Here is a 57,671-nt window from a genome sequence, read left to right as displayed (position 1 = left end):
GCATAAATTATAAACAGAAATAGACATAAAGTAACGGGTGATCTTCGATATGCAACCTGTTGTGCCACAATTAAACCTCCAACAGCTTGAACAGAAGCTAAGGGACTTTTTATCAGGAGTGGGGAGCGTTAAATTAGCCTATCTTTTCGGCTCGACTGCCAGGGGAGAATCTAATTGCCTTAGCGATATAGATATTGCTGTACTTTTTGATGATGCTCTTTTACGAAAGGAATCTTTTGACCCCCAGGTGGAGTTGATAAGCGAACTTACATGCATTCTTAAAACGGATAATGTGGACCTTGTGGTACTCAATGATTCTCCTCTCCTTTTGACATATAATATTATACGTGAGGGAATAATATTGAAGTCCGACGAACCTTTAAGGGTAAAGTTTGAGACTAAAATGATGTCAAGGTACCTGGACGAACGGTACCATATTGAAAGGCATGCAAAAGAAAGCCTGAAAAGGATATCAGAGAGCGGGTTCCGATGATAAAAGAGATAAACTTCAAGCTGGAACAGCTTGGGGAGTATGTCAGTATCCTCAGAGAGTATCAACAGTATGATATTGAAGAGATAATGAACAACCATACTCTGAGAGGAGCGATTGAAAGGTACATGGAGGTCTCACTCGCCTGCATGATTGATATCTGCGAGATGGTCATTTCCATTGAAAAACTGAGGCGCCCGGATACTTATAGAGAAGTTATCCTGATACTTGGCCAGCGCGGTATCCTCCCGGAGGATTTTTCCAGAAAACTGGCACCTGCCGCAGGATTTCGGAACGTGCTTGTCCATATGTATGCAGATATCGACATTGGAAAACTTTACTCCCATCTTCAGAAAGACATTGACGACCTGGAACTTTTTGCCGGCTATATTGCAAAGTACCTGATTTCCAGATACAGGTAATTCCCGAATTGCGCCTCGCCCGATTCTCGTCTCGCCCGAATTGCGCATCGGGAGCACGCGGTCCTTTTCGCTCGCTTTGCTCGCTCAAGAGGACTAATAGAGGACTAATTTTAGCTGGAGATGGAGATGAAATTAAGAATATTACTTTAGAAGTTGCGGAGCGGACTGACTTAAAAGGGATTGTTCCGGATCACGGCATTGATTTTCGGTTTTAAACCAGTCTACGAATTTGTTCAGGCCTTTATTGATGTTGAATAATGGTGTGTATCCTATCATATTATTTCCAAGGTCAACATTTGCAAGTGTGTCTTCTGTGTCTCCTTTTTGCTTGTCGGCGTTTATGATTTCAGAGGTTGAGCCGGTGATAAACCTTAAGTTTTCTATCAGGTTGTTTACACTGATCCGGTTTCCGCCTCCGATGTTCAGGACTTTACCGTCGGTTGCCCTGTTGTAAAGGAGTCTTTTGTTAGCTTCCACGACGTCTTCGATGTATGTGAAGTCCCGTGTCTGTTCCCCGTCACCAAAGACGGTGATGGGTTCGTTTGCAAGCATTTTCCGGGTGAAGATTGAGATTGCAAGGTCGGGCCTCATTCTTGGACCGTATACTGTGAAGTAGCGTAATGAGGTGGTCGGGAGGCCGTATACTTCGTAAAATACCCTGCAGTAGTGCTCTGCAGCCAATTTACTGACGCCGTATGGGGATACTGGCTCTGTTGGGTGCCGTTCGTCGAAGGGCAGGTATTTTACTTTGCCGTAGACGGAAGATGAGGAAGCATTGATGACCTTTTTTACGCCCGCGTCAAGAGAGGCTTTGAGCACGTTCAGAGTGCCACGCACGTTTACATCGTTTGGCTTAAAAGGGTCCTCTACCGAGATCCTGACGCCTGCCTGGGCAGCTTCGTGGTAAACGTAATCTACTGTGCTGTCAATGACATCTTTTATTCCTGAAAGGTCGGTGACATCAGCATTAATAAAAGTGGCATCCCCGCTGTTAAGGGCAATATTCAAATTTTTCTTTTTCAGGTCAACAGAATAGTAAGGATCAAGATTATCGACAATAACAATCTCATGACCATCTTTTGCGAGGTTTTCTGCAATATGGGAGCCTATAAAACCCGCACCGCCTGTGATCACTATTTTAGACATTTAAATCAACTCGTTATGAAGCTGGACCGTTTTTTTACGGCAACTTTTCAGAAGGATCATCAATTGTTGATTCTCAGTTACGTTTTTCTTCCGTTTTTCCCAATTTTTCTGCAAGAGTTGTCTGAAGATAATTTCAGCACCATCTTTTAAACCGTTTTTATACTGATCGACAAGCCTGAAACCCCTTTATTCACGATCCGGAGAACTTGAAAGCAGGATTTACTGTAGCTGGTGTTTCTCGGCACAGCCAGGAAGGAACATTCATTTTCCAATGGAATATCCCTCTTACAGCTGAATTTTCCTGTTTTTCGTTGTCGTGCGAGCACCTTTCGAACAGAGGCACTCAATAATTCAAACAACCCCAACTAATACACTGAGTATTAAATAAAATTAAAGGGAGTTGACGATATATAAAGGAAGTGGTGACGGTAGAGATTAAAATTTAATATTATTAAAATAATTAGATAATAAAGTTAGAATTAATTTGTTTGGATACTTATTTTGAATTAGTCCGTTTTCACACCCTATTTATTTTGAACCCTGCTTAAGTCATATTATTAAGTCATTTTAGATGCATGAGCAGCCCGACTATCGAATGCAGGAGAACTCCGGTAAAAGACATGAATACACCGACGATAGTCAGAAGGATCATGAGCACGGCAGCCCCGAAGTCCAGGCAGGTGCGTAATAAAATGATCAAAATGCTCTCAGACGGTCCTGAAAAAATGACAACTTAATTAAGAGAATCTATTCAAAGTCATAGTTTTACATAAACAAACTGAGCATCAAATAAAAGCTCCTTAAAGGAAAAACTATTAATTTATATGTGAACGCCCATAAATTCAAAACACTATGAAACTGCAGAGCCAACGTGGAGTTGACATATACATCAAAAAACTGCAGGAAATGCTTCCGGAACTGAAGAAGAAGTACCCTATCAAATATATGGGTATTTTTGGTTCATACATCCGGGGAGAGCAGAGCCCATCAAGCGATCTGGATATACTGGTAGAGTTTAACGGGTCTATCACACTTTTAGGGTATGCCAGGCTTGAGAATGAATTATCGGATAAACTTGGGATCAAGGTTGATCTGGTATCAAAAACTGCCCTGAAGCCGAGGATAGGAAAACACATCCTTTCAGAAGTGGTTGAAATATGACCACAGGAGTTGCGGGGGATTACATAGAAGATATACTTAATGCCCTACTCGATATTCAGGACTTTATAGCCGAATACTCCTATGAACAGTTTGTCAACGATAGGAAAACACAATATGCAGTGATCCGAGCCATCGAAATCATAGGAGAGGCATCTAAAAACTTACCACTGGAGATAAGGGAAAAATATCGGGCTGTACCATGGAGAGATATGGCTACCATGCGAGACAGGCTAATTCATGGATATTTTGGCGTGGATCTGATAATTTTGTGGGACACCGCACAACAGGATATCCCCCCTCTTGTCCCGATTTTCAAATCTATCCTTAGTGAGATTGAGTAACCTGCCATTCAAGTAATTTAGATACATGCCATGAATGTTATGGAATGTATGTTATGTTAGATATTTTTCAGATACCATTACAGCATAATTCATCCCGCCAGAACCTACTTATTTTAGATGCATGAGCAACCCGGCTATCGAATGCAGGAGAACTCCGGTAAAAGACATGAATACACCGACGATAGTCAGAAGGATCATGAGCATGGTAGGCCCGAATTCCAGACTCCCACCCAGGTAGAAATTCCTTAAGAAAGTGAGCCCCATGTAAAACCCGCCCGCCCCGAGAAGGAAACCGGGAAGCGTAAAGTAGTACAGAGGTTTGCTGGACTCCATGTCCTTAAAAATCTTTAAGAGAACGGTGACCCTATGCCTTACCGGATTTTCGGTCGAGCCGTCAACGTCATACCTGACGCCTATGGGCACCTCTTTTACCCTTAACCCTGCCCTGCCTGCGTCGGCAAGCATTTCACTTTCTATTGCCATTCCATGCGCATTGAAGCGGAAGATATCTTTTGTGGAGGCTGAAAATGCGCGGAAACCGCTCTGCGAGTCGGTGATTTTGACGTCTGAGTTCATTACCGTGGCCCTGTCAAGGATAGCCTGACCTACGCGCCTGTATGCGGGAGTGTCCGTCTCCCTGCCGTTCAGGTAACGGCTCCCATTTACCATGTCAGCTTCGCCGCTGAGGACCGGGGCAACGAGCTTCGGAATATCCGCAGGGTTGTGCTGCCCGTCAGAGTCCATGGTGACTATTATATCTGCGCCCTCAGCTGCTGCAAACCCGGTCTTAAAAGCCATACCCTTGCCGATATTCGAAGAATGCACGATCACCTCAGCCCCTGCGATTGCAGCAAGCTCTGCTGCCCTGTCCGTGCTCCCGTCATCTACAACTATCACCCTGTCAGCGTACTTCCTGGCAAGCAGGACAATGCTGCCTATGGACACCTCCTCATTATAAGCCGGAAGAATAACGGCTATCTTCCGACAATTTTTCTGCTACTTTTCAGAGGTTTCCTGCGGAATAAAAGAGAAAAAACTACCCTCAGCCACCTGTTCTACACCCGTTTTAATCTGCCCTTACTGATAAATGTGAATTGACCTTATATTTCAGATTTCATGAGAAAATGCGGCACTTCCGAGAGCATTGCTAAAGTTCTGAGAGCATTGCCAAAATATCCTCATAAAAGTTAGCCGCTGGCTAATGAACTGAAACTAAGCAATATAAAATTATAAAATTCATCTAAAATAGAAAACAAAGATAAAAATATATATTATTGTTGAGGAAGAGGCGCGTTATAATAATTAATAGTGCCGCAAGTGAAAATCAAAAGATGGACGATTTCTTAAAAACGACTGGCTCTGTATTTTCTTCTTAAATAATATCAATTATCTGTACAATTCCTTGAAACTTTTCAGGTTCAGGTTTTATTTTAGAAAATCTATTTCAGATGCTCTCATAAAATACTTCTATTAGAACAAATTTGGGACCAGGGATGAGAAGAAGCTAATAAATAAAATTAAGCTGGTTAAATGATAAACTTAAATCAAATGTATTAAATAACTGTAAAGTGTAATTCAATAAAAGTTCACAAAGTTGAGGAATCCCTGAAGCGGCTTAAAAGTGTCAAATGAGGCAAAACAAATGAACCTGATAAAAACAACAATAAAAGACCTCTTAATCCTTGAAGCAAAAGTTTACGCAGATGGGAGGGGCTATTTTTTTGAAAGTTATAATAAAAAAACACTGGAATCATTGACCGGGAAGGAATATAACTTCATACAGGACAATGAGTCCAGATCTTCATACGGCGTGATCCGAGGCCTTCACTACCAGTTAGCCCCTTACAGCCAGGCAAAACTTGTAAGGGTTCTGGAAGGCAGAGTATACGATGTTGCCGTAGACCTGAGAAAGGACTCCCCAACTTTTGGGAAATGGGAAGGCGTGGAACTCTCCGGCGAAAACAAAAAGCAGTTTTTAATTCCAAAAGGCTTTGCTCACGGTTTTTCCGTCCTGAGCGAAACTGCCGTTTTTGCATACAAGTGTGATGAATATTATCACCCGGAAGCTGAAGCCGGCATCATCTACAATGACCCTTCCCTCAACATTGACTGGAAAATACCTGAAAGAGATGCAAAACTTTCAGAGAAAGATAAGCTTCTGCCTGAATTGAAAAACGCCAGAATGAATTTCTGATGACCTGAAATAGTTACTCATGAAATAGTTATTCCCAAAATATTTACTCCTGAAACATTTACTCCCGAAATAGTTACTCATGAAACATTTACTCTTGAAAATTATCTATACTCCACAAAAAGGTGACTCAATTGAAACTGCTTGTAACAGGCGGCTGCGGATTCATAGGCAGCAATTTTATCCGTTATATGCTGAAAAAATATCCGGATTATCAGATTGTAAACCTTGACAAACTGACCTATGCAGGAAACCCCGCCAACCTCAAAGACCTTGAAAACAACCCGAATTACTCTTTTGTCAAAGGCGACATCTGCGACCCTGTGGTTGTAAACGAAGTTATGAAAACAGCAGACCAGGTTGTCCATTTTGCAGCCGAAAGCCACGTGGACCGTTCAATTGAAGACGGCTCGGTTTTTGTCAGGACAAACGTACTCGGGACAAACACCCTTCTCCAGAGTGCCCTTGCAAATAAGATCAAAAAATTCATTCATGTTTCCACAGATGAGGTTTACGGAAGCACAATGGAAGGTTCTTTTACAGAAACAGATAAACTGAACCCTTCAAGCCCCTATTCTTCAAGCAAAGCAGGATCAGACCTCCTTGCAATGTCTTATTACACAACCTATGGACTTCCGGTTTGCATAACCCGATGCACAAACAATTTTGGTCCCTACCAGTACCCGGAAAAATTAATTCCATTTTTCATCAGCAGGCTAATGGAAGGAAAGAAAGTCCCTGTCTACGGTACAGGCCTGAACATCCGGGACTGGATCTACGTAGAAGACCACTGTTCTGCGATCGATTTTGTTCTCCACAACGGAAGCGCCGGAGAAATCTACAACATAGACGGCGGAAACGAACTTACAAACCTTGAAATTACGCACCGGCTCCTTAAAATGATCGGGAAAGACGAATCTTCAATAGAGTATGTTGAAGACCGAAAAGGCCACGATTTCCGCTACTCCCTTGACGGCAGCAAACTGGAAAAAATAGGCTGGAAACCCGGATATGATTTTGATACCGCTCTCGAACAGACTGTCAAATGGTACATGGAAAACAAATGGTGGTGGGAGCCATTAAAACGCTGATCATCGGCGCCAGCGGGATGCTCGGGTCAGACCTGTGCAAAGCCTTTCCCGATGCGGTTAAACTGACACACCATGACCTCGATATTACAGACAGAGAACAGGTCATTGAATCCATTTTAAAAATAAAACCTGATGTCGTGATAAATGCAGCAGCCTACACAAATGTTGACGGCTGTGAAGACAACAAAGAACTTGCTTTTCAGGTCAATGGATACGGACCTGGATACATTGCAGAAGCCTGCGCCAGAGCAGGTGCAAAACTCGTTCATTTCAGTACTGATTATGTTTTTGACGGCTCCAAAAAAGAGTATGTGGAGTCTGACATCCCGGATCCGATTAATGTATACGGTGATTCAAAACTTCTCGGTGAAAAAAAGATCATCGAGAATATGGATGATTACAGGATTGTAAGAATTTCCTGGCTTTTTGGGATGCATGGGAAAAATTTCGTTGAAACCATGCTGAAACTATCAGGAGAAATGGATACCGTAAAGGTTGTCAATGACCAGTTCGGCAAACCCACATACACGATGGACCTTGCCAGCAAAGTAAAAGAAATAATTGAACTCGACCCGGGAATTTATCATATCACAAATGACGGAATCTGTTCCTGGTACGAATTTGCTTCTTCTATAATTGATAATGTAATTCCGTGCACCAGTGAAGAATTCCCAAGAAAAGCAAAACGTCCGAAGTATTCCGTTCTTGTGAATACTAAAACAGAACCCATGAGACACTGGAGAGAAGCACTTAAAACCTATTTGCAGGAGAGAAATATATGAAAGGGGTTATACTCGCAGGCGGCACAGGCAGCAGACTGTACCCTCTAACCAAAGTAACTAACAAGCACCTTTTGCCTGTCTATGACAAGCCAATGATCTACTACCCGATGGAGACTCTAATAAACGCCGGAATAAAAGACATTATGATCGTTTCCGGCAGAGGGCATGCAGGACATTTTCTCGAACTATTAGGTTCCGGAGTAGATTTTGGGGTACATTTTACCTATGAAATTCAGGAAAAAGCCGGAGGCATCGCCCAGGCACTAAGCCTGGCAGAAGATTTTGCTGACGGGGACAGTGTAACTGTTATTCTTGGAGATAATATCTTTCAGGACAACATCAGAGAAGACGTTGCAAACTTTAATGATGGTTCCAAGATTTTCTTAAAAGAAGTGCCTGACGCTCACAGGTTTGGAGTTGCGGAGCTGAAAGGCGATAAAGTAATAGGGATCGAGGAAAAACCAAAAGAGCCGAAATCTAATTTTGCGGTCACGGGACTCTATATTTATGATTCTGATGTTTTTGATGCAATTAAAACTCTCAAGCCTTCTGGAAGAGGGGAACTTGAGATAACGGACGTAAATAATTATTACATAAGCAAAGGGGCCATGGACTACGGGGTTCTTGAGGGTTTCTGGAGCGATGCGGGAACTTTTGAGAGTTTATTAAGAGCAGGAATACTCGTAAAGCAAAATAGAGAAAAAGAACTTTTTGGACATAATACCAAAAATTATAGAACTGTTAGCTATTCTATCAATTCCATAGAAGAGTAAGACATTCTAAGAATCGTTTCCTGCAAGGACGCGGTAAAAATATGAAGATTGCAATTATTCTCGGCACCATGCCTGAAATTATAAAAATGAGCCCAATAATAAGGGAATGTGAGAAACGAGTATCTTTTTACAATTAAATGTATGTCAAAAAAGGGTCATGTCCGTGAGTTGTTGAAAATCTTAAGCATAAGATTTTCTCTAAATTTCTCTAAAAACGGTGATATTCTCGTTTTTCAGATTTGATCAATGGCTCGCGGCCATGACCAAAAAAAGTAGATTAAAAAAATCAATAACTTATGAAGAGGAAAAAATTTGCTTAATTTAACTGAAAACCAGGAAACTTTTAGCAAGCAGGTACCTAAGAACCTGTTAGCTAATGTTTTGTACTTTATAATAAATGTTATAATCGGTCTGTTCCTGGTACCATTTTTTATTGATTCTCTTGGTGTAGCAAGTTATGCGCTCGTTCCTTTAGCTACATCCCTAACTGGTTATGTGAACCTGGTTGTACAGTCGCTTAATACATCCGTGTCCAGACATCTGACTATAGATTTACAAAGAAAGGAGTTTGAAAAAGCTAATATAACATTCAATACTGCTCTTTTTGGGACTCTTGGAATTATATTACTAATGCTTCCCTTTGTAGTCTTAATTTCATATTATGCACCTTTATTCTTTGAAATCCCCACCAGCCAGGAAAATGCTGCAAGAATACTTTTTCTTGGAGTGATAAGTTCATTCTTATTGCGGGCGTGGGGTAGTAATTTTGGAGTTTCTCTCTTTGCCTACAACCGACTTGACCTCCAGAACCTAGTAAATGCAGTAAATATTCTTGTTCAGGTAGGCTTAATCATACTATTATTCAGGTTTTACTCTCCTAGCCTTGTTTATATTGGATTGGCTTATTTAATCGGGGCTTCAGTTGCTTTTATTTTAACTATAGTTTTCTCACGCAAAATAAATCCCTATTTAAAGGTAAATATAAAAGATTTCCGTAGATCGAAGGTCAATGAGATTACAGGAATGGGTGGCTGGGTCATTATTAACCAAATAGGTTCTTTATTATTTCTCCAGATAGATCTAATAGTTGTGAACAAATTATTTGGCGCTGTTGCAGGTGGGGAATATTCAGTCGTACTAACATGGAGCATGATGTTGCGTACTATCGCAGGAATGCTTGTGGGAGTCCTTACACCAATAATTCTCACTTATTATGCAAAGGAAAGAATTGATGAATTAATAAATGTGTCAAAGAGTGCCGTAAAATTTACAGGTCTTGCAATGGCTTTACCGATTGGCTACATATGCGGCTTTGCCCCACAACTTCTTTCACTATGGATAGGCCCGGAATTTGCTAAACTCTCTTTATTGATGGTCTTAATGTTATCTCATCTTGTAATTAACCTTCCAGTAACGCCCCTCTTCGCGATTAATGTTGCATATAATAAAGTAAGAATTCCAGGTATTGTCACATTTTTTATGGGGATAGGAAATTTTTTCCTGGCAGTAATGATTCCCTATCTTACCGGCTGGAATTATTACGGAGTTGCATTGGCAGGAGCTATTATGTTAACACTTAAAAACGCATTTTTTACCCCTTGGTATGCTACAAAGGTTCTTGAGATCTCTAAAACTACGTTTGTAAACTCTATGCTACCAGGAGTAGTTGCTATGATTATAACTACAGTAGTATCTAATCTGATCTCAAATTATCTTCAGATTTCAGGTATAATCTCGTTATTCATCTATGGGATTATTTTGACAATAATTTATCTGTTAGTGGTATGGAAATTTGGACTTAAACAGTTAGAAAGGCAAACTGCAGGATCATTTATACCAATAAAAATAAGGAGCAGGCTAAACCTTGAAGTCAAATGTGATCAATGAAATAATGAAAAAAACCTCTGCATAGATGTAGGGTTTGTGCAGGAGTTTACCATAGAATTACTTAATAGGTAAATAAAAACGCCATATATATAAAATAATATATAATGTCAATTTGTATTGTGAGTGCAAGCTACTTAGTAACTACATTAAAAATCAGACCAATTAGAAAAGAATGAATAAAACATTTCTAAGTTGAAAAGGGGAAAAATATGAAAAAAGTTCTGTATGTAGGCATATTTAATGGCCAGAATATTGGAGACTTAGTTATATCGGATCAGATATATAAATTTTTAAGGAGCGAGAATCTATCTGTTACTCTCATAGATTTCATAACGTTAAATAGAGTGGAAACGCCAACTACAGAAATTCAATTTTTGAAAAGTGAACCTACACATGAGAAAGTAAAAAAGTTTCTTTCAAACTCACATCTAACATCGTCACTATTCATAAGAAATGATGAATTTATTTCAAATGTTTATTCGATGTATAAAGAAAATGCTATGTATTGTCTGTCTTCAATATATTGTAGAGAGTATATAAAAGGTTTAGAAACATGTGATTTTGTATGTATCGGGGGCGGAAACCTACTGATGACCTTGAACACTAACTATTGGGCAGTAAAGGTAAATCGATTAGTAAAACTTGCAAGAAAGAAAAAGAAGAAAGTATTCATTATTTCTGTTGGTGCAGGCCCAATTTCATCCAAAAAAGCCCAGAAATTATTTTCTGATGCATTAAACATGGCTGATTATATCACAGTAAGAGATGAGAACAGTAAGATTTTGCTTGAAGATACATTAAATGTGAAGCAACATATTGCAGTATCAGGAGATCCAGCCCTATTGCTAAATAATGTAAGGGTAGAATTTAAGAATAAAGAACAGAAAAATATAGCTATATCAGTTATTCCTTTTGGAAAAAAATCTTTTTCCAACTTAAAATGGTATAAGGAGAGTAGTTACTATATTGAGATGTATGAAAAGCTAATAGTATATCTATATGATAAAAATCCAAATTTTGTATTTTACTTGTTTTCGAGTGCATACACAGATTATGAAGTAATATTACAATTAGAAAACCATATAAAAGAAAGGAATAAAAAAATAACAGAAGAAAACTTAAAAGTAATTCATATAAAAAGCTTAGGTGATTTACTAGAATTCTACCAAAAACAAGACCTAGTAATAGGGACTAGAATGCATTCATTGATTATCGCATTTACACAGTATATGCCAATTATAGCTATTTCTTGGCAAGACAAAGTAAGTGGGTTTATGAGTTACATAGGTATGAGCCAGTACTGTTATAATTTGAATAATGTGAATGCTGAAATTGACAAAATATATAAAGATTCTGAAAAACTCATAAACGGAAACCAAAAAAATCAAGAAAAACTTTTAAGTCTAAGAGAAAATTATACTCGTATAACCAGTAGTATATTACATAGCCTAAAGCAAGAGAGGCAGTAAAGAAAAACAGTAAATCTCTTACTAAGAGCCTATCCGAAAAGTGTTTGATCGACTGTAACTTTCACAATAGAATATGCACGACCGGAACATATACACAATATTATAGACCGATTTTAACTTTTCAACATGCATTACTGACTTTTCGGATAGGATCTAAGCTGTCTTAAATTAAAGAATAATTCCAAAATTTTAAATATATACAATAAGTTCTTGGAATTAAAGTAATCTTACTTAGGGTCCATAACGGAGCAACCTATGAACTGATTATTTATTACAGTTTTGATTGGTGATTTTGATCTTGAAAATCAAGATATCCTGTTGGAAATATGCAGAGATTGCTCTGTGACGAGTCCTTAAATAAATGTTCTTCACTCAGGAAATATTAATTACCTAGTTAACATAATTTAAGAAATGTATCCACGGAGGTCTTCCAATCGAATTTTTCTTTTACAGTTTTTTGAGCATTTTGTCCGAGTTTAAAAGCAAATTCTTCATTTTCAAGTAAATAAATTATTTTTTGAGCAATTGTATCTGGATCTGGCTGAACAAGAATTCCATTTACACCATTGTCGATTGCTTCAGGAATTCCTCCAATAGATGTAGCCAATATAGGCTTACCCATAGCCATAGCTTCTAAAATGGATAGAGAAACACCACCTTCTATGAGAGGTGTATGAGTATAAAGATTACAGATTTTAAGAGGAATATTTGGGTTATCAAGATTTCCAGTAAATATTATATTTTCAGATAAACTTTCGGATTTTGAAAAATTTTTTAATTGATTAGAGAACGGACCTTCTTTAGTTAAGATTAGAACTATATTTGGATATTTTACTTTCACTATTTTTATTGATTTGATTAGCAATTTTGCGCCTTCAGCTTTATATTTAAAAGAAGTAAGACCGTGAGCTAAAAGAATAATTGAATCCTCTTTAATATTGAAACGGCTATAAAAAGAACATACCTCTTTATCAGTGATTTCTTTTGGAATTTTTGCACCAGCATATATAATCTCAGTCTTTTTAAATCTTAATCCTAAAATTTCCTCATTTTTCTCTTTTAAACTTTTTGAAACAAAAGTAACACAATCGCACCTATTCAAAAGAAACTGAAAAAACATTTTGCCAAAAAATGGCAATTTATTGGAAGGTTCTGTATGAAATGTATGTATTAATTTTGAATCAGTATGCAATAGTCTGTACAGTACGGCCCCTAATAGACAATACCATGGTCCTTGAGAACAAATCACATTTGGCTTTATTTTACTTAAGATATAAAATGACTTCATCGGAAAAAGCACTCGATTTCCAAGAACATGATAATTATCATTATCCTCGCCTTCCTGAAAAATAACATCAATACAAAGATTACTATTCTTCTTGAATTCGTCTATCAGATTAGTAAGATATGTTTTCACACCGCCGCCATTACTGTTTATCCAGTAATTTGTTATAACTGTTATTTTCATGTTATCAGTTCAGCTATATTGTTTATGACTATTAAGATGTAGCCTGGGGGCAAAATCAACTTCATTGACTTGGCCCAGATTGGTTCACTTTATTATGACGGTATTATTTACAACATAAGTTTTTTGATTTGTAGAGATTCTAAGATTTTGAAAATAATTTGATAAATAAGATTCAATTCACACATGAAATGAATATTTCAATATTCGTTGAATCATAAATTTTGTTGATAGAGATATCATTCCTTAACCTGATAAAATCGGATTTGTAATATCTTCCTATTTCAGTATAACTAGGGACCTCTTGGTATAATAACTCATCAATAGTCAAAAGTACAATATAAAAATGACTATCAAGTTCAAAATTTATCTTTTTGATCGTGGAAGAATTATTAGAATATCCGAAGTGATCAGGAAAATGATAAAGAGAATCTTTAGTATCTTTACCAAATAAATAATGAAATCTATTTATTTGACTTAATGGTATGCTAATATTTGCATCATTGTTTTTTAGATCATAAAACCAACTAACTCCCTCTACTTCATTATATGTAAGAGCAGGATTTGGCCGAAAAATTCGCGGAGAATCCAAACATCCAAAAAGACTAAAAGTCCATGTAGAAGTAAGAATAAGACAAACCAAACATACAATATAAAAAGATTTTGTTTTTCGTAAGAAAAATACGTAAATTGAGATCGCAAAAAGTGGTATTTGCGCATATACAATAAAATTAAGACTAATTATTCTATCTGGCTGATGAGATATCAAAGGATTTAGTAACAAAATCAACTGCACAAATAAAAAAACCACGTACAGAACAACTAAATAAGGATAGTTTTTGAAAATGCTATTCTTGAGCAAGTCTTTCTTATAATAAAAAAATAGAACTGAAACCACAATAAATGCTGTAGGGATCACATACCTTCCATAAAAAAAACTAAATAACTGAGCGTAGTCCAAAAAATCGAAATGTACTTTAGTCAACTGATCTGATGTCTTAAAAAAAACAGGTTCTGTCACTTTATTGATGAAACTAATATAACTTAATCTTAAATTACCCATGAGACGATCACTATATACAAACCAACTAAAGAACGACACCATTAAAATAAGAAGACTCATAAAATTTACTGGTGGTATCTTCAAATTCTCTAACTGGGAAAAGTATGGGATTTTAGGGATTAGATGGAATAGTAACACTACTATCAAGAAAAACACAATAAAAGGATGTGTGTAAGGTACAAACAAAGTTATGAGAACAAAAGCTATTGAAAATGGAAGCACAACGTGTTTTTCATTATTAGAATATGACCGTACCACAAATAAATAAAGTGGCATAAAAGCAAAGAATAAAGCATGTGGAGCGTTTAAAAAATGATATGTCCCAAGATAGAGTATAAAAGATGAGAGTATTACCAAAGATTTTATGCAAGAATGAGGAAACAATTCTCTTGAAAATAGATAAATACCCATAATGAAAAGAAAAGAAAACATTATCGGTATTATAAAAGATACAATATGAGCTTCAAGGCTTAAAACAATAGATATAGTTGCTCCTATTATATGAATGGCGGGATAAACATCCCAAACTGAAAAATGACCAGAGTTTGCAATTTGCAAATATTCTCCAATATACGACATGTCATCACCACGCCCCATTGAATAATATCCTGACATGTAAGGTATAAGAAGTATTTCTAAATGATTAAGAGCAAGAATTAACACTCCAATTACATTTTTTCCATTAAGAATAAGAAACGATGCTATAAAATAACAAAAAATAAGTCCCAAAAAAAAACTAAAAGGGAAGTTAGAATATATATCTACAACATATCCAGAAGGCTTAATTAACTTAATCAAAATTAGATTTCTAATCAATAAGGCAAAACATGTTATAGATAATAACAAAAAAATCTTATTTTTATTGGCTTTCATAAACATCACATGGAGTTAAAGATCTAAATTATCTAAATCGTGTCAGAGTAAACTTTCATTATTTGTGAAGCTATTCTATCCCATCGATATTGTTCTGCATGATTTATAATTTTTCCTTCATCCCAATTTTTATTTAAACCAATCTCAATTTTCTGGGCTAGATCGTAGGAGTTCTTTGGGTCGACAAGTAACCCATAGTCATCAGACTTTATAATCTCTGGAATGCCGCCGACTTTAGTTCCGATGAATGGTGTTCCACATCCCAAACATTCAAACATAACTGTCGGATTACCTTCGTTCAAGCTTGGAAGAACAAATAGATCACAAGCATTAATCCAAAGTGGGATTTCATTATGAGGCTTTCTACCCATCAGTACAAAGTGACTTTGTAAATTCGCAGCATTAATTTGTTTCCTCAAACTTTGTTCTAGTGGACCCGTACCAACTATAATACAAAGCACATCTTTTCTATATGTGGAGATTTTTTGCATGGCTTCAATGAGATATCTGTAACCTTTTACTTCTGCTAGGTTGCCAACTGATAATATAATTTTTTTATCGATAGGCAAATTAAGTATTTTTCTACATTTACTTGAATTTTGTAAGTAAAATAAATCACTTTTGAACCCATTTGGCAAAACTGTCACATGGTTGTTTACTTTTAATTTTTGAATGAATTTTAAATTATTATTACTTACAGTAATAATATGATCAGCAGAATTAAGAACGGTTATGATTTTTTCCATCCAATCCTTATCCTTAAACGGCAAACGGTATATATCATATCCATGTGCAGTGACTATAAATGGGACATTATACCTTTCCTTAAGCCTCATTCCTACATAGCCAGCTGGCCAAGTAAAATGAGAATGGATCAAATTAAAATTAATATTCTTTTTCATGATTATTTTATCAACTGTGCGATAAAGTTTCTCTCCAATTTTTTTATAATGTGAGTCCAACGGTGCATAAAATACAGGAGCTAAAATAACATCAAGATTTGGAGGTTTATTTGCCAAGTCTATCTTACTTCTTAAATCGAATGATTTCAACGCGGGAATTGAGATGTATCTGGAGATTTCAGCTACAGGGTTATATTTAATAAACATAGATACATTATTGAAATTATTTGCTAATATATCGGTAGGATCTTTTTGAAAAGTATTATAAGATTCACCAATTACCAACAAGTTCTTTTTTTCCATATAAATTCACCCTGTAACTGTTATCGAATTTATACATCCAAATATAAAAATACATTGAAGTGAAGAATATCAATTCTAGAAATTAGAAAGTGCAATCAAAAGTATTCACAAGTGTTATCGCACATTTGAAGTTCATTTTTGAATAGACACTCATCGAAACTCCGCGGAAATTCTTCAATAAACCATTCCACGAATAAACTTAAATCAATTTTATCATTCAACAAAACCTCTTTTTTAGATTTCCACTCATTTTTAAGATTTTGTCTCCTTATTAATTCAACTGCTTTTGTAATTGCCATTTCGGGATCATCATAAGTATAAATGAGATCATATTTATTAGATAACTCAACAAAAATACCCAAATCTTTATTTCCTGCATTACTGCTAAATCTGATTGCAGGAGTGCCTAATACAGCTGCTTCGGTAACCATTGTTCCAGTATCTGCCACAACTAACTTTGCATAATTTAGAACATCATGAATCCTATATTTAGGAACATCTAGTAAATATTTTTTTAGATCTGGAGGAAGTACTAATTCCGACGAAATAAAAACTTTAGCATGTTTTGATAATTTATTTACAAGTTCTCTTTTATCATCTACAGAAAAACCAGTCACACCTCCAAAATCATGAACTGAATCAAATGCATTAAAACGAAGTAGAACAAATTCTTCATCTTTATCTAGCCCTAATAACTTGTAAATAGAATCATCCGGTACAAAATTATTTGGATGGAGGTATGCAAGTTCTTTATAAGAATTTATCTTAATGTGCTTTGAACCTAACGATTTATTTGAAGAGCCTGGAGTAACTACAGCATCCGGGGTTATTATGGTATCCATAAAAGGTTTGCATAGTAAAAATTGCGTTTTTACATAAATGGACTCATTGATTGGCATTGAATCACTAAATAGAATACACTTTGAATTTAATGGCAGAGCAGTATATACACACTCAAGACCCGCACCAACCAATAAATCTGGTTTGTATTTCCTTAAGAAATTATATGAATTGAAAACACTAAATGGTAAATTACAAATTTTCCGATATTTGCCACAATTTGAAACGTTAGTGTAAATAAAATAATTAAATTTAAAATGCTCCAAAAGATTAACGGTTTCTCCATATTCTCTTGCTAAAATTAGTACTTTATGATCTTTTGATTCAAGCTTCTTAATAATATTTTTCATTAAATGTGCTTGAGCAGGTGTATTTATAAAGAAAGCTATTATCACATTATCCACCTTTGAATTATATCTGTAAGCATCAACTTGGTCCTGAATTCAAAAAGTTCAGTTTCTTACACTCAAAATTAATCAACTGTTTTTGAGACTGAATAATTACAAATTTTATTTATCTGACTTTCCACAGATATTCTCTGATTTTTAGATTTTATTAAACACCAACAATTTGCCGGATTAACTATCACCAAATTTTAATTTAAGTATTAGTTTCATCGACTAATTTATCAGTTTTATATATGAGTTTTATGAAGAGGAAATATCCGTTTTTTGAAGATATTTGCGGAAAGTCAGATTTTGGGTTAAACTATTCTTTTTATCATCTTCATGTGAAATGTATAAAAGGAATTGAAAACTGCATCAGCGGTCTTATTCAGAATAGGATTTTTAATAACCTGTTCAAACGGAATTTTCCAATCCAGGAACCTAAAAAATTCGCTGTCTGTGATTATTTTTTTAGAAAGGGTTTCACGTCTTTTTGTCAAAATGATTTTAATGTTCTGTAGAATCCAGAAGTAAGCCAGTAATTTACTCTTTACATATTTGGGGCCATTTAAAACAGCATGCCCCATCGTTACAATTTCAGTCACTATAAGTACAGGTAATAATAACAACAATGTTTTCAAACTAAAGTTTTTCAATAAAATTAAGTAACGGTTTCTTTCGAGGTAAAATTCTTTCCAGGGGGCTATTGATAATTTGTACTTGTGGTATATTACGGACTCCGGAACATACATTATTTTACCTCCCGCAAAACGTATCCTCCAGGAAAGATCCGCATCTTCCTGATATAGGAAAAAATCAGAGTCAAAACCGTTAATATTCTTTAACATATCACTTCTTATTGCAAATGAACATCCTGATACTGCACCTACTGGCTGGCAGCTATCGAGTTCAGATGCAGACTTATTAAGCCCTCTACAAAAAGTAAGGCCGGTATAGTGAGCTGTATTTGCACAGGTGTTAATTTTATCCTTCTGGTAATATATGAGGACTTTAGAAGTAGTAGCCGTTATTGTAGGGTCATTTTCAAGGGGCTCTATGAGCTTTGCAAGCCATTCCGGGTCTGCAACAGTGTCAGGATTTACAACTACAATATATTCGCCTTCAGCAACTTCAAATCCTGCGTTATTTCCTGCTGCATATCCAAGGTTCTTTCCGGTCTGAACTGTCTTTATCCCTGGATAATTGGCTTTTATAAATTCTTCGCTGCCGTCTGTAGACGCATTGTCAACTACAATAATCTCAAAATCTTGATATGTTTGGGATATTAAAGAAGGAATGCACTCCTTCAAATCTTCTTTACTGTTATATGAAAGAATAACAACGCTTACAGACTTGTGTTTTCCAGACATTTTATTACCTGCACTATCGTAAATCTAAGGCGCAACTGTAGAAGATAAAAAAGAAGTGTCTTTAGTGAGTTCTCGTTATACAGCCTTCGTTTCCCTTGTAATTGCAGACACAGAATGTAGCAAAATCCCTGTCAATGCCATAAAAGTCCCTACAATAATAAAGAGAACCATAAGCATGGTAGGCCCGAACTGCAAGCCTCCACCTGTAACAAAAATTTGCAGGAAATGAGCACCCATATACAGCCCTCCCAATCCAAGGGAAATTCCAGGAACTGTAAAATAATAAAGAGGCTTGTTAAATTCAATATCTTTTAAAATCATAACAAGGACGCCTAAACCATGTTCTATCGGGCTTACGGTTGAGCCGTCAACGTCATATCTTACCCCGATCTCAACTTCCTTAATCCTTAACCCGGACCTGCCTGCATCGGCAAGCATTTCGCTTTCTATTGCCATGCCTCTGGCGTTGAACCGGAAAACGTCTTTCGTTGAAGCTGCAAAGGCGCGGAAACCGCTCTGGGAATCTGTAATTTTGAGGCCGGAATTCATATTTGTGGCAGTATCAAGGATAGTCTGCCCGACGCGGCGGTAAATAGGGGTATTTTTGTCCTTATGGCTCAGGTAGCGGCTGCCGTTTACCATCTCTGCCGTGCCGTCTATGATTGGGGCTGCGAGCCTGGGGATTTCGGCAGGGTTGTGCTGCCCGTCAGAGTCCATGGTAACAATCACATCTGCACCAAGGTCTGCTGCGGCTGTGAAGCCGGTCTTGAGGGCTGCTCCTTTGCCTTTATTTGCCTCGTGGACAATTACGTGGGCTCCTGCTCTCCTGGCTATTGCGGCTGTGCGGTCCGAGCTTCCGTCGTCGACCACGATCACGTTGTCGCAGTAGTGCTTCGTTAGGAGGACTATGCTGCCGATGGCGACTTCCTCGTTGAAAGCGGGGAGGACCACGGTTATATTTTGGGGAGTTGCGCTTCTTATACCTGGATCTCCCTGTTCTTCTTGTATTATCTGGGTGCTTTTACTCATATGCACTTCTATATTCATTCGAATAACCCCGAAAGATAAATTTAAACTTCTGGTATAGATTAACGGAAGTTAACGATATATAAAGCAATTGGTAAATATTTAATTTAAGTCTTGAATATTAAAGCACATAGAGCTTAAAAAACAAAATTCAATTCAATTAAGTGCTCATACCTGTGTGCCTGAACATTCATTTGCGTCTGGTGTCGAAGCTGACGGACTGAATTTCTGTGATTGAATTTAACCGTCAGGTAGAATCGGTCTGTCTGGCCGCTCCTGCCATCGAGTGGGCGATTATTCCCCTGAGAGTCATGTACGCGCCTGCAAGGGCAAGGAAGACCATAAGGAATGTGTGCCCGAAGTTGAGGCTTGCGATTCCGAAGAAATAATCTGCCATAAATTTGAAACCCATAAAGAAGCCGCATGTCGCAAGAGCAAAGCCTGGCACGGAATAGAAGTACAGAGGCTTGTTGGCTTCTATATCTTCAGCCACGGTCCTCAGGGCTCCCATCATGTACTTTACCGGGTCCCGGATCGAAGCTCTGACGCTGGTGCAGGCCCCGATCTCGACTTCAGCAATGCGGATGCCTGACCTGCCGGCGTCGGCAAGCATTTCGTTTTCTATGGCTGTTTTTTTGCCGCTGAAGCGGAAAATGCTCTTTGTAGAGGCTGCATAGGCGCGAAAACCGCTCTGAGTATCGGTAATTTTGAGGTTGAAGTTAACATTTGCAGAAATGTCCTGCATGGTCTTGCCTGTGCGGCTGTAAACGGAAGAATTTTTGCCGGGATAATTCAGATAACGGCTGCCGTTTACCATTTCTGCATCGCCTTTAATTATTGGGGCTACGATTCTGGGAATATCTGCAGGGTTGTGCTGGCCGTCCGGGTCCATAGTTATTATAATATCTGCTCCCAGGTCAGCTGCGGCTGTGAAGCCGGTCCTGAGGGATCCGACTTTTCCTTTGCAGGCTCCGTTAACAATTACATGGGCTCCGGCTTTCCTGGAGATTTCGACTGTCCTGTCAGTGCTGCCGTCATCGACAACAATTACATTGTCGGCATAGAGCCTGGTGAGAAGGATAAGGCTTCCGATTGAAACTTCATTATTGCATGCCGGAAGAATTACAGTTATATTTTGAGAGGATGCCCCCCTGAAACGCTTATTTTCTTGATGAGCCGGATACTCTGCACTGCTCATAAGAAGTTCGTTACTCATATGTATGACCCCATTTTAATTTATATTATAAAGTAGAAATAATTAAAGCGGCTCAAACGTCATTAAATACCGGTCGCTGCACCGCAATCCAGACCAACTTTATAACTGTTTGAGTCCCAAATATACTTTAATTTTTTAGATTGACATCTGGGCCGCGAATATATAAATTTATTGACAGATGTACTGTGGCATAATAATAAATAAGTAATAATAGTATCTGGAGAGCCATTGATTATACGGATATAACATTATACCATTGGGTTACGTAAGTGCAAAAAATACGGGAAAAGGAGAACATAAAAAAGATATATAAAGTAAGATAAAAATTAATTTCGAAAAAACAACAGCATAAGGGCACAAAAATTCCGCCTTCAGACACCGCGGGCTTTCCAGTATTCTTGATAAATTTCTCCTGTGAACTGAAGATTTGGAGTCTGGCCTGAAATATACCCCACTTGCCGCATTTAGATAAAGGGAGAAGAAGACAGGATAGAAAAACTCTGAAAAAATAATTTCAAGATTTTTCCGGGCTTTATTGGGAAGTATATATTAAAATCAAAATCGAAATCAAATTTAAAATCAAAATCAAAATCAAAATCAAATTTAAAATCAAATTCATGAGTATTCGGTGAAGTGAAGAATCGTGATAAATTGCCTCCATTCCTACGACATTCATCAAATATTTAATTTCATTATAGGCATGAACAGGATATCGATTTCATGTAAATCGACCAAAATTTAAGATAGGCTTCTGGTGCAAAATCGATAGCTTTCAGGCAAAAAAATACCTTAACCGATGACCAATGAAATCAAATTTAAAATCAAATTCAAATTAAATGGAAAATGACGAGTCGAATCAAAAGATATACATAGAAATTAAATAATAAAAGGGGAAAAACTGAAGCAAAAAATGTATAAGGATGGAGCCCTGAATACATAAAAGAAAAAATACAGGAACGAAAAAAATTCCTCGGAACAAACAAATAAAGTGGAAAGAGCGAAAGAATAAAATGTATGAGGAAAAAATAGTAACTCTCCGGAAGAAATTGGAGAAATATAATAATTTTTTTAAATAATATGCCGGATGACCTGAATGACCGGAAAGAAAATTCCTTCAGACCTCTTGACCGTTATAGGGCTTGTGCTCCTTACCGATCTCTTTGTGCTCATGCCCGGATTAAGTGAAACTGTGTTCCGCAATATCCTCGGCCTGCCCCTTGTACTTTTCCTGCCAGGATATGCCCTGATAGCTGCACTTTTTCCCGCGAAATCAGACCTTGACGGCATTGAAAGGACAGCCCTTTCCTTCGGGCTGAGTATTGCGGTCGTGCCCCTGATAGGTCTTGGGCTTAACTATACCCCGTGGGGAATAAGGCTTCTGCCAATCCTTATAAGCCTGTCAGTGTTCACAATTATAATGTGCGGGCTTGCCTACATAAGGAGGGCAAAACTTCCCGAAGCTGATGCCTTTGAGGTTCCCTTCAGGAAAACCCTGCTCGAAATAAAAGCAGAAATTCTGGAAAAGCCCGAACCAGGACTTGACAGGACCCTTACAATCATTCTGGTTATTTCCATTCTCCTCTCCGTTACAACCCTCGTGTATGTGATTATTACCCCAAAAGAAGGGGAACACTTCACGGAGTTCTATATCCTCGGGCCTGAAGGAATGGCTGATAATTACCCGACAAACTACACACTCGGAGATAGCGGAAAAGTAATTATAGGGGTCGTAAACCACGAGTACAGGCCTGTAAACTACACACTGGACGTCAGGCTTGAAAATAAATCCCTTCCAATTCCTGGAAATATGCAGCAGGTATCACTCGCACATAACGAGACCTGGGAAAAATCTCTAACGTTCATTCCTCCGGAAGAAGGGAAAAACATGAAACTTGAGTTCCTGCTCTTTAACGAGACAGATAAGAACACGTCCTACCGGGACCTCCACCTCTGGATAGATGTAAACTCAACAGGGACCTGATACAACTGATACACCTGATACAACTGATACAACTGATACAGAAAATTTCATAACTCGAAAAAGTAGGATTGGAGCCCGGAATCTTATTTTTGATCTGTGCCATTTTGTTCAAATCCGAAATACCGGATTCAGGCTCCGGGTTTTATTTATCGGGTTTCTTCTGAAAATTCGATTATTCGGAATCCTGAAAAAGTTCTTATGGAAAACGGGTCTGTAATATTTTTACGGACTCAAAACTTTTTTGCTCCAGTTTTAAGTTTAGACCCTTTAAGTTTAGACCCTTTAAGTTTAGACCCTTTAAGTTTAGACTCTTTAAGTTTGGACCCTGGAAATTAAAACATCTAACTATCTACAAAACTTCATATAAGATTTTATAATAAAAACCTGTATAATATGAAAGTCGTATAACATCCCCAAGATTTAATAAGGAAAACAACTAAAAAACATTTAATAAGATGTCCACAAAATAAATCTGGACTGCCCTGTTTGAAAGAGGAGCAATTTCCGTGCGAAAACCAACTAATTATCACAATAAGCAAAAAAAACTGAATATTCAGGTTATCGTTTCAGTCCTTACTCTGACCCTGCTGGCAATTTCTGCACATGCCGCACCAGGAAGCAGCCTGGAATTATCCCCTTCAACAGATACAGGGCATCTTTCAGAACAGATATATTCAGAGGTTTCGGGAGAAACAGAAAACTCCGTATCTGCATCGGTTCTGCATGAAGATCCCGACCCAATTCAGAAAATCGAGCAGTATGTAGATATCATATATACCGCAGGAGGAATCGGGGCAGCAGTTCTGATTCTTATAGGGTATTTGCACATAACTTCTGGAAATCCGGAGGTTACAAAAAAATATATAAAAGGACTCCCCCGGATCAGAATCAGGAAAATAACAGGGCCTGAAGAATCTGGCATGGAGAAGGGTCAGGACGTTCAGAGAATTCAGGAAAATATTAAGGACGCCCAGAAGATTCAGAACATTCAGGAGAATGTCCGGGGTGTCCAGAATGTTCAGAAAAATGTTCAGGAAAATATTCAGGAAAATAGTCAGGAAAATATTCAGGAAAATATTCAGGAAAATATTAAGGAAAATATTAAGGAAAATAGTCAGGAAGAATTCAAAGCCAAACGGCTCAGGCTTCTTACGGCACTTCCTGTCCTGGGCATAACAATTGCGGAACTTCTGATCTTTTCAGGCAGGATGGGTGCAGCTGTCTGGGTACATATAGGGATCGTTATCTCCCTCTCTCTTTCAGACATATTTTTAAAAGATCCGGAGGTACACAGGATATATCAGGCATTGATGCTTCTGCCCGTACTCAGGCTTATTAACCTTTCAATGCCGATATTTTTTGAAACTACCCTTTACACCTTCATGTTTGTCTACGGACCCCTTGCAATTCCTGTGATAATTATTATACTTCACCAGCGTGATTCCCTTGAGCAGATAGGCATAACTATGAAGAATTTCGTGCCTTACATGCTTATTGCAGTTCCTCTGGGTTTTTTACTCGGATTTGGGGAATACCTTACAATCCGGTCAGGATACCTGATTCCGGACCTGACTTTTGTAAATCTTCTTAAGCTTACCTTTATAATGGTTTTTTTCGTGGGGCTTGTTGAAGAACTGATTTTCAGGTCAATCCTGCAAAGCAGGCTCGAAAAAGCTCTCACCGTCCGGGAAGCCCTGTTGATTACAAGCCTTATGTTCGGGCTGATGCACTCAGGGTACGGCACTTTTCAGGAAATTCTCTATACGGGTTTTGTAGGGCTTATCATGGGACTCGCTTTCTACAAAACAAGGAGCTTGCCTTTTATTGCGGTCCTTCACGGTTTTGTTAACGTTTTCCTCTTCGGGATCCTGCCCCACCAGCTAAATATCTTACCAGGACTCTAAACAATTCATACAAAACCAAATTAAAATTCAATAAATTTTTTAAAATTTTCTCTGGGTTTTCTTCCCGATCCATTTTTCTTTTCTTATATTCTTTATTTTTCAGATCTCCTTTCTCTACTATTTCGAAAAAACCATAATATTCCTGAAAGAAAACCTGATATCATGAATTAAACAAAAATGGAAAACCCCTTTTTAAGAGATAAAAGAAAAATTAGAGCATACTGACGACAGGAAGCAATGAGAAAGTAATAAAAAAGATAAGATGAAAAAAAACTTTTTTTCAAAAAAGAGCCGGTAATTTCAAGAGAAGTAATAAAGAGAAGTAATAATCTCATAGGATTGTAGCAACCTTAAAAACGACAATCGCAGCAAAACTGCACAGTAAAGGAATAATTGGCAAATTAAAAGAGTTATTAAGTCGTCTATTCCAGTATTTGGATGCGGAAAGAACTTCCTTCAAGGAAAGAAGGGAAATCAGCCCGACAACTACAGCAGACCCATATTGAGGAAGACCGGGGGTTGTGACCATGGAAATTACACTTGAAGAGATAGCGCTTGAGGAAATAGCACTGGTTGAAACTATACTTAAGAGCATAAAGACACCCCTTTAAACATTAAAGCATATACCCCGGATACTGGAGAATCATTGATATAATAATAGACTACTGACATAATCTTAGATCATTGGTATAATAATACAACATACTATAAAACACTTTTTCCAAGTTCCTAAATTTTAATAGCGGGTAGATGCCTTTATTGTCCTCCCGGATTCATTGAACACGGTTTTAAAATTAATAACAGGAAAATATTAGAATCAGGCTTATGAGCGGTCCTATCTCCAGCACGTAATACATTGCAGAGGGAGAGGTTATTGGAATAGAAAACCTGTTTACCTGAAAAAAATAGGCTGTAATTGACATGATTAATCAAGGAGCAGATGTAAAAAAATGAACAGTGAAACTGTATAAAAGACAGATAAATATCCCTGCTAACAGCCACTAAAAAATAAACATATATAGCCAGTATTTGCCTGACTATATTCTCAGTCTCCTCATGATTATCTACTTAATATCCAGGACAGGAGATTTTATAATAGACAGGGAAAAAGGAAAGCCCGTAATTCTGAGGCAGAAAAAGATCATGCAAAAAAGAAGAAATTAAGGTAACAGAAAAATTTTAAAGGGCTTCAGGAGTAAACTGGCATGAAACATTATAGAAAATATTCGTGTACGGAAAGATGCCCTATAAAAAGTTTTGCAAAAGATTTTGTAAAAATAGTGGAGATTAAGAATATAAAACAATAAATAAAAAAGATAGAAAAAGAAAAAAGTAATAAAGTGTAAACTGGAAAATAATTTGTCATGGATAGGGTTTATCGAAATAGAGAAGTAAGTTCACAATCAAGTTTCACAATCAAGTTTCACAATCAAGTTTCACAATCAAATAATATTATGTTTACCAAACAAAAAAAATTGAAATTTTTTGAGATATTATCTACCTGAACAACTTAATTTATTCGATCCTCTAATTCATTATTCGAAAGTTAAATTCAACTTTAACTTCAACTTTTTCTATCCGGATATTCTCCAGTTATTTTTCCTCTTATTTGCCCTTTACTTTTAATTATTAATTAAAATGTTGGTTTGTCTTGGAGTTGTCACTTTCTTTACAGTTTATTTATTCTGTTCAGCTTTAATGTTAAACGGTCTTTTCTTATTTTGATACACAGAAAAAATAATGACAGAAAGACGCGAAAATTTAAAAATAGCTAAAAAGTGACTGAAATAAATCAGAAAGTATTAAAAAAATAATAGTGCAAAGTTGCACGAAACCTGTCTGATGCGGCAAAAAAGAGAATGATTCCGGAAATGCGGAATTTAAATTACTCCGGTTACTTTGTAAACGACAATTGCAGCAAAGCTGAACAGCAAAGGCAGAATTGTCATATTAAAAGAACTGTCCAGTGATCTGTTCCAGTGCTCGGATGCTGAAAGGATCTCCTTCAAAGAAAGAAGGCTTATGAGCCCTACAACCACCGCAGCACCATATTGAGGGATCCCGGGACTTGTAACCATAGAGATTGCACTTGAGGAAATTGCACTCGAGGAAATAGCACTTGATGAAATTATGCTTAACAGCATAAGTATACCTCCCATAAATAATTGATTAGTTTCACACAAGATTTTGTGAAATTATTCGTATACGATGATTGCAAAGTATAAAAAAGTTTCTTAAGAAGTTAAACGATTAACATATAATACAAAGTTCATTTCTGGCATGAAACATAAAGCAAAAATATAATAGAAATCAAGAATAGATCAAAAAAATCGGGACTAAATAAGGATGTCAGTATCAAACGCAAAAATTTTTGTTAAAAATATTATATAAGTCAATGTAAGAAAATGCGAGAAAAGAATATAAACATCAAATAACATTACTAATTCATGTACTAAAAAATAATAGAAAGTAAAAGCAGAAAATAACAGGTGATACAGATTAAAAAATTGATGAGTTTGAAAAAAATCAGGGTATACCTTAAAAAACAGGACAAAATATAAAATTTTATATTTAATTTGCAGAGGGCCCGGATTACTATTTACAAAAAATTAATAGATTATTACAGAAAATGTTTGCAAAATATCGATCTTTAGCATTATTATAAATGTTTACTTTTGTAAAATATTTCAAAAAATTTAAGTACGCACATAATAAAAATAAAAAGCATATCCGAATTTTAAAGGAGTAGTTCCCGTGATAAAATCAGCTCATCCCCATAAAAGGCTAAAAGAACATCTCTTTATAACTGTCTCTTTTTCAGTTTTGATTCTGGCTCTACTGACAATTTTACCTGCAGCTGCCGCAGTTAACAGCTGGGAAATATCCCCCGAGAACCCCACTCTTGGAGACACCCTTAGAATCAAGGGAAGCGCTTCTCCGGAAGAGGAGGTTGAAATACAGGTAAGCTTTGAAAAGGATGTTCAGGCATCCGGAGGGGAGTACGAGTACATACTCGAAGACGTCAAAATTCCGGATGGGTTCAATAACCGCTTTACAGTACAGGCAAGTGATGCCAGAAACCTCAATGTCAGAGTAAAAATGCTAATCTGGATAACCAAAAGCTCAGACGCTTCCGGTAGCGTCGCAACTGTAACGCAGTCAAGTGTCCCTCCAGGAACCTATCAGATAAAAATGGATGGAGACGCTAAAAATGGAGATTCAACAGTGAACCTGAAAATTACTGCTGTTCAGAGGATAAAAGCAGATTCAGACGGGGACTTCAGTTATTCTTATAATACAAAAGCAGTCCCCCCGGGAGACTTTAAGATAAGTGTTGGAGGCACTACTCGAAAAGTAACCCTCAAGGGAAAAACCTCAGCTATAACACCTGCCTATCCATTAGAGGAAATAGAAACTGTCACGGAAGAGAATTCATCGGAAATCCGGGAAAAAATGGAAAATAATACTGAAGCAGTCTTGAACTCGGATCAGGGCAGTGGAAACGTAGAACATGAAGAAGTTCATGAGTCTCAGCCTGTGAAACCTCAGCCTGTTGAAAAATCAGGACTTCCCGTGGATACGGTTTACATGCTGGGAGGTATGGTAGCAGCATTATTAATTCTTATTCTGTATTCAAAGAGAAAATAAAAGGGATGAATACTTCAGCCGGATTGAATGAAAAGATTTGCTATCCTGAGCTGATTAACCAGAAATTCAATGGGGAAAATGGAGGCATGTAATTGAGAAAAAGTCAATTAATACTTATACTGGCAATACTCGTCTTAACCTCAACGCCGGTAATGGCATCCTCAGCGCCGACAGTGGCATGCTGTGAAGAGACAGAGACAATTGCTAATTTGAATTTTACTGATAAAGTGGTCTATTTTCTGGACCACACCAGTGACCCGGCAGAAGGGAACTGGATTGTAATGGGGTGCCCGAATGAAGGCACAAGGATTCAACTTCCTACACCGATGAAACTCACATATAACGGTCCTAAACACATGGAATATGGAGGAGCAAAAGGGGCTCTGAACAAATGTGAAGAAGAAAGTTATACCATAACATACCCTTCAACCAGGTCCTATACCACTCATCCGATTTTTCTCCCGACTGAAAAAGTGGAGATGTCTTTCTACGGAGAGCCAGCTCTTGAAAACGAAACAGTGGATATTTACCTGATCAAATTAACTTCAGGTTGTGCACACGAGCTTCTTGATTCTTTCCTGGCAGGAGATATCAGGAACTTAAATACTCTTTTCGAAGAAAGCGCGGGTGAAGAATACAAAAAATACTCTATTAAACTTGACGAATGCGGGGATATATCAGACTATAACCTGGGACTTCTTGATGCAGGACAGTACTGCATAGTTATGGTCCAGCAGAATCAGGATAGAAGTCTGACAGTCCTTTCTTCAACAGCCTTTGTAGTTACAGAACATAAACTGTGTATTTCGTCCCCTTCCAGTATAGTAAAAGGAAAAGACCTTGACATAAGCATGTCACTGGAAGGAGCTGCCGGGAATGATTGCACATACGCGGCTGTGCTCATAAAAGAGCAGGCATATAAAGCAAACATAGAAATAAACTCAAATGGCACGAAAGCCGGAACTTCAGTCATAGTTAATGAAGTGGACCTTATTGAAGAATTTGATATCAACTCCTCAAATTACAGGTCAAAATTGACAAAGAATGAGCTCCAGACAGAAATTCAGACCCTTATAGGAGAAGGAAAAGGTGCGATAGCAATAGGAGAAGTCGGCCAGGATAAACTGTCGCTTACCGCATTTGATCTGCCTGTAGGATGTTATTACCTCCTTGTGGGCGCATACAGCCCTGAAAAAGGACTTGTAGGCCTTAATCAAACGGAAGTAGAAATTAAACCAAAAGGAAGCTCAAAGAGTGATGATAAGAAAGATAAAGAAGACTTTACCGAGCCTGAGAAAAATATCAAAAAGAAAGATTCCTGCCAGCAGTTTGTGTCAAATGGCAAAAAGGTAAAGTTCTATTTCAAAAATGCAGCCACTCCTGTAGGTTATATTGAGTTTTACTCCCGGAAGACAGCAGGCAGAATAACGGCTTTTGTTGAGGAATTGAAAGGAAAGTCCTCAAAAGTTACTGAGGAACCTGAAGGGGAAGTTTACAAATATATCAATATCCAGGTAGGAGACGGGAAGTTATCGAGCTCGAAAAATATAAAGGATGCTATAGTGGGTTTCAAGGTGAGCAAAGAATGGATAGATGAAAACCACATTGATACGGATACAATAGTCCTTCAGCATTACACCGAAGACCAGTGGAACCCTCTTAAAACGGAAAAAACAGGCGAAGATGACGAATATATTTATTTCGAAGCCGAAACAACGAGTTTCTCTCCCTTTGCAATTGTAGCGAGCAAGAACATCCTCCTGATTGAAGAAAAAACAGGAGGAGATGAAGACCATTCAATTTCTGACGAAAAACAGCAGGGCAATTCAGAAATAGCCATGGGATCTGATACGTCTCCTGTGGAAGACGGGAATTCAGGATTGAAAATTGCCAGCTTCTTGTTGGGGGCCCTTGTGATTATTGCAATAGGAGCAATTATAAAGAAAAGAACAGCTGAGAAGAGTGAAGACGAAAATTCTGAAAAGAAAACGTGAGCAGGAGATAATATCTCCTGTTTAATTCTATTTTTTAAATTAGCCAGCTAACAGCATTTCTATTAAAAACCTGCCTTTTACATTTAAATAAGGCTTTTTAATCCTTCTTCCAGTTCGATCTCGCCTTTCCACCAGCCTGAAATTTTTGAGACATCTGCCCTTGAGTCCCGAACATCTCCTGCCCTTGACCCGACATGTACGATCCTGCTTGAGGAGCCGGTAAGTTCAACAATCTTCTCGGCCAGCTCCAGGACTGTTACACTTTTCCCCATAGCCACATTGAATACCTGGCCGTCTCCATTTTCAAGAGCTGCTACATTTGCCCTGACAACATCCCTGACATGTACAAAATCCCTGCTCTGAAGTCCGTCGCCATGAATAACAAGGTCTTTTCCTGCTTTTGCCTTTTCAAGGAAAATGGGGATTACAGCTGCATATGGAGACTTTGGGTCCTGGCGAGGCCCATAGACATTAAAGTAACGTAAACAGGTAGTCCTGAGCCCATGTTCTTCGTAAAACATCTTTGCCAGGAATTCCCCGTCAAGTTTGGAGATCGCGTAAGGTGAAGCTGGCTCCGGATACATGCCTTCACTTTTAGGGAGGACAGGATTGTTCCCGTAAACTGCAGCTGAAGATGCTGTTACAAACTTTTCGACTCCTTCCCTCACGCATGCCTGCAATACATTAAGCGTTCCCAAAGTATTTATCCGAAAAGCCTCGACTGGTTTTTCACAGCTAAGCGGCACTGATACAAGGGCAGCTTCATTAAAAACGCAGTCCATACCTGAGATAGCCTTTTCGACCGAAGAAGGATCACATATATCCCCCTGAATAAATTCGACATTTTTGTGCTGAGGGATATTTTTAGAAAAACCGGTAGCGAAATTGTCAAGAATTCTTACACTATGGCCTGCTTCTGCAAAATACTCAGCTATATGGGAGCCTATGAAACCTGCTCCTCCTGTAATCAGCACTTTCATGCTTCGAGAAAAGGGAAAAGTATAAAATAAAATTTTCTATGCAGGCCTGAAAAATAGAATTAAAAAATATTAATAGAAATAGAAAAAACGGATAGTAATCAGAAGGAAGTTCCTTCAGAGGGGAAAATTTTTCATAGAAAGAAGCCTTATGGGTACAGGGGAATTAAAAAATTGGGAATCAGGGTTCCAGAACTATAAAAGCTTTTAGGACCTCATAAGTTTATTAAGGTTTTTGCTGTATAGCTATCGGGGCGGGATAACTTTCTAAACTACAATTTCGAGTTGAAACTTAGTTAGAATTTTAAGTAAAGAATTGCGTGTAACCGCACCTTGAAATTTCCTTTTTAAATTCTCCAATCTTCTGCAGCAATATCTGAATCTGGACTTTGTTGGTAAGGTAAAAAATTCAGAAAAGATATAATAAGTAGAAGAGGAGTGTATAAATAAATACAAAAAGATTTTGAAAAAGAGGATGTCGCCAGAAAGCTTACATAAGTATAAATTGTAGGAAGAGAGATTACTAAATATTTCCACAGTGATAAAAATGACCGGGAACAGACAATTTTCTCTTGATCTGCTGATTGTAGCAGCTCTTGTGGTCCTTACTGATATCTTTGTACTTGTGCCCCCACTCAGCGGAAGCTTTCTGCGCACAGTCCTCGGACTCCTTCTGGTTCTATTCCTGCCGGGATATGCACTGACCGCAGCTCTTTTGCCTGCAAAAAAGGATCTGGAAGGAATTGAAAGAGCACTTCTCTCTTTAGGGTTAAGTATCGCAATAACCCCGCTTATGGGATTTGGAATGAACTATACTTCCTGGGGGATCAGGGAAATTCCTGTACTCGCAGGACTTTCAGCTTTTACTCTTCTCAGCTGTGGGGCAGCATACTATAGAAGATCCAGGTTACCTGAAACTGAAGCTTTCAATATTACAGGTGAAACTTTTACCTCCACACTGAAAACAGAAATCCTTGAAGAGATCGGATACGGGACCAGCAAAGCCTTTGCAGCCTTGCTGATAATTTCCATACTGGCTTCCCTTGGCAGCCTTGCGTATGTCATAGGAAATCCCAGAGGAGAAGAGCCATTCACTGAATTTTACATCCTGGGTCCTGATAGGGTGGCTGAGAACTACCCGACAGAATACACACAGGGAAACAGCGGAACGGTTATTGTAGGGGTAAAGAACCATGAGCACAGAAACGTGGATTATACAATGGAAGTCAGGCTCGAAAATCACTCCCTGCCCCTTCCAGAAGACCAGAAATACATCAGCCTTGGACACAACGAATCATTGGAAGAGCCAGTCACTTTTACCCCGTCTGTTGAGGGGAATAACATGAAACTGGAGTTTCTGCTTTTTAACGAAACCGAAAAGAGTATACCTTACAGGAATACGCACCTCTGGATAAATGTCACAAAGGAGACCTGAAGATGGCGTCTTCAGACTATCCTTCTTCTGAACGTGAGGCAGGGCAGATCTCTTTGCCGGAGTTTGGGAAAATGTTCAAAATACAGACCAGTGAAAAAACCGGATATTTACAAAAGATATTTTCTGCAGGAGCTCCTGTTATTGCTATCGCCTTTGCCGAGTTGCTGATATTTACCGGAAGAATAAAAGAAGCCGCTGCCACCTATACACTGCTTCTTATCATCCTTTCACTTTCAATAATAGCCTCAAAAAAACTGGAGACACGCAAGGTTTACCAGGCATTAATACTCCTGCCAGTTCTTCGGCTGGTAAACCTTTCAATGCCTATATTCTTTGAAGCCAATATTTACTCATTCGTATTCATGTATTTGCCCATGACAATCCCTATAACAATTGTATCTGTGTATCAGGAAATTCCAAAAGAAGGAAAAATGGATTTGCTCAGGAAAATGGGGCTTTATCTGCCTTTTTCTCTGCTCGCAGGTTTGATTTTTGCAGAGGCGGAGTATTTGATCGTACAGACAAGACCGCTTATCCCGGACCTTTCATTTTTTAACCTTCTTCAACTTACAATTATAATGATTTTTATAGTAGGCCTGATTGAAGAACTCATTTTCAGGGGAATTATCCAGACAAGGCTGGAAGAGTTTTTAGGACCTGCAGGAGGAGTCCTGCTTGCAAGTCTTCTGTTTGGGGTAATGCACTCGAGTTATGGTACTTTTTACGAAATAGTATATACTTTTCTTGCAGGAGGTATTCTCGGGTATTTCTTTTACAGAACGAAAAGCCTTCCTCTCGTTGTAATGATTCACGGTTTCATAAATATATTCTTATTCGGGATAATTCCGCACCTGGGTCCGGGACTGGGTCTGGTATAAAAATAGAAGCCGGTTGAGAAAATAAAAAAAGCCGTGCTGAGCAGATTATACAAATTAAACAAACTGGCGAAGGTTAAACCGGGGAGGGAATTTATGGGATCCGAGCTGCTCAAATTGAACAGGACTGGATTAAAGCTCCTTTTCTGCTTATTAATCACACTTTCTCTCTTTTTCGGGTGTCTGACTCATTCTGCAAATGCTGAGATAGTAGAGTGGGGAGTAACCCCTGAAAACCCGGAGAAAGGGGATACAATAATAATCAGCGGACTTGCCTCACCTGAAGAAGAGGTGGGAGTTTCAATTTCTTTTGAAAAGACAATTCCAGTTTACCTTGGAGAGTACACTTACGAGTTAGAAAACATCGAGGTTCTCAATTTTAATAATCTCTTAACTATAAGGACAGAAGGAGTAGAGAGCCTTAAAGTAAAAATGAAAATGGTTCTCTCAAAAACAGAAGCTACCCGGGCGGAAGATGGGACCGCTACCGTGTCCTTTTCCGGGGTATCTCCTGGAAAGTATAAGATAAGGGTAGAAGGCGCGGCAGAAGAAGGAGCCTCGGGTGTTAACCTGAAGGTTACATCAGTCCAGAAATTGAAAGCTGGAAAAGACGGAAAATTCAATTATATATACAGAACGGAGTCGGTTCCTTCAGGCAAGCTTGAGGTCAGAGTGGGAAATTCGGAAAGGGAAATCATACTTGATGCAAAAGAAAAAACCTCTGAACCTGTGAACGTGGAAAATGAGGAAAAACGCAGCATTTACCTGGCTGAAAGTTCATGGGACGAAGATAATTCTGAGGCTGCAATTGCAGGAGAAGTCCCTTCAAAAGGGCTTGAAAAAGAGCAAAAAAATCAGGGACATTACAACAACCAGGCCTCCAATTTCTTTTATCTGCTTGCCGGAGCCCTGGCAGGATTCGGATGTTTACAGGTAATTAAAAGAAAAAAGTAAAAATATTTTTATCCCCTGCTGCCCCTGTGCCCCGCAGATTATATAAAACACTGCTTTCTTTAAAGGAAAGCAAAATGTTTTATTAACAGGATTCAGGCAGTTTGGAGAAAGATCTATGGAAAAGCGTTCAGGCCGCTTCTGGGAAATTGATTGTCTGCGGGGCTTAGCCATAATATTGATGCTCGCATATCACTTTCTTTACGACCTGGATTTTTTTGGGCTTGCCGATATAGAATTAAGGTCCGGTACTTTTTTTTATACAGGAAGAGGTGCAGCTTTTCTTTTCATCCTGATATCGGGAACTGCCCTTTCCATAAGCCGGTCAAGAGCTCTCCGGAGCAGGTCTTCAGGAAAGCCTGCTGAGAATTTTACCAGATACCTTGAAAGAGGGTTAAGGCTATTTTCGATGGGACTTGTAATCACAGTAATTACCTGGATTTTTTTCCCAGGGCAGTATATTCTGTTTGGGATCCTGCATTTTTTCGGACTATCGGCGGTGCTTGCCTACCCTTTTTTGAAGTACGGAAAAGAAAACCTGTTCTTCGGTCTGCTTTTTGTTCTTGCAGGGTTCTATCTCAAAGACAGGACTTTCGGTTTTTCCGCTCTTCTCTGGCTGGGCTTAAGGCCCGAAGGTTTTGTAACCCTGGATTATTTCCCTGTATTTCCCTGGTTTGGAGTACTCCTCACAGGGATTTTCCTTGGGAACTCCCTGTATAAAAACGGGAGCAGGCAGTTTAAAGTGCCTGACGCCGACAAGTTCCTGCTTCAGAAGCCCTTTTCCTGGATCGGAAAACATTCCCTATCAATATACTTTATTCACCAGCCGGTTTTCCTCGGGATTCTGCTCCTCAGCGGGATTCTTGATCCTGGAATGCTGTGAAATTTTCCAGATAAAACCAGATCTTTTAGAACCGGTAATAAAAGATTTTAGAACTTTTCTCGGGGTTAAAAAACACAGTTTATCGTCTTTTTGATGAAAAGAGGAGTAATAGAAAAACCAGACCTGCTGGTTTTATATATTATCTGGGATACCTGATTTTAAAAATATTATCCGAAAATTAAATATTATATATATGCATTCCTGTTCACTATTAATTCATACTTAATTCATACGCTGAGAATAATACTCGCTGGCAATATCCGGCAATACATTCGCCAGTACCACAATTATTCGCATGCAATATCACAGCTATATTGCGTATCAAGAAATCATATAATAATCCCAACCCTGCACCTGCTCTTTAAACCTGTTATCCTGATTTATCCGATTATAGAGAAATATTCTGGAAAATAGGCATTTAAAGTAGCAGGAAATGCAAAACCAAAAATTGGAGAAAAGAATGTACCTGGAAATTGCAATGCTTGCCTATTTTGTAGTCTTATTCCTGACAATCCGGGATATCCGGATTTTTAAAAGGACAGGCTATATTTCTTACAGGAAAGGTGCCCTGAAAGGGCTTGCAGCTTCTTCCCTGATTCTTATAGGGGCGATTAGCATTGAAGCAAAACCAGAAATTGGTCTGCTTATTGTATTATTAGGACTTTATATCAACCGTAAAGGAGTAAGAGAGCCTGTTTTCACAAATGCCGGAACTCTTGACCGTTTTCTTGGGAAAACTGATTACAGGAGGGCTAATAGGTTAAGGAAAAATGGTCAGAAGGCAGCTCCTGATAGAAAATAAAGATAAAATAAAGATAAAATGAAGCAGCCAGTACCGAAGAAAGAAAGGTTAAGATGGATAAAAAGAGAAAAAAATATCTGGAGAAAAGGCAGGAGCCTTCCCAAAAATATTTTTTTCACCCCAAAACTTATAAATCTCAAGTTACCTATTAGTCGACAAAATCAGTATAGTCAAATTTTTGTATTCAGTTTCCGCTAAACCATTAATAGGAGATAGAAGAAACCCATATTATGGAACTGCTTCTTTTTCCGGCTTCACATTAATCAGAATCATATGGAAAATGGTTGGAAAAACCACAAAAACTTGAATAACTGGAATAAAAAACAAAAATCCAAGAGGAGATACGATGGGAAATATAAGAGAGACAAACATCAAAAGAACTGCATTCAGCCTGATTGAAAATTACGGAGAAGTTTTTACAAAGGACTTTGAGACTAACAAAGCTCTTGTGACAAAGTATACAACCATTGAGAGCAAAATAATAAGAAACAGGGTTGCAGGCTACGTCACAAGAAAAGTTGCACGTATGAAAGTCTACTGATCGTACTGGATAGATAAAGAACTAATTTCCGGGAAACAGGCAGGGATATCTATATGTTTGAAGGAGCAATGCCTGCCCTGATCACTCCTTTTACGAAAGATGACAGGATTGACAGGGAAGGCTTACAGAGGAACATAGCGTTTGTTGAAGAGGGAGGGGTTTCAGGAATAGTGCCCTGTGGCACAACCGGAGAATCGGCAACCCTTTCTGCAGCAGAGCATGAAGAAGTAATAGACATTGCAGTTGAGTGCTCAAAAGTTCCTGTAATTGCAGGAACAGGTTCAAACAATACGGGTGAAGCACTCCAGTTCACAAAACACGCCGCAGATGCGGGTGTTGACGGTGTACTTCTTATTTCTCCTTATTATAATAAGCCAAATCCTGCAGGTCTTCTTGCCCATTTTAAGAAGATTGCAGAGGCAGTAGATATCCCCATGATCCTCTACAATGTCCCTTCCAAGACAGGGCAGGATATGCCTGTAGACGTGATTGTCGAGCTTGCAAAGGTAGAAAACATCGTGGGTATCAAGGAAGCCAGCGGGAACGCAGCAAAAGTTTCTCAGATCCTTGAGAACACTATGGATGACGACTTTGTAGTTCTCTCAGGCGAGGACGGGCTAACTCTTCCGATCATTTCAATGGGAGGCAGAGGAGTCATTTCAGTTGCTGCAAACATTGTGCCTGATAAAATGTCAGGAATGGTAAATGCAGCCCTCAAAGGAGATTACGAAACTGCAAGAAAGCTGCATTTCGAGATAGCCCCGCTGATCCGTGCCCTTTTCCTTGAGACAAACCCGATTCCTGTGAAGAAAGCTGCAGAACTTGTCGGGCTTGCAAGCGGACACCTGAGGCTTCCACTGGCTCCCATCAGCGATGCCAACCAGGCAAAGCTTGCCAACGAACTCAGAAAACTGGGGGTAATGGAATGATCAATGCAGCAGTACTCGGAGCTTGTGGCAGGATGGGCTCCTTAATTATAGAAAACATCACCTGTTCCACGGATATGCAGCTTGTAGCTGCATTTGACATAGGGAATATAGGAAAGGATGCAGGGGAATTTGCTCATGTAGGAAACCTGGGAATCCAGATTTCAGATGTCAAAGACCTGGAGACAGTCCTGAAAAAGACCCAGGCTGATGTACTTATAGATTTTACTGCAGCAGGCGCAACTATTGTAAACGCTCCGATCGCAGCAGGATGCGGTGTAAACCTTATAATAGGGACAACCGGCATTACTTCGGAACAGCGAGCAGTAATTGAGGAAGCTATCCGGAAAAACCAGGTACGTGCAGTCATATCCCCAAACTATTCCGTAGGCGTTAACGTCTTTTTCAAGATAGTCAGGGAAGCTGCAAAGTATCTTGCAGATTACGATATTGAAATCATCGAAGCTCACCACAACCAGAAGAAAGATGCCCCAAGCGGGACCGCTCTTCGCGCAGCTGATGTAATTAGCGAGGCTCTGGGCGGCAAAGAGTACGTATACGGAAGAGAAGGAATCGCTCCCCGCGGAAAAGAAATAGGCATCCACGCAGTGCGCGGCGGAGATATCACCGGAGACCACACCGTCCTCTTCGTAGGAAATTCCGAAAGGGTAGAGATTCATCATATGGCTCACTCCCGCCAGATCTTTGCCAAAGGCGCAGTCCGTGCAGCCGAATGGATCTGCGGACAGGAACCGGGAATTTATTCCATGGATGATGTGCTCGGGCTGTAAAGGCCGGATTTAAAAATAATTAATTGTAAGCAGGCTGACCTCTGAAATTATTCAGGTCAGCATTTTTTCTTAACTTTATCACTATTTTTTACACAATTTTATCAATGTTTTTTTGCACATTTTTTTACTGTTTTTCTATTCATATTTTTTTCACTGTTTTTCTATCCATATTTTATTCACTGTTTTTCTATCCGTATTTTATTCACTGTTTTTCTATCCGTATTTTTTCTATCAAAGTTTTATTCCTTTATTCATCTGAATTTTTTCGGGCGTTGGAGAGTCCTTAAAAACATGCTTATATTTGCTGAAACAAACCTGAAATGGACCTTAGACGGTCATTTCTCCTACTAGAAGAGGTTGACCTTCCTCATAATCAGAGTATAGTTCTACGTGAACTGTGTTCCAGGGCTGAATGTTCGTACTATGTGTTTCCTTAAAACTGTTATCAAGTGTAAATTCGAATGTATAACCCTCACCTTCAAACTCTGGAACAAGGAACCTGAAAGGTTTGGCATAATAGATTTCCTCTCCTGCTGAAAGTTCGTATGTTTTATCGAGTATGGAATTATTTTTTAAGTCGCAGACTTCTACTCTGAGCTCGTGAACTCCGACATCGTGGTTTCGGACGTAGAAAAGAGGAGTAGGAGGCCCGACCAGGATATAGGGAACAACTACAAACAGCGATACAAGTATCAGTACCATAAGGGAAATCCAGAGCATTAGACTTCTTCGAAAGCTTCTCATAAAATTCAGCCTTATTGTTCAGTCTCATATCAAATTTGAATCAAAAGAAAAATCATAAATGTTATTTATATAGAAATCTTCTTCCTCCATTCAAAGAAACTTATCAATAACTGATACCCTGAGGACATCTCTGTAAACAGGGACAGGGACTATTATATTTCAACTGCCTCGCAGGTCTTTTTTTCCGGTCTCTGACCCCATTTGTCTCTGAAACCCTTATCAAGTCAACTTAAGAGGGGATTCAGATTATATTCAAAAGTATTCAAGCCCAGACTGAGCTTTTCTGCAATTTCACCTGTTGACATGTTCGGTTTTCAGAAGCTGGAGGATTTGTATTGAAGTCGCACTGGAGAGAGCCTGCACCAGTTTTCTGAAGTCTTCAGAAAGAAACATAATTTCTAAATTTCCATTCAGAATTGTCTTCTTTCCATATAGAATGCCTCATTTAATTCCAAGATTGTATATTTTGCACCTAAATATATCATATATTTATATATTATCCGATTAATAATCTTACTTTAAAATCAAGTATAGTCTTTTCCAATATATATTTTATGGCCAGATCATCAAACAATCATGTAAAATACTACAAATTTTCTACCAGAGAGAAAAAAATCTTCAAAGAAAAAGCTCAAAAAGTCAAGGAGGTAGAAAGCTATAAATAGTCAACATAGAGATGTTTACTTATGTTCCTTCCGGAAGGTGAAAAACAGTTTGAATTCTGGGTCCTGCGCCGAAACGGGCTCCCGAACATCAATATTGCAAAGCAGTTCGGGATCTCAAGGCAGGCAATCTCAAGAGCACTCCTCAGTATGGATAAGCGCATTGAAGAAACTCTACTTGAGATGGCCAGGGCAAACAGGATAGAAGTAGAAAAGCTGGACCCAAAGAAAGGAATTCTATTCGGCAGATCGATCCCTTTCAAAACCAGCGCAATAATCTTTGTCTCGGCAAAACACGGGTTACAGGTCTGGTATGAACACGAAGGAGAATGCGGTTCCTGTGATCGATACAGGGAATGTATCGAACTCCTTTGGGACTTTGCAGAAGAAATGCAGCTCAAACTTAAGAGTTCGGAAGATCCCACAAAGATTGCGGATGAATTGTTTGGAAAATTGAAAGAATTGGTGGAAAAGGCCTGACTTAAGGCAGGTAAAAATTGGGGATTGGGTAAACGATGGATGTATTCACAAAGAGTATAAGGAAACTGATGGGATGGTGTCCGAATACAAAAACACTTGAAACCAGGCATTCCATCTGCCCTGAATATTTGGAAGCTGATAACCAATCCAGGGGAAGAGATGCCGGAAATACTCCTATTTTACCTTCTGGCTGGTGGAACAAACGCCGTAACAGGTCATTAATATTTTCCTCCGTGCTCACAATCTTTTCCATATATTGGGTTGCATTCCAGGGAGAATCTCTCAAAAATGAAGCTTTTATACACGGGTTAATTTTCGGAATTATTTGTAACCTGCTCTTTTGTATCTGGAACTGGAGTTATCTGGACGACATAAAGAACTCAAGCAGAAAAATAAAAATTATAACTGTATCGTCGAAATGGAGAGTTATAAATCTAATACTATCCCTGGGGTCACTGTATCTCTTATTTTCAGAATTTAACTGGGGATTCGTTTTATTTTTAATCTCTGCTTTTTGTTTGATAGCTTTGCTGTACTACTTTAATTTTAATTCAGCTCCTCTGGTATTTCTTCTTTACTTCGGTTCATTCAACATGGCAGTTATGGCATTTATACTTGGCACTTGTTTGACAGCCTTTCTGTATTACCTTACGGATGTATACTGGGAGAAGAAAAATCATATGAAAATTTATATAATATTTGAAAATAGCCTCGAAAAGATATATGCTATTGGGGAAAAGGAGGGGAAACTGTGAACCTTAATACTGAATACATTAAAAAACTGATGGGATGGTGCCCTAACACAAAAACAAATGAAGCAAGACGACATTTTAACATTGAGAGCTTTGATTCCAATGTTCCTGACAGAGAAAAGGGAGAAAACGAAGATCTGAAACCCCCTGAATGGTTCCGAAAAACGCGTATCCAAACCCTTTTAATTAACACATTCTTCACATTTGCTTATTTTCTTGTAATCAATCAACTGGGAATAAATCTAACTCTGGGTGTAAATTTCATCCATTTACTTGTCGGACTTTTCATTGTCCTGTTTATAGTTATATTTGACTGGAAAAAACAAATGCGAAGATATGATGCTCTGGTGAAATGTCCGGTAGTTGACTATTCAGATAAGAAAATAATGTATTACATACTTGGATACTTATTTTTGATTTTGATATATCTTCTTTATATTAAAGGATATGAACCTTCACTACAGGCAATATTTTCATTTGCGGGTGGTTTAATTGTAGGAATGTGGCTTAGCTATTTACAGCTAATATACTGGGAAAAAAAGAACCATAAAACAATCTATTTCAACAAAAGTTACGGGACATGGAAGAAATCATACATTATTCAGGGGGAAAAATAAATGCCCGTTAAAATTTTTGTTTTTGATCAGATCAAAAAACTGATGGGATGGTGCCCGAACGCAAAAAAACTTGAAGCCGTAAATCAAAATAGCTTTTCTAATTTTGAAGCATATGACCAATCGGGAAAAGAAAAATCAAACGTTTCGAAGGCTTCAGACAAGCATTCCAGACTTGATATCCAGCTCTTCCTGTTTCCATTTTTCTTTACTCCTATTTATATAAACCTATTCCAAAAAGATATAAATACGGAAGCTTTCCTTCTTGGCCTTTCACTTTCTTTACCGATCTACTTGCTTGGCTGGAAAAAGCAGATGCATCAATACAATGCCGTGAAAGAAAAACCTGTTATTTCTCCTTCCTTTAGAAAGACATTAGCTTGTGTCGTCTTATTTCTATTCTTGGGTATTACTTTGCTTCTGGTTTTCTTGCCTTATATCTCACCTTATTTTTATCTTCTTAACGATCAGACACTGAACTCTTTTGTTTTGGGAACTCTGATTTTAATATGGGGTTTCTATTTCCAGCTAATTTACTGGGAGAGGAAGAACCATATGAAAATATATATAAAAAGAGAAAATGCACAGCAAAAGCTGTATGTCCTTGAGGAAAAGGGGGGAGAACTATGATCCGGGAAGCCAGATACATAAAAAAATTGGTGGGCTGGTGTCCCTATGCAAAAACCACCGGATTGGACTCCCGGACTGGTCCCGCTAATTTTGAAGCATATGATCAGTCTGGAGGAGAAAAAGCCGGTGGGCCTGAAGTTCTCAGCCGATTCTCCAGGCTCTTTTCCAGGTATGATGTCAGAATTCTTCTACCAACACTATTCTTTACTTTTTATCTCATAATTTTGTTATCTCAAAAGGGTATAAACTCAGAGGCTTTCCTTCTGGGCCTTTCACTTTCTTTACTTACCTATTTGCTCGGCTGGAAAAAGCAGATGAATAAGTACGATGCTCTGACAAAAAAACCTGCTGTTGTCTCTTCCTTTAAAAAAACATTCATCTGGGTTCTCTCAGTCATAATTTTGGGCTTAATTTTGTTTATGGTTTTACTGTCTCATTTATCTCATATGCTCCATTTTCCTAACGCTCAGTCAATGTATTCTTTTATTGCAGGGGCTTGGATACTGATGTGGGGAAGTTATCTTCAGCTAATTTACTGGGAGAAGGAAAACCATATGAAAATTTATATAAAAAGTGAGAAGGGATTCCAGAAGATGTATGCACTTGGAGAAAAGGAGAGGGAACTGTGAACCTGAATATTGAATACATTAAAAAACTTATGGGCTGGTGCCCGAATGCCAGAGCATCTGAAGCCAGACGAAATGTTAGCTGTGAGAATTTTGATTCTGATGTTCCGGAAAGAGCAGGGGGAGAAAACGGAGGTCTGAAAAATACAGGATGGTTCCGGAAGTCGAGTAGCAGAATTCTCTTAGTTGATTCTTTTCTTACACTTACATATCTCCTGGTAATGATCCAATTGGGCGTAAATGTAGTGACTTTACTCGCTGGATTTTTCATTTCCTTAACTTTTTTCATTTTTGGCTGGAAGAAGCAGATGCAAAGGTACGATACTCTCGCACAAAAACTCGTTCTTGATGATTCCAACAAGAAAAACCTGTATAAAAAACTTTTTCGAATAATAACTCTGATCTTCTATGCCACACTTTTTTACTGGATTTTTGCAGGAGATTTGGAAAGAAATTTTCTCATGAAAGGAACCCTTTCTTTCTTTGCAGGCGGACTCGCCTTCATGTGGCTTGGCTATCTTCAGATACTATACTGGGAAAGGAAGAATCACAAAACGATCTATTTTGATAAAAAGTATGGAAAGTGGAAAAATTCGTATATCATTCGGGAGAGAAAATAAATGCCCGTTAAAACTTTTGTTTTTGATCAGATCCAAAAACTGATGGGCTGGTGCCCGGCTTGCAGGAAAATGACATTGCAAACGGAACAGCCTTGTAACTTTATAAATACAGCCCAGATCTCCGGAAAAACAGGAAATATCCCGGAGTTCCGAACGTCAAATATAATTTTTCCTGCAAATACAACTCTGGTTTTTGTACTTTTTTATATATGTATCAGCCTGCTTCTGAGATATCCGGAAGACATTTCACTCTTCCTTGCAGGTCTCTTCCTGCTTAACATCTTTTACTACTTTCTATATCTCAAAACTCTCGAGGCAGCAGTTCTGGTAGACAGATTCGGGGTACACATGCATGCCTTCAGACTGAAGAAATTTGAGATTCCTTTTGAAGAGATTGAAAGCATGAAGTTATGCAGGCTTGAAAAGCGTTCAAAGAAAATGTCCCTGCTTCTAGTAATTGGAGGAATTGCCCTCTGTGGATTCTTTGTTTACATCGCTGTTGCAGAGGGAGAATGGAAGCCACTTCTGCTACTGGTCTCAATAATTCCCCTCCTTCTGCTTGTGGAGATGAAACAAAAAATGCGGTTCTGGAATCTGAATACGCAGCTATATATTAAAACCAGACACAAAAAATTGTATGAATGGACTCCTTACTATTCTTTGATCACGGATGAAGCCTCGGCTGAAGAGCTTAAGTCATTTATTGAAAGGCATTTGTGAAGGGGTATGAGATGGTATTTAGTAAATATATTAGAAAATTTATGGGCTGTTACTGGAGAAGATGTTTCCCCTGGAAATTCACATTGAATACAGAAAAAAAACTAATCATTTCAAGCTTTTAATAAGTTCCTGCCAGCGCTTTTCATCTACAAGCTTCTGGGTGTTGAGCATACGCTTGAATTCGGAGGCTCCCTTTTCTCCGATTTTTCCTTCAAGCCTGTCCTTAAGGTCCATTGCTGCCCGCAAAATCCCGGTTGCTTCTTCACAGAGAGCTTCTGCTTCTGCCACTGTGAGTTCTTCTGTTTCGAGCAGTTCTTCATTGACTTTTGCCTTTTCTTGAAGTTTAGGGATAAGAGCCCTGATTTCGGCGATTTCATCCGGACTGAGCAGATCTATTTCTCCAAGTTCCTCAATCATATCGCGCAGCATGTACTCCTCATTATCTATCTCTACAATTTCAGGGATTTTCTTTCCTGCCCAGGCAAAGTCACTCCTGAGTCTCCAGAGGAGTTTGTTACGTTCCTGATAACTTAGATATTCTGTTTCTTTTTCGTTTGTGTTATTCCCGTCTTTCATGATCTCTTTCCCTCAAATCCAGACTTATTTATGGTTTATTACCCCGATCTCATATTCTTTTCGATTCTGTCCCGAAAAAAGCTTCAATCTGGATTTAAAGAATGGGCAGATATTATAAAGAAGTAAAAATAAAGAGTTGAAACAATAAAGAGTTGAGACAATAAAAAGTTGAGACGAAACCGCTACTTATCTGCAAATTAGATGCTTGCAAATTAGATACAGAAAAGTGCTGAGAATATTTGCTTTTTTGAAATTCAGCACTCTTTTTTCTTTTAGCTGATAAAAAATCATAGTAAATTTTCTGCAATCTCTTCGGAAATTACGTGCTCGCAGTACAGGCAGTGAAGAGAAACTCCTTCTTCTTCAGACTGTATTACCGAGAATTTAGATTTTATAGGTTCGCTGCTGTTTGATATACAGCTTGAATTCGTACAGCGGACCACACCTTCCACGTAAGACGGGAGCACGACGTTATTTTTCTGAACCACCACGAAATCCCTTATAATATTGATTGTAGCTTTAGGAGAGATAAGGGCTATCCTGTTAAGTTCCTCAACACTGAGTTCTTTGCCCTCAATCTTGACAACGTCTTTTTTTCCTCCTGCTCCGGGAGCGTTCATCACAAAACTGATAGTCGCCCGAAAAGCACTTGAGATTCCCAGAATGCGCAGGACGTTCAAAGCTTGTCCAGACTTTATGTGATCGATCACAGTTCCACTCTCGATTGCCTGGACTTTTAAATCTCTTTTTTCCTTCATTCAATCACCCCTATTGTCAGAGCGAGTAAAGCCATCCTGATAGGAACTCCATAAAAAGCCTGCTCAAAATAACGGGCATGGGGAGTATCATCAACATCAGGAGATATTTCATTTACCCTTGGAAGAGGGTGAAGGATTTTAAGTTCGGGATCTGCGGATTTTAAGAGATCTCCCGTAATTTTTAACTTATTCTTAACCTTTTCGTATTCTTGAGGGTCAGGAAAACGCTCCCTCTGAACTCTTGTCATGTAAAGAACTTCAATATCTCCTATTATTTCCTCAAGGCACTCGCTTTCCTTTACGCGGATATTTTTCTTCCGAAGTTCTCGGACAATTTCCCGGGGCATCCTGAGTTCCGGAGGTGAAACAAAAGTCATTTCTGCCCCATACAGGGAAAGGGCATAGCAGAGGGAATGTACTGTTCTCCCATATTTCAGGTCTCCTGCCATGGCAATTTTCAAGCCTTCAAGATGGCTTTCTCGGCGGATGGTATAGAGGTCAAGAAAAGTCTGGGTAGGATGGTGGACAGAACCATCTCCCCCATTGATCACAGGGACAGCTGCAAATTCCGTAGCCATTCTTGCTGACCCGTCAAGAGGGTGACGCAGCACAATCAGGTCTGCATATTTGCTGATCACGCGGATAGTATCAGCAAGATTTTCCCCCTTCATAACAGAACTTGCCTCAACCGAACCCAGACTCAGGACCTGCCCCCCCAGCCTCCGGGTGGCAACCTCAAAAGAGAGTCGTGTTCTTGTACTTGGTTCAAAAAAAAGAAGAGAAATGATTTTTCCGTCAAGAAGCCTGGACCTTTCTTCCCCCCTGGCTACAGGTTCGAGTTTTTCTGCAATGTCCAGAATATAATCGATTTCTTCCCGTGAAAAATCTTTCATGGAGATGACGTGCCGGTTCTTGAATAACATCAATTTTTCATAAATGGTGCACAGGGATATAATCTTTGCTCTGAAAATTTCCCATGGAATACTGCAGCAATTAATCCCTGATTAGACTCGGTGCTGCGCGGTTTTACTTTGATACATTTCTGAGGAATTCAAGCCAGAGCTTGGCATCCTTAACTCTCTGTTCATTAAACTTTTCCTGAAAACGTCTTGTGCTCTCTTTAAATTCACCACTTTCAATTTCTTTAAGGTCTGTTATTGCGCGCAACAAACCTGCAGTCTCATGATACAGGGATTTTGCCTCTTCCTCTGTGAGAGGTTTCTCTTCCAATTTCTTTTCATTCTCTTTCTCTTTCACTGAAATAATATCGATGCATTTGTTTATCCGGGACTTTTCGCCTTCAGTAAGCTTCTCTTTCTGAATCAGTTCCCACACATAGTTATGGAGCGGGTGCCTCTTTCCCTTGAACTCCACATAATCCGGGATATATTGTCCTACCCAGAAGAGGCGGCAGTGTAGAGCAGACAGAAACTGTTTACGTTCCGCGTCCGTGATATATTTTTGAGACAAGTTTTCATTCTCTTTTGGTTTGAGGCTCTTTTCCATACTATCCTCAGGACTAATGGTTCTCCCAAATCAAAAATTTTTGTGTCAACCTTTTAACGTCAGACTTTCGATTTCAAAGATGAAACTTCGAAAACAAAAGATTTCGAAAAATGAAACTCAGAATGAAAAGTAACATAATGAAGAACTCATATACTGAAAAATCTGCATCAGCAAATGAATAGAATAGAAAGAATCAAAAAGAATAATAAATGTCGAGTAAAAATTAAGAGTAAAGTAGAAATTAAGAGTAAAGTAGATTTGATCGAGTAAAAATTAAGAGTAAAGCATATTTAAGCATATTTGTGCACAAATTCAATTAAAAAATAGAAGGGAAACCGATATAAAAATTAATTTTTCACATTTTTTTCAGTTTCCCGATAGAGGTGATACTATCGTTCCCATAATTCAGGTTGCACTTGATCTTCTGGAACTTGACCGCTCAGTGGAGATTGCAAAGGAAGCAGTCGCAGGAGGAGCGGACTGGATAGAAATAGGAACCCCCCTGATCAAGAGCGAGGGCATGAATGCAATCCGCACCATGAGAAAAGCTTTTCCGGACAGGACAATTCTAGCTGACATGAAGACTGTGGACACAGGAGCCATGGAGGTGGAGATGGCGGCAAAAGCCGGTGCAGATGTGGCTATTGTTCTCGGTAGTGCTGATGATTCCACAATCCTTGATGCACTCCGATCAGCCCACAAATATGGAGTCAGGCTGATGGCAGACCTGATCTCGGCTCCTGATCCTGTAAAAAGAGCAGTTGAACTCGAAGCTCTTGGGGTGGACTATATTAACGTTCACGTAGGCATAGACCAGCAAATGATTGGAAAGGACCCGGTATCCATTTTAATGGAAATTTCAGAAAAAGTGGGTGTGCAGCTTGCAGTAGCCGGAGGTCTTGATTCCGAAAGTGCAGCTCAGGCGGTCAGGGCAGGAGCCAGGATTGTAATAGTGGGAGGAAATATAACCCGTTCTGACAATGTAACCGAAGCCGCAAAAAAAATAAGAAAGAGTGTTGACTCTCCTGAGTCTGTAGATATCAGGGACAGGGGAACCGTAGACCAGGAGATAAGGGAGATCTTTAAGGAAGTCTCTACCTCGAATATATCGGACGCAATGCACAGAAAAGGAGCGATGAAAGGTATCCATCCCCTGGTAAGAGGGAAAATGGTAGGACCTGCGGTTACAGTTCAGTGTTTCCCGGGGGACTGGGCAAAGACAGTAGAAGCCATCGATCTCGCAAAACCTGGAGATGTAATAGTAATCTATAATGAAAGCAAGGATATTGCATGCTGGGGAGGGCTTGCAACCCTGAGCAGCCTGAACAAAGGAATTGCAGGCGTGGTAATTGAAGGGGCTGTAAGAGATATTGATGAAGTGGAGAACCTCGGGCTTCCGATTTATACAAGCAATACCGTGCCAAATGCCGGAGACCCAAAGGGATTTGGAGAAATCAACGCTGAAATCACCTGTGGAAGCCAGGCTGTAAAGCCAGGAGATTATATAATCGGTGACGAAAGCGGAGTTGTAGTCGTCCCTAAGGAACGCGCCTACGAACTGGCAAGAAGAGCAAAAGAAGTCAACAAAGAAGAAAAGAGGCTTTTCGATGAAATTCGGAGAGGTGGAACCCTTTCAGAGATTCTGAAACTCAAAAAGTGGGAAAAAATTTGAGAAAAGCAAAATTCTCTGAAGAATTTTTGAAATTGTAAAAACAAATACAAATACAAATAGAAGTAGAAATAGAAGTAGAAATAGAAGCAGAAATAAAAACCGGGAGTAAAAACAGAAATAAAAAACAAAAAATTTATTTAAACCTGCTTTTCTGGAACAGGGTTTTTAAAGGCTCTGATGCAAAAGCCTTTATAGTAGAGATTCTTTTCCCGGTTAACCCTGCTCTGGAGTTTCACGGTTATGATTCTTTTCCAGCGGAAATGCAATCTACAGGATTCATTACAATCATTTGGCATGAAAGTACCTCCAAATAACTTCAATTTTTGTGCCTCCTATTCAAAGAATAACATATACATTTTTTGAGAAAACTTTTCTTTTGCTGTTGTTTTTAAGAGTTGCTGCTAAAATATTCTACAATTTACCCATTCTACAATTTACCCATAAGACTTTCAAAAAATTATTTTATTCATTTTTTGCATAAATATAGATTAAAATTCCCGAGACATATAAAACTTTTTTATACATGAAATGACATAACAATGTTAATAAATTAATAAAGATTTCAAATAATTTTCAGGGGATGAATCTACTTTGGGGTCAGGACTTTTAAAAGAGTTTATAAACAAATCTTTAAATAAATTTATATATGACGAGAAAGCCGTAGACCGTGTTGTGGTCATTGCCCTCGCGATGATGTGCATAGGACTTCTTGCCCTCATGGGAGGAGGTGTACTCCTCGGAGGAAGTACTGAAAGAGCCCTGAAATCAGGAACTTTCACACAGCTCGATGTTGAAATACTTGATTCAAAGAGCCTCAAAATAGAACATATGGGAGGAGACCCTATCAAGCTTGGAGAAAACGCAAACGTATATCTTCAGCATGATGGTATTGAGTATGAAATTACCCCTGAACCCCCTGTCACTCTTGAAGTTGCAAATAATATGAAACTGTCCCTGCCGGAAGGAGTAGAACTGAAAGACGGAGATTCGGCTATAATTACAATAAAAAACGATAGGAGAAACAAAATTATTTACAGAAAAGAGCTTCTTGAGGACTCTTAAAACCGAAGAAAGAATTCAGATTGGATAAAGAATTTTTGACATAAGAAGAGCTCTTATGAGATTCAGTTCCTCTTCCTGGCAGCCTTCACCCATTTTCGCCCTTATCAGGGCATCGATTTCAATTTCCAGCTCTTCCATTAATGACTTGACCTGCTCCTGCCTTTCAGAAGGCACAAGCCTTTCAATTTTTCTGACCTTACCGGCAAGCACCAATTTTTCAAATTGCCTGTAAACGTTTTTTATACTTAACCCTTCAATTTCTGCAATTTCTCCGATATCAAGACCTTTTTCATAAAGAGCATAAGTCTTTTCAAGAGACGAATTTTCAAAAATATCCATGTCAGTAGAATTGATTTCAGAGTTCTCAATCTCGAAAGTATCCTTTTCAAAAGAACCTATTTCAAGAAAACTTGAATCAGGAGAATCAGGTTTAGAAGAGTCTGTTTCAGACCAGTCCTGAATGCTCATATCCAGATACTTTACTCTTTTTACTGGTGATCTGCGTGTTTCGGAAGATTTTTTGGGAGGGGCATAGGAGAATGGAGTTTCTAAACTTTTCTCTTTACCGGCTTCAGAAGAGGAAATATCATTTCCCTGGGCTTCAATTTCGAGCCCTGAAACTGATGTTTCATATAATGGGCTCTTTAAATCTCCCTTCTCTTTTTCGAGATCAGTAAAGCAGTCTCCGGAAAGGTTAACTTTCCCTGAAGGTGTCAGGCCATAGTCTCTACAGTAATCACCGATCTCTTTAAGAAATTCATCCCCATATTTCCGGAGCTTATGGTCTCCTACTCCTGTAATTGAATGAAACTCATCAGAAGTAAGAGGGAACTTTGCAGCCATCTCTTTGAGGCTTGTGTCAGAAAATATAATATAAGGAGGGAGGTTTTTGTTTAAAGCGATCTTCTTTCTGAGGGCTTTTAATCTCTCAAAAAGAATAGGGTCATGCTCTGTTCCAGATTTTGGAAATGTTCCGGACTTCGGTATTTTAAGAGGAGGAGCAACTGAATCCTCCCGGGCGGGAATTTGTTTATCGTTCTCACTTTTTTCCTGAATTTTGCCTGCAGGTGCTGGAAGCGTGAAACTCTCTTCAGCTCCGGGTATAAAACCGTCAGGACAGACAAGTTCAACTTTTTCCAAACCGTTCAAAATTTTCCTGCTCATAGCGTTAAGTTTCAGGACAGGGTATTGAGCTCCGTGGACTTCCAGAAGCCCGGTATTCAGAATTTCGGAAGCAAGCGACCTCCATTGCTCCTTTGTAAATTCCCTGCCGCTGCCGTGGGATTTCAGCTTTTCATGGCGGTTCTGCCTGATCTTTTTATTTTTTGAGCCCGTGAGAACATCAATAACGTAATTCGTACCAAAACGCTGGTTCAAGTCCTGGATACAGGAAATCAGTTTTCTGGCAGCTTCAGTTCCATCAAAAGTATTTTTAGGCCTGAGGCAGGTATCGCAATTGCCGCATGGTGTTGAAAGTTCTTCACCGAAATATTCCATTAGAGTCTGCCGCCTGCATTTATTACCTTCGCAATAAGCTACCATCTGCCTTAACTGTACAAGGGAAATATCCTTTTCTTTCTCGTTTGTTTTCTGAGCTATGAAGTATTCTATTTTAAAGCGGTCTCCTCTGCTAAAGAAAAGGATACACTCGCATGGGCTGCCGTCCCTGCCCCCACGCCCCGTTTCCTGGTAATAACTTTCAAGGTTTCTCGGAAGATCGTAATGAATTACAAACCTGACATTGGACTTATTGATACCCATCCCGAAGGCAATAGTAGCCACTATTATGTCCACATCGTCTCTTATGAACATTTCTTGGTTCCGGGAACGCTCAGAATCCGAAAGCCCGGCATGATAGGGGAGAGCCCTGAACCCGGCAAGGTTCAGTTTTCTTGTAAGGGTTTCTACATTGTTCCGGCTCTGGCAGTAAATAATTCCGGCTTCTCCCCTGTGTCTGAGTAGATAGTCGGTTATCTCTGAAAAGGTGTCTTTCTTTGGCCTGACCTCGTAGTAAAGGTTGCTCCGGTTAAAGCTGGCAACGTAAGGACCTTTTTCCGGATCGATATTAAGCCCGAGCTGGGACACTATATCTTTTTTGACCCTCTCGGTAGCTGTAGCCGTAAGTGCAATAACAGGCACATCAGGAAAACCGTTCTTTGGGTCCCTCAAGAGTTTCAATTTTCTGTACTCGGGCCGGAAGTCATGTCCCCATTCCGAAATACAGTGAGCCTCATCAATTGCAAAAAGACTTACCTTGCCTTTCTTCAGAAAAGCGAAAGTCCCGGGCATCATAAGCCTCTCTGGAGCAATATAGAGTACCTTCAATCTGTTTTCCAGAAAAGCGTTTTTAACATCCCGGTTTTCTCTGGGGCTCTGGGTGCTGTTCATGCAGGCCGCAGCAATCCCGTTTGCTTCAAGCCCGTCCACCTGGTCTTTCATAAGGGAAATCAGGGGAGAAACTACAACAGTAACTCCGTCCAGAAGCAGGGAAGGCAACTGGTAGCATATGGATTTGCCTCCTCCTGTGGGCATCAGCACAAACACGTCTTTCCGGTCCAGAACATCTCTGATAATTTCTTCCTGAAGGGGTCTGAAAGCAGTATATCCGAAGTACTGGCGGAGAACAGAATGCATTCTAGAAGACATTAACACTCTGGCCTCGAGTTCATTTTTACTGTCCTCCAATACTCCTTGATCAGCACCCATATTTTATTCCTTAACCTTCAGAATTCGTACTAGTAGAAAAGACTCCGAAATAGTTTCCGCAGCCGCTTTGCCTCTAAAAAGGACCGTTACCTCTAAAAAGGATTTTTATCTCTAAAAAGGATTTCACAAAATCGATTTACATCACTTTCTCAGTAATATAATTATTTGTGGATCCATAATGCTGTGATGTTTCGGATTCATCTTATTTAACTTGCAGGTATGCGGGGTGAAAGTATTATGTATTCAGTGTCATGTATTCAGCGTCCAGTATATTCCAGCTTTTCTCAAAGAGTTAAAAATGAACCTCTTTTAAAAACTGGTGAGATTACTGAGGTTAGAACCCCGAGTTATTTTAATGAAGTGATTGAAAGCAGTACATTAGAAAGAAATTTAAACAATGATGACGTTTAACTTCATTAATAAATAAATTATGTGCGGAGAATAGCTTCAAATTAGAAAACTCGTCACTGTGAATACAGTACTGTAGATATATTAAAAAATTCCCTGAACACATAGCTCCCGTTCCAGTACCTTGAAATTTAAAGTCCACTGGAAAGTAAAACCAAGTAACGATGATGGTACCTGTTCTTCATGAGCTGATAGGACTCGGAAGAAAAGGTGAGGCCGCTAACGCGGAAAAGCAAATGTGGAAGTAAAGAATGGGGGGAATGGACCGGCTATATAGCCTCTGAAAAGGCATCCTAAGCGCCTGGGAAGTAGTGCCTGGCAGGAGGCTAGAGGAGGGGGAAGAAATATGGCCGCACATGTCAATCTTTACTTCCACCGTTTGCAACAATCTTATTTTAATCGTGCATTTAATTTAAGTATTTATCAAAAATATCAGAAAAATCAATATTCAATAACATTTTTTTACAATCAATATTCAATATCATTTCTTTATCCAGGTTTCCAGACCCTCTGTTCTTAATTCGAAATGTACTCATATATAAATACAAGAATAAATACTCAGAAACATGGATATTTTGCATGACATGGAAAACTATAGTTTAAATTTTATATTATACTGCAACTTTTTCTGATACTCAGATGAATCTGAGAATACATCAAACAGACCAAAAAGCTCAGGGTTTACCCTGGAAAAGTTCTGGAACTCATCAAAGTAAAATACCAGTTTTTCCTGAATATGTTTTTCCTGAATATTAATAATTAGCGAAAAAAGTCATCCCTGAAATCCAATCTTGGCATAAATCCAATCTTGGCATGACTCCCAGAACTTCCTCCATCGAATCCTCAAAGTCCCGGAGAAAAAGCTTTTCCGATTTATACAGACTATCAAGGATTGAAGCTCCTGTACTTTATTAAAGCAATTACATAATTCCCTAACTATACCTTTAAATATCAAAAACCCCATGCACAGACTCATATATCACATAAAAATATAACCAAATTTTCATAATTCTCATACAGTTATCGATCACTATCATTTCTCCAAAGGAAAGATTCACTCGAAGGAGCACTTCAATGGTAAAACCCGAAAAATTCATTCCGAAAGCAATTGAGAAAATAAGCAAGGAAATAAAGGACGGTAAGGCAATTATTGCACTCTCCGGCGGCGTGGACAGTTCTGTCTGTGCTGAGCTGGCTTACAGGGCAATTGGGGACCGGCTGCAGCCTATCTATATCGACACGGGGCTCATGAGAAAAGGGGAGACCGAAAGAATAAGGCACATCTTCTCTCACATGAACCTGGATGTTGTTTATGCAAAGGACAGGTTCCTTGCAGCCCTGGCTGGAGTTACTGACCCGGAAGAAAAAAGAAAGGCAATAGGTGAGACTTTTATCCGGGTGTTTGAGGAAGAGGCAAGGAAACTGGCAGCTGACTACCTGATCCAGGGCACAATTTACCCTGACAGGATAGAGTCCGAAGGCGGCATCAAGTCTCACCACAACGTGGGAGGGCTCCCAAGCGTAATGGACTTTAAGAAAATCGTTGAGCCTATTGAAGACCTCTACAAAGACGAGGTAAGAGAAGTTGCCTGGGCTCTCCAGCTGCCTGACGAGATCTGCGAAAGGATGCCTTTCCCGGGTCCGGGGCTTGCTGTAAGAGTTCTCGGTGAGGTCACGGAAGAAAAGCTTGAGGTAGCAAGAGAAGCTAATTTCATAGTAGAAGAGGAGCTTCTTGAAAGGTTCTGCCCCTGGCAGACTTTTGCTGCCGTACTCGGCAAAGGCACTGGGGTGAAAGGAGACGTCAGGGCTTACGGCTGGATCGTGGCTATAAGGGCTGTAGGGTCAAGAGACGGAATGACTGCGGAAGCTCTCGAACTCCCCTGGGAAGTGCTTAAACACCTTGAATCAAGGATCACTTCAGAGATCCCGAAAGTTGCCAGGGTAGTTTATGATATTACTCCCAAGCCGCCTGCAACAATTGAGTTTGAATAAAACCTGAAATGCAGGATAAGAGAAAATATAAGATAACAGAAGTGTAAAGTAAAGTGAAGCCTCAATTGGCTTCATCGGCTTTTTTTGCAAACTGGATAGTAAACAATAAAGTGAAGTATTAATTTACGAAATTCACTAGCATTAATTCACAAACAAAAATTCATAAAGCGAGTTTTAAACCCATGTCTCTCAATAAAGCAGTGCTGGATATCCGGCAGCGGATCAAAGTAAGACCTTCACCTACAGACGAACCTGCGGCAAGCTGGACCGGAACAGACCTTGTAGACGGCGTTCAAACAAAAACCATCACCGTGATCTTCAAGAGCGCAGGCTGTCGCTGGGGAAAAGCCGGAGGCTGCACAATGTGCGGCTATGTCTATGACTGTGCAAGCGAGCCTCCAACCCTTGAAGACTATAAGTCACAGCTTGCAAAAGCATTGAGGAAAGCTGAAAAGTTTTCTGAATTCATGGTCAAGATCTTCACCTCAGGCAGTTTTCTGGACGAACAGGAAGTCCCGCCTGAAGCCAGAGATGCGATCCTTAAAACCCTTCAAGAAGACTCCAGAGTCATCAAAGTACTCGTGGAAACGCGCCCTAACTTTGTAACCGAGGAGAACATACAGGCCTGCCTGAGCATCCTGAAAAACAAACCCTTCGAATTAGCATTCGGGCTTGAGACAAGTTCGGACAAAATCCGAAAGGACTCAATCAATAAGGGCTTCACATTCCAGGACTTTGTCCGCGCAGCACAAACCGCAAAAACTTATGGCGTAACCGTAAAATCCTACCTTATGCTCAAGCCTCTCTTCCTCTCGGAAAAACAGGCAATGGAAGATATCCTCCGCTCCATAGACGATGCTGCCCCATATTCGGACACCATATCAATCAACCTTTGCAATGTACAGAAAGGCACACTTGTCGAAGCTCTCTGGGAAAAAGGACAGTACCGCCCTCCCTGGCTGTGGAGCATAATTGAAATTCTGCAGAAAGCAAAAGCTGCCCATCCTGACCTCCCCATGATGTCCGACCCTGTCGGTGCAGGTTCGAAACGTGGCCCCCATAACTGTAAAGAATGCAGCTCGGATGTTGCCGACTCTCTCCGCACCTTCTCACTTACCCAGAACCCTGCAGACCTGAGCAGCAGAGACTGTGGCTGTGAAGAACTGTGGAAAAAAGTTCTGGAGATAGAAGACTTCACCTATGGCACGCCCATTTTAAACTGAACTGCTGAAAAAACAGCTCACCTGAAAAAAGCGAGTTCCAAAACTTATAGTATGGTCTCTTGTAAAATCTGAGGTCAATGCCCGCAATTTGATCCTTATAATCTCAGATTACTCTATAATTTTTAATTTAGTCCTCTTGAGCGAGCAAAGCGAGCGAAAAGGACCCCGTCCTCCCGAGACGGGACTCGGGCGAGAAGGAAATCGGGCGAGAAGGAAATCGGGCGAGAAGGAAATCGGGCGCCGGAGCAAGTATTTCCCCCTGATATCTTCCTGTCTTCTCACTTTAGTGATAGCCTCAGCATCACCTGGTCTGACAGGCCTGATAAGTAAACTTACCGACTTCACTTCTGGAATACGGGTTTCTTTTCAGGAAACGTTGAATATTGCTGCGAATTACTGAAGAAGGGTTCAGTAAATCATGGTCCCGACTCCGCCGTCAGTAAAGAGTTCAAGAAGCATGGAGTGGGAAACGCTTCCATTTATGATATGTGCTCTTTCTACTCCGCTTTTAACTGCAACAGCCGCACCTTTGATTTTCGGGATCATTCCGCCGCTGATGACTCCTTCCTCAATAAGGAGGTCAATATCGTCGAGTTTTACACGTGATATGCGGCTACCAGGATCTTTTATGTTTCTGAGAAGACCGGAGACGTCGGTCATGAGGATAAGTTTTTTAGCGTGGAGGGCTGCTGCAATATCTCCTGCGACAGTATCCGCATTTATGTTAAGGGCATTTCCTTTTGCATCCACAGCAATAGGGGAAATAACAGGGATATACCCTTTTTCAAGCATAATATGGAGGATCTCGGGATTTATGACCTCACTTTCTCCAACCCAGCCGATATCCACTTCAGTCTCCACACCGTCGATGAGCACATGTTTTGCAGCCTGTTTATGGCCAAGGATCATTCTTCCGTCATAGCCCGTAAACCCAACGCCTTTGCCGCCGAATAAACCAATAAGAGACACGATTTTCGTATTTATGTTTCCTACCAGAACCATTCTGGCAATTTCC

54 protein-coding genes (1 of these 54 cut by a window edge) are annotated in these 57,671 nt (G+C 39.2%); 33 read left to right on the top strand and 21 right to left on the bottom strand.

Annotated elements, in window-relative coordinates; translation table 11 throughout:
* The first annotated feature begins 49 nt into the window (after positions 1-49).
* Together mntA and hepT are read left to right on the top strand one after the other, a co-directional pair.
* The gene (mntA, locus tag MSMAS_RS00750; protein WP_048046271.1) at positions 50-493 is read left to right on the top strand and encodes a type VII toxin-antitoxin system MntA family adenylyltransferase antitoxin; all 444 of its coding nucleotides are present in this window, start codon (positions 50-52) and stop codon (positions 491-493) included.
* Positions 490-912, top strand: a complete 423-nt coding sequence (gene hepT / locus MSMAS_RS00745) for a type VII toxin-antitoxin system HepT family RNase toxin (RefSeq protein WP_048039608.1) — start codon at positions 490-492, stop codon at positions 910-912. The genes mntA and hepT overlap by 4 nt, the downstream gene beginning before the upstream one ends.
* 141 nt (positions 913-1,053) lie before the next feature.
* Here the strand turns inward: hepT and MSMAS_RS00740 are convergent, their stop codons facing one another.
* Complete coding sequence (locus MSMAS_RS00740; RefSeq protein WP_048036837.1) at positions 1,054-2,058, bottom strand: SDR family NAD(P)-dependent oxidoreductase; 1,005 nt, start codon at positions 2,056-2,058, stop codon at positions 1,054-1,056.
* Between the two features lie 562 nt (positions 2,059-2,620).
* Positions 2,621-2,758 (bottom strand): hypothetical protein, encoded by a 138-nt coding sequence (locus tag MSMAS_RS19335; RefSeq protein WP_200898286.1) that lies wholly within the window; start codon positions 2,756-2,758, stop codon positions 2,621-2,623.
* 152 nt (positions 2,759-2,910) lie between these two features.
* Here MSMAS_RS19335 and MSMAS_RS00735 point away from each other — a divergent pair, with 152 nt between their 5' ends.
* Positions 2,911-3,219, top strand: a complete 309-nt coding sequence (locus tag MSMAS_RS00735) for a nucleotidyltransferase family protein (protein WP_048036797.1) — start codon at positions 2,911-2,913, stop codon at positions 3,217-3,219.
* Complete coding sequence (locus MSMAS_RS00730; RefSeq protein ID WP_048036835.1) at positions 3,216-3,560, top strand: HepT-like ribonuclease domain-containing protein; 345 nt, start codon at positions 3,216-3,218, stop codon at positions 3,558-3,560. The genes MSMAS_RS00735 and MSMAS_RS00730 overlap by 4 nt, the downstream gene beginning before the upstream one ends.
* A 108-nt stretch (positions 3,561-3,668) precedes the next feature.
* Here MSMAS_RS00730 and MSMAS_RS00725 read toward each other — a convergent pair whose 3' ends face one another.
* Positions 3,669-4,529, bottom strand: coding sequence for a glycosyltransferase family 2 protein (locus MSMAS_RS00725; protein ID WP_080942059.1), 861 nt, complete (start codon positions 4,527-4,529; stop codon positions 3,669-3,671).
* A gap of 673 nt (positions 4,530-5,202) precedes the next feature.
* On the opposite strand from MSMAS_RS00725, the gene rfbC reads away from it, so the two are divergent.
* The 6 genes from rfbC to MSMAS_RS00695 all read left to right on the top strand — a co-directional run bounded on the left by rfbC (position 5,203) and on the right by MSMAS_RS00695 (position 11,753).
* Entirely contained in the window at positions 5,203-5,754 is a 552-nt protein-coding gene (rfbC, locus tag MSMAS_RS00720; protein ID WP_048040693.1) for a dTDP-4-dehydrorhamnose 3,5-epimerase, read from the top strand.
* A 131-nt stretch (positions 5,755-5,885) separates the two neighbouring features.
* On the top strand, positions 5,886-6,842 hold the full coding sequence (rfbB, locus tag MSMAS_RS00715; protein ID WP_048046269.1) for a dTDP-glucose 4,6-dehydratase: 957 nt from the start codon (positions 5,886-5,888) through the stop codon (positions 6,840-6,842).
* Positions 6,797-7,624, top strand: a complete 828-nt coding sequence (gene rfbD / locus MSMAS_RS00710; RefSeq protein WP_230633318.1) for a dTDP-4-dehydrorhamnose reductase — start codon at positions 6,797-6,799, stop codon at positions 7,622-7,624. The genes rfbB and rfbD overlap by 46 nt, the downstream gene beginning before the upstream one ends.
* Positions 7,621-8,397, top strand: coding sequence for a sugar phosphate nucleotidyltransferase (locus MSMAS_RS00705; protein WP_048043774.1), 777 nt, complete (start codon positions 7,621-7,623; stop codon positions 8,395-8,397). Before rfbD ends, MSMAS_RS00705 begins: the two co-directional genes overlap by 4 nt.
* A 312-nt stretch (positions 8,398-8,709) precedes the next feature.
* Positions 8,710-10,284, top strand: a complete 1,575-nt coding sequence (locus MSMAS_RS00700; protein WP_048046267.1) for a lipopolysaccharide biosynthesis protein — start codon at positions 8,710-8,712, stop codon at positions 10,282-10,284.
* Positions 10,285-10,493: 209 nt separating this feature from the next.
* The gene (locus tag MSMAS_RS00695; protein ID WP_048046266.1) at positions 10,494-11,753 is read left to right on the top strand and encodes a polysaccharide pyruvyl transferase family protein; all 1,260 of its coding nucleotides are present in this window, start codon (positions 10,494-10,496) and stop codon (positions 11,751-11,753) included.
* Between the two features lie 394 nt (positions 11,754-12,147).
* On the opposite strand, the gene MSMAS_RS17800 is transcribed toward MSMAS_RS00695, so the two are convergent.
* From MSMAS_RS17800 to MSMAS_RS00660, 7 genes are all read right to left on the bottom strand, one after another.
* On the bottom strand, positions 12,148-13,221 hold the full coding sequence (locus MSMAS_RS17800; RefSeq protein WP_052728051.1) for a glycosyltransferase family 4 protein: 1,074 nt from the start codon (positions 13,219-13,221) through the stop codon (positions 12,148-12,150).
* Between the two features lie 172 nt (positions 13,222-13,393).
* On the bottom strand, positions 13,394-15,154 hold the full coding sequence (locus tag MSMAS_RS00685) for a hypothetical protein (protein WP_052728050.1): 1,761 nt from the start codon (positions 15,152-15,154) through the stop codon (positions 13,394-13,396).
* A gap of 32 nt (positions 15,155-15,186) precedes the next feature.
* Positions 15,187-16,359 (bottom strand): glycosyltransferase, encoded by a 1,173-nt coding sequence (locus MSMAS_RS00680; RefSeq protein ID WP_048046264.1) that lies wholly within the window; start codon positions 16,357-16,359, stop codon positions 15,187-15,189.
* A gap of 95 nt (positions 16,360-16,454) precedes the next feature.
* Positions 16,455-17,594 (bottom strand): DUF354 domain-containing protein, encoded by a 1,140-nt coding sequence (locus MSMAS_RS00675; protein WP_048046263.1) that lies wholly within the window; start codon positions 17,592-17,594, stop codon positions 16,455-16,457.
* A 308-nt stretch (positions 17,595-17,902) separates the two neighbouring features.
* The gene (locus tag MSMAS_RS00670; protein ID WP_048046262.1) at positions 17,903-18,955 is read right to left on the bottom strand and encodes a glycosyltransferase family 2 protein; all 1,053 of its coding nucleotides are present in this window, start codon (positions 18,953-18,955) and stop codon (positions 17,903-17,905) included.
* Positions 18,956-19,030: 75 nt separating this feature from the next.
* Entirely contained in the window at positions 19,031-20,002 is a 972-nt protein-coding gene (locus MSMAS_RS00665) for a glycosyltransferase family 2 protein (RefSeq protein ID WP_048046261.1), read from the bottom strand.
* 226 nt (positions 20,003-20,228) lie between these two features.
* Complete coding sequence (locus tag MSMAS_RS00660; protein WP_048046260.1) at positions 20,229-21,197, bottom strand: glycosyltransferase family 2 protein; 969 nt, start codon at positions 21,195-21,197, stop codon at positions 20,229-20,231.
* Between the two features lie 1,093 nt (positions 21,198-22,290).
* Here MSMAS_RS00660 and MSMAS_RS00655 point away from each other — a divergent pair.
* Together MSMAS_RS00655 and MSMAS_RS00650 are read left to right on the top strand one after the other, a co-directional pair.
* Entirely contained in the window at positions 22,291-23,178 is an 888-nt protein-coding gene (locus MSMAS_RS00655) for a DUF1616 domain-containing protein (protein WP_048042525.1), read from the top strand.
* 506 nt (positions 23,179-23,684) lie between these two features.
* Entirely contained in the window at positions 23,685-25,082 is a 1,398-nt protein-coding gene (locus MSMAS_RS00650; protein ID WP_230633317.1) for a CPBP family intramembrane glutamic endopeptidase, read from the top strand.
* Between the two features lie 331 nt (positions 25,083-25,413).
* Here the strand turns inward: MSMAS_RS00650 and MSMAS_RS17965 are convergent, their stop codons facing one another.
* Together MSMAS_RS17965 and MSMAS_RS00645 are read right to left on the bottom strand one after the other, a co-directional pair.
* The gene (locus tag MSMAS_RS17965) at positions 25,414-25,677 is read right to left on the bottom strand and encodes a hypothetical protein (protein WP_164481378.1); all 264 of its coding nucleotides are present in this window, start codon (positions 25,675-25,677) and stop codon (positions 25,414-25,416) included.
* Positions 25,678-26,962: 1,285 nt separating this feature from the next.
* Positions 26,963-27,226 (bottom strand): hypothetical protein, encoded by a 264-nt coding sequence (locus MSMAS_RS00645; RefSeq protein WP_015411649.1) that lies wholly within the window; start codon positions 27,224-27,226, stop codon positions 26,963-26,965.
* Positions 27,227-27,836: 610 nt separating this feature from the next.
* On the opposite strand from MSMAS_RS00645, the gene MSMAS_RS00640 reads away from it, so the two are divergent.
* Both MSMAS_RS00640 and MSMAS_RS00635 read left to right on the top strand, forming a co-directional pair.
* A complete protein-coding gene (locus MSMAS_RS00640) occupies positions 27,837-28,730 on the top strand; it encodes a hypothetical protein (protein WP_230633316.1) in 894 nt (297 codons plus the stop codon).
* A 92-nt stretch (positions 28,731-28,822) separates the two neighbouring features.
* Positions 28,823-30,724, top strand: a complete 1,902-nt coding sequence (locus MSMAS_RS00635) for a TIGR04279 domain-containing protein (RefSeq protein ID WP_052728049.1) — start codon at positions 28,823-28,825, stop codon at positions 30,722-30,724.
* 83 nt (positions 30,725-30,807) lie between these two features.
* Here MSMAS_RS00635 and MSMAS_RS00630 read toward each other — a convergent pair whose 3' ends face one another.
* Entirely contained in the window at positions 30,808-31,704 is an 897-nt protein-coding gene (locus tag MSMAS_RS00630) for an SDR family NAD(P)-dependent oxidoreductase (protein WP_048039594.1), read from the bottom strand.
* A 544-nt stretch (positions 31,705-32,248) separates the two neighbouring features.
* Between MSMAS_RS00630 and MSMAS_RS00625 the strand changes: the two genes are divergently transcribed.
* The 8 genes from MSMAS_RS00625 (at position 32,249) to dapB (ending at position 38,905) form a co-directional block, all read left to right on the top strand.
* The gene (locus MSMAS_RS00625; RefSeq protein WP_048039593.1) at positions 32,249-33,136 is read left to right on the top strand and encodes a DUF1616 domain-containing protein; all 888 of its coding nucleotides are present in this window, start codon (positions 32,249-32,251) and stop codon (positions 33,134-33,136) included.
* 2 nt (positions 33,137-33,138) lie between these two features.
* Positions 33,139-34,014, top strand: coding sequence for a CPBP family intramembrane glutamic endopeptidase (locus tag MSMAS_RS00620; protein WP_011033144.1), 876 nt, complete (start codon positions 33,139-33,141; stop codon positions 34,012-34,014).
* Positions 34,015-34,107: 93 nt separating this feature from the next.
* The gene (locus MSMAS_RS00615) at positions 34,108-34,965 is read left to right on the top strand and encodes a YbbR-like domain-containing protein (RefSeq protein ID WP_048046259.1); all 858 of its coding nucleotides are present in this window, start codon (positions 34,108-34,110) and stop codon (positions 34,963-34,965) included.
* Between the two features lie 115 nt (positions 34,966-35,080).
* A complete protein-coding gene (locus MSMAS_RS00610) occupies positions 35,081-35,845 on the top strand; it encodes a heparan-alpha-glucosaminide N-acetyltransferase (protein ID WP_011033146.1) in 765 nt (254 codons plus the stop codon).
* Between the two features lie 460 nt (positions 35,846-36,305).
* Complete coding sequence (locus tag MSMAS_RS00605) at positions 36,306-36,647, top strand: hypothetical protein (protein WP_011033148.1); 342 nt, start codon at positions 36,306-36,308, stop codon at positions 36,645-36,647.
* A 346-nt stretch (positions 36,648-36,993) separates the two neighbouring features.
* Complete coding sequence (locus MSMAS_RS00600; RefSeq protein ID WP_011033149.1) at positions 36,994-37,188, top strand: 30S ribosomal protein S17e; 195 nt, start codon at positions 36,994-36,996, stop codon at positions 37,186-37,188.
* Positions 37,189-37,241: 53 nt separating this feature from the next.
* Positions 37,242-38,117, top strand: a complete 876-nt coding sequence (dapA, locus tag MSMAS_RS00595; protein WP_048046258.1) for a 4-hydroxy-tetrahydrodipicolinate synthase — start codon at positions 37,242-37,244, stop codon at positions 38,115-38,117.
* Positions 38,114-38,905 (top strand): 4-hydroxy-tetrahydrodipicolinate reductase, encoded by a 792-nt coding sequence (gene dapB / locus MSMAS_RS00590; protein WP_011033151.1) that lies wholly within the window; start codon positions 38,114-38,116, stop codon positions 38,903-38,905. Before dapA ends, dapB begins: the two co-directional genes overlap by 4 nt.
* Before the next feature lie 327 nt (positions 38,906-39,232).
* Here dapB and MSMAS_RS00585 read toward each other — a convergent pair whose 3' ends face one another.
* Positions 39,233-39,625, bottom strand: coding sequence for a hypothetical protein (locus MSMAS_RS00585; protein ID WP_152688653.1), 393 nt, complete (start codon positions 39,623-39,625; stop codon positions 39,233-39,235).
* 710 nt (positions 39,626-40,335) lie between these two features.
* On the opposite strand from MSMAS_RS00585, the gene MSMAS_RS00580 reads away from it, so the two are divergent.
* Genes MSMAS_RS00580 through MSMAS_RS00550 form a run of 7 tightly spaced genes read left to right on the top strand, consistent with a single transcriptional unit; the run spans position 40,336 to position 44,753 of the window.
* Complete coding sequence (locus MSMAS_RS00580) at positions 40,336-40,791, top strand: hypothetical protein (protein WP_011033153.1); 456 nt, start codon at positions 40,336-40,338, stop codon at positions 40,789-40,791.
* 35 nt (positions 40,792-40,826) lie between these two features.
* Complete coding sequence (locus MSMAS_RS00575; RefSeq protein ID WP_011033154.1) at positions 40,827-41,546, top strand: DUF1673 domain-containing protein; 720 nt, start codon at positions 40,827-40,829, stop codon at positions 41,544-41,546.
* On the top strand, positions 41,543-42,160 hold the full coding sequence (locus MSMAS_RS00570; RefSeq protein WP_011033155.1) for a DUF1673 domain-containing protein: 618 nt from the start codon (positions 41,543-41,545) through the stop codon (positions 42,158-42,160). The genes MSMAS_RS00575 and MSMAS_RS00570 overlap by 4 nt, the downstream gene beginning before the upstream one ends.
* Complete coding sequence (locus MSMAS_RS00565; RefSeq protein WP_011033156.1) at positions 42,161-42,787, top strand: DUF1673 domain-containing protein; 627 nt, start codon at positions 42,161-42,163, stop codon at positions 42,785-42,787.
* Complete coding sequence (locus MSMAS_RS00560; protein ID WP_011033157.1) at positions 42,784-43,416, top strand: DUF1673 family protein; 633 nt, start codon at positions 42,784-42,786, stop codon at positions 43,414-43,416. Before MSMAS_RS00565 ends, MSMAS_RS00560 begins: the two co-directional genes overlap by 4 nt.
* On the top strand, positions 43,413-44,033 hold the full coding sequence (locus MSMAS_RS00555) for a DUF1673 domain-containing protein (RefSeq protein ID WP_011033158.1): 621 nt from the start codon (positions 43,413-43,415) through the stop codon (positions 44,031-44,033). The genes MSMAS_RS00560 and MSMAS_RS00555 overlap by 4 nt, the downstream gene beginning before the upstream one ends.
* Positions 44,034-44,753, top strand: a complete 720-nt coding sequence (locus MSMAS_RS00550) for a DUF1673 family protein (RefSeq protein ID WP_011033159.1) — start codon at positions 44,034-44,036, stop codon at positions 44,751-44,753. It abuts the gene before it with no gap.
* A gap of 105 nt (positions 44,754-44,858) precedes the next feature.
* Here MSMAS_RS00550 and MSMAS_RS00545 read toward each other — a convergent pair whose 3' ends face one another.
* From MSMAS_RS00545 to MSMAS_RS00530, 4 genes are all read right to left on the bottom strand, one after another.
* Entirely contained in the window at positions 44,859-45,329 is a 471-nt protein-coding gene (locus MSMAS_RS00545; RefSeq protein ID WP_011033160.1) for a DUF5788 family protein, read from the bottom strand.
* A gap of 287 nt (positions 45,330-45,616) precedes the next feature.
* The gene (gene pyrI, locus MSMAS_RS00540; protein ID WP_011033161.1) at positions 45,617-46,087 is read right to left on the bottom strand and encodes an aspartate carbamoyltransferase regulatory subunit; all 471 of its coding nucleotides are present in this window, start codon (positions 46,085-46,087) and stop codon (positions 45,617-45,619) included.
* On the bottom strand, positions 46,084-47,010 hold the full coding sequence (gene pyrB / locus MSMAS_RS00535) for an aspartate carbamoyltransferase (protein ID WP_048042521.1): 927 nt from the start codon (positions 47,008-47,010) through the stop codon (positions 46,084-46,086). The genes pyrI and pyrB overlap by 4 nt, the downstream gene beginning before the upstream one ends.
* A 103-nt stretch (positions 47,011-47,113) precedes the next feature.
* Positions 47,114-47,593: a DUF5788 family protein gene (locus MSMAS_RS00530; protein WP_011033163.1), complete on the bottom strand. Its 480-nt coding sequence runs from the start codon at positions 47,591-47,593 to the stop codon at positions 47,114-47,116.
* Positions 47,594-48,035: 442 nt separating this feature from the next.
* Here MSMAS_RS00530 and hxlA point away from each other — a divergent pair, with 442 nt between their 5' ends.
* Positions 48,036-49,265 carry a 3-hexulose-6-phosphate synthase gene (gene hxlA, locus MSMAS_RS00525; RefSeq protein WP_011033164.1) on the top strand — a complete coding sequence of 410 codons (1,230 nt, stop codon included), beginning with the start codon at positions 48,036-48,038 and terminating at the stop codon, positions 49,263-49,265.
* A gap of 137 nt (positions 49,266-49,402) precedes the next feature.
* Here hxlA and MSMAS_RS18485 read toward each other — a convergent pair whose 3' ends face one another.
* On the bottom strand, positions 49,403-49,561 hold the full coding sequence (locus MSMAS_RS18485) for a hypothetical protein (RefSeq protein WP_155395316.1): 159 nt from the start codon (positions 49,559-49,561) through the stop codon (positions 49,403-49,405).
* A gap of 295 nt (positions 49,562-49,856) precedes the next feature.
* Here MSMAS_RS18485 and MSMAS_RS00520 point away from each other — a divergent pair, with 295 nt between their 5' ends.
* Positions 49,857-50,327, top strand: a complete 471-nt coding sequence (locus tag MSMAS_RS00520) for a hypothetical protein (protein ID WP_011033165.1) — start codon at positions 49,857-49,859, stop codon at positions 50,325-50,327.
* A 15-nt stretch (positions 50,328-50,342) separates the two neighbouring features.
* On the opposite strand, the gene recQ is transcribed toward MSMAS_RS00520, so the two are convergent.
* Entirely contained in the window at positions 50,343-52,973 is a 2,631-nt protein-coding gene (gene recQ / locus MSMAS_RS00515; protein WP_052716894.1) for a DNA helicase RecQ, read from the bottom strand.
* A gap of 1,542 nt (positions 52,974-54,515) precedes the next feature.
* Here recQ and guaA point away from each other — a divergent pair.
* On the top strand, positions 54,516-55,433 hold the full coding sequence (guaA, locus tag MSMAS_RS00510) for a glutamine-hydrolyzing GMP synthase (protein ID WP_011033167.1): 918 nt from the start codon (positions 54,516-54,518) through the stop codon (positions 55,431-55,433).
* A 182-nt stretch (positions 55,434-55,615) separates the two neighbouring features.
* A complete protein-coding gene (locus tag MSMAS_RS00505; protein ID WP_011033168.1) occupies positions 55,616-56,656 on the top strand; it encodes an archaeosine biosynthesis radical SAM protein RaSEA in 1,041 nt (346 codons plus the stop codon).
* A gap of 408 nt (positions 56,657-57,064) precedes the next feature.
* Here MSMAS_RS00505 and argB read toward each other — a convergent pair whose 3' ends face one another.
* Positions 57,065-57,671, bottom strand: the 3' portion of a protein-coding gene (gene argB / locus MSMAS_RS00500) for an acetylglutamate kinase (RefSeq protein ID WP_011033169.1). It continues 272 nt past the right edge of the window; only the last 607 of its 879 coding nucleotides appear in the window; the start codon falls outside the window, past its right edge; it ends in the stop codon at positions 57,065-57,067.

The organism is Methanosarcina mazei S-6 (genome assembly GCF_000970205.1).
Lineage (GTDB): Archaea > Halobacteriota > Methanosarcinia > Methanosarcinales > Methanosarcinaceae > Methanosarcina > Methanosarcina mazei.
Note: the sequence above shows the minus strand (reverse complement) of the source record. Positions and strands in the feature narration are given on the sequence as shown.

Excerpts from the sequence above, each read along its gene's own strand:
- mntA (WP_048046271.1), top strand. The coding sequence starts at position 50 with ATGCAACCTGTTGTGCCACAATTAAACCTCCAACAGCTTGAACAGAAG.
- hepT (WP_048039608.1), top strand. The coding sequence starts at position 490 with ATGATAAAAGAGATAAACTTCAAGCTGGAACAGCTTGGGGAGTATGTC.
- MSMAS_RS00740 (WP_048036837.1), bottom strand. The coding sequence starts at position 2,058 with ATGTCTAAAATAGTGATCACAGGCGGTGCGGGTTTTATAGGCTCCCAT.
- MSMAS_RS00735 (WP_048036797.1), top strand. The coding sequence starts at position 2,911 with ATGAAACTGCAGAGCCAACGTGGAGTTGACATATACATCAAAAAACTG.
- MSMAS_RS00730 (WP_048036835.1), top strand. The coding sequence starts at position 3,216 with ATGACCACAGGAGTTGCGGGGGATTACATAGAAGATATACTTAATGCC.
- rfbC (WP_048040693.1), top strand. The coding sequence starts at position 5,203 with ATGAACCTGATAAAAACAACAATAAAAGACCTCTTAATCCTTGAAGCA.
- rfbD (WP_230633318.1), top strand. The coding sequence starts at position 6,797 with ATGGTACATGGAAAACAAATGGTGGTGGGAGCCATTAAAACGCTGATC.
- MSMAS_RS00705 (WP_048043774.1), top strand. The coding sequence starts at position 7,621 with ATGAAAGGGGTTATACTCGCAGGCGGCACAGGCAGCAGACTGTACCCT.
- MSMAS_RS00695 (WP_048046266.1), top strand. The coding sequence starts at position 10,494 with ATGAAAAAAGTTCTGTATGTAGGCATATTTAATGGCCAGAATATTGGA.
- MSMAS_RS17800 (WP_052728051.1), bottom strand. The coding sequence starts at position 13,221 with ATGAAAATAACAGTTATAACAAATTACTGGATAAACAGTAATGGCGGC.
- MSMAS_RS00685 (WP_052728050.1), bottom strand. The coding sequence starts at position 15,154 with ATGAAAGCCAATAAAAATAAGATTTTTTTGTTATTATCTATAACATGT.
- MSMAS_RS00680 (WP_048046264.1), bottom strand. The coding sequence starts at position 16,359 with ATGGAAAAAAAGAACTTGTTGGTAATTGGTGAATCTTATAATACTTTT.
- MSMAS_RS00670 (WP_048046262.1), bottom strand. The coding sequence starts at position 18,955 with ATGTCTGGAAAACACAAGTCTGTAAGCGTTGTTATTCTTTCATATAAC.
- MSMAS_RS00665 (WP_048046261.1), bottom strand. The coding sequence starts at position 20,002 with ATGAATATAGAAGTGCATATGAGTAAAAGCACCCAGATAATACAAGAA.
- MSMAS_RS00660 (WP_048046260.1), bottom strand. The coding sequence starts at position 21,197 with ATGAGTAACGAACTTCTTATGAGCAGTGCAGAGTATCCGGCTCATCAA.
- MSMAS_RS00655 (WP_048042525.1), top strand. The coding sequence starts at position 22,291 with ATGACCGGAAAGAAAATTCCTTCAGACCTCTTGACCGTTATAGGGCTT.
- MSMAS_RS17965 (WP_164481378.1), bottom strand. The coding sequence starts at position 25,677 with ATGCTCTTAAGTATAGTTTCAACCAGTGCTATTTCCTCAAGCGCTATC.
- MSMAS_RS00645 (WP_015411649.1), bottom strand. The coding sequence starts at position 27,226 with ATGCTGTTAAGCATAATTTCATCAAGTGCTATTTCCTCGAGTGCAATT.
- MSMAS_RS00630 (WP_048039594.1), bottom strand. The coding sequence starts at position 31,704 with ATGAAAGTGCTGATTACAGGAGGAGCAGGTTTCATAGGCTCCCATATA.
- MSMAS_RS00625 (WP_048039593.1), top strand. The coding sequence starts at position 32,249 with ATGACCGGGAACAGACAATTTTCTCTTGATCTGCTGATTGTAGCAGCT.
- MSMAS_RS00620 (WP_011033144.1), top strand. The coding sequence starts at position 33,139 with ATGGCGTCTTCAGACTATCCTTCTTCTGAACGTGAGGCAGGGCAGATC.
- MSMAS_RS00615 (WP_048046259.1), top strand. The coding sequence starts at position 34,108 with ATGGGATCCGAGCTGCTCAAATTGAACAGGACTGGATTAAAGCTCCTT.
- MSMAS_RS00610 (WP_011033146.1), top strand. The coding sequence starts at position 35,081 with ATGGAAAAGCGTTCAGGCCGCTTCTGGGAAATTGATTGTCTGCGGGGC.
- MSMAS_RS00605 (WP_011033148.1), top strand. The coding sequence starts at position 36,306 with ATGTACCTGGAAATTGCAATGCTTGCCTATTTTGTAGTCTTATTCCTG.
- MSMAS_RS00600 (WP_011033149.1), top strand. The coding sequence starts at position 36,994 with ATGGGAAATATAAGAGAGACAAACATCAAAAGAACTGCATTCAGCCTG.
- dapA (WP_048046258.1), top strand. The coding sequence starts at position 37,242 with ATGTTTGAAGGAGCAATGCCTGCCCTGATCACTCCTTTTACGAAAGAT.
- dapB (WP_011033151.1), top strand. The coding sequence starts at position 38,114 with ATGATCAATGCAGCAGTACTCGGAGCTTGTGGCAGGATGGGCTCCTTA.
- MSMAS_RS00585 (WP_152688653.1), bottom strand. The coding sequence starts at position 39,625 with ATGCTCTGGATTTCCCTTATGGTACTGATACTTGTATCGCTGTTTGTA.
- MSMAS_RS00580 (WP_011033153.1), top strand. The coding sequence starts at position 40,336 with ATGTTCCTTCCGGAAGGTGAAAAACAGTTTGAATTCTGGGTCCTGCGC.
- MSMAS_RS00575 (WP_011033154.1), top strand. The coding sequence starts at position 40,827 with ATGGATGTATTCACAAAGAGTATAAGGAAACTGATGGGATGGTGTCCG.
- MSMAS_RS00565 (WP_011033156.1), top strand. The coding sequence starts at position 42,161 with ATGCCCGTTAAAATTTTTGTTTTTGATCAGATCAAAAAACTGATGGGA.
- MSMAS_RS00560 (WP_011033157.1), top strand. The coding sequence starts at position 42,784 with ATGATCCGGGAAGCCAGATACATAAAAAAATTGGTGGGCTGGTGTCCC.
- MSMAS_RS00550 (WP_011033159.1), top strand. The coding sequence starts at position 44,034 with ATGCCCGTTAAAACTTTTGTTTTTGATCAGATCCAAAAACTGATGGGC.
- MSMAS_RS00545 (WP_011033160.1), bottom strand. The coding sequence starts at position 45,329 with ATGAAAGACGGGAATAACACAAACGAAAAAGAAACAGAATATCTAAGT.
- pyrI (WP_011033161.1), bottom strand. The coding sequence starts at position 46,087 with ATGAAGGAAAAAAGAGATTTAAAAGTCCAGGCAATCGAGAGTGGAACT.
- pyrB (WP_048042521.1), bottom strand. The coding sequence starts at position 47,010 with ATGTTATTCAAGAACCGGCACGTCATCTCCATGAAAGATTTTTCACGG.
- MSMAS_RS00530 (WP_011033163.1), bottom strand. The coding sequence starts at position 47,593 with ATGGAAAAGAGCCTCAAACCAAAAGAGAATGAAAACTTGTCTCAAAAA.
- MSMAS_RS18485 (WP_155395316.1), bottom strand. The coding sequence starts at position 49,561 with ATGCCAAATGATTGTAATGAATCCTGTAGATTGCATTTCCGCTGGAAA.
- recQ (WP_052716894.1), bottom strand. The coding sequence starts at position 52,973 with ATGTCTTCTAGAATGCATTCTGTTCTCCGCCAGTACTTCGGATATACT.
- guaA (WP_011033167.1), top strand. The coding sequence starts at position 54,516 with ATGGTAAAACCCGAAAAATTCATTCCGAAAGCAATTGAGAAAATAAGC.
- MSMAS_RS00505 (WP_011033168.1), top strand. The coding sequence starts at position 55,616 with ATGTCTCTCAATAAAGCAGTGCTGGATATCCGGCAGCGGATCAAAGTA.